Source organism: Mesorhizobium subarcticum (assembly GCF_055456085.1).
The window spans coordinates 338,371-395,654 of sequence record NZ_CM144237.1 but is presented as its reverse complement, the minus strand read 5'-3'; the positions used below and the strand labels follow the sequence as shown (position 1 = coordinate 395,654).

At 63.2% G+C, this 57,284-nt stretch carries 46 protein-coding genes, 1 tRNA gene and 2 pseudogenes; 24 read left to right on the top strand and 25 right to left on the bottom strand.

Translation table 11 applies throughout. The features are described from left to right. The first annotated feature begins 114 nt into the window (after window positions 1-114). Entirely contained in the window at window positions 115-774 is a 660-nt protein-coding gene (locus ACZYHG_RS01830) for a response regulator transcription factor (RefSeq protein ID WP_464612288.1), read from the top strand. A gap of 17 nt (window positions 775-791) precedes the next feature. Here ACZYHG_RS01830 and ACZYHG_RS01825 read toward each other — a convergent pair whose 3' ends face one another. Together ACZYHG_RS01825 and ACZYHG_RS01820 are read right to left on the bottom strand one after the other, a co-directional pair. Continuing rightward, window positions 792-2,105 (bottom strand): MDR family MFS transporter, encoded by a 1,314-nt coding sequence (locus ACZYHG_RS01825; protein ID WP_464612287.1) that lies wholly within the window; start codon window positions 2,103-2,105, stop codon window positions 792-794. A gap of 252 nt (window positions 2,106-2,357) precedes the next feature. Continuing rightward, window positions 2,358-3,014: an O-methyltransferase gene (locus ACZYHG_RS01820; protein ID WP_464612286.1), complete on the bottom strand. Its 657-nt coding sequence runs from the start codon at window positions 3,012-3,014 to the stop codon at window positions 2,358-2,360. Window positions 3,015-3,108: 94 nt separating this feature from the next. Here ACZYHG_RS01820 and ACZYHG_RS01815 point away from each other — a divergent pair, with 94 nt between their 5' ends. Then, a complete protein-coding gene (locus tag ACZYHG_RS01815) occupies window positions 3,109-3,741 on the top strand; it encodes a TetR/AcrR family transcriptional regulator (RefSeq protein WP_464614857.1) in 633 nt (210 codons plus the stop codon). A gap of 28 nt (window positions 3,742-3,769) precedes the next feature. Here the strand turns inward: ACZYHG_RS01815 and ACZYHG_RS01810 are convergent. Continuing rightward, window positions 3,770-7,281: pseudogene (locus ACZYHG_RS01810) on the bottom strand (PAS domain-containing hybrid sensor histidine kinase/response regulator). Window positions 7,282-7,543: 262 nt separating this feature from the next. Between ACZYHG_RS01810 and mscL the strand changes: the two are divergent. Together mscL and ACZYHG_RS01800 are read left to right on the top strand one after the other, a co-directional pair. Beyond that, the gene (gene mscL, locus ACZYHG_RS01805; RefSeq protein ID WP_027033086.1) at window positions 7,544-7,966 is read left to right on the top strand and encodes a large conductance mechanosensitive channel protein MscL; all 423 of its coding nucleotides are present in this window, start codon (window positions 7,544-7,546) and stop codon (window positions 7,964-7,966) included. 105 nt (window positions 7,967-8,071) lie between these two features. Then, window positions 8,072-9,238 carry a pyridoxal phosphate-dependent aminotransferase gene (locus ACZYHG_RS01800; RefSeq protein WP_464612285.1) on the top strand — a complete coding sequence of 389 codons (1,167 nt, stop codon included), beginning with the start codon at window positions 8,072-8,074 and terminating at the stop codon, window positions 9,236-9,238. 66 nt (window positions 9,239-9,304) lie between these two features. Here ACZYHG_RS01800 and hemA read toward each other — a convergent pair whose 3' ends face one another. After that, window positions 9,305-10,582, bottom strand: a complete 1,278-nt coding sequence (hemA, locus tag ACZYHG_RS01795) for a 5-aminolevulinate synthase (RefSeq protein ID WP_464612284.1) — start codon at window positions 10,580-10,582, stop codon at window positions 9,305-9,307. Between the two features lie 266 nt (window positions 10,583-10,848). On the opposite strand from hemA, the gene galE reads away from it, so the two are divergent. The 3 genes from galE (at window position 10,849) to ACZYHG_RS01780 (ending at window position 15,024) form a co-directional block, all read left to right on the top strand. Next, complete coding sequence (galE, locus tag ACZYHG_RS01790) at window positions 10,849-11,844, top strand: UDP-glucose 4-epimerase GalE (protein WP_464612283.1); 996 nt, start codon at window positions 10,849-10,851, stop codon at window positions 11,842-11,844. A 100-nt stretch (window positions 11,845-11,944) separates the two neighbouring features. Further along, window positions 11,945-13,195, top strand: a complete 1,251-nt coding sequence (locus ACZYHG_RS01785; protein ID WP_464612282.1) for a D-amino acid dehydrogenase — start codon at window positions 11,945-11,947, stop codon at window positions 13,193-13,195. Between the two features lie 2 nt (window positions 13,196-13,197). Then, a complete protein-coding gene (locus tag ACZYHG_RS01780; RefSeq protein WP_464612281.1) occupies window positions 13,198-15,024 on the top strand; it encodes an alanine racemase in 1,827 nt (608 codons plus the stop codon). On the opposite strand, the gene ACZYHG_RS01775 is transcribed toward ACZYHG_RS01780, so the two are convergent. The 7 genes from ACZYHG_RS01775 to ACZYHG_RS01745 form a co-directional block, all read right to left on the bottom strand. Then, the gene (locus tag ACZYHG_RS01775) at window positions 15,025-16,401 is read right to left on the bottom strand and encodes an FGGY-family carbohydrate kinase (RefSeq protein WP_464612280.1); all 1,377 of its coding nucleotides are present in this window, start codon (window positions 16,399-16,401) and stop codon (window positions 15,025-15,027) included. It abuts the gene before it with no gap. Then, window positions 16,398-16,715, bottom strand: coding sequence for an L-rhamnose mutarotase (gene rhaM, locus ACZYHG_RS01770; RefSeq protein WP_464612279.1), 318 nt, complete (start codon window positions 16,713-16,715; stop codon window positions 16,398-16,400). Before rhaM ends, ACZYHG_RS01775 begins: the two co-directional genes overlap by 4 nt. Beyond that, window positions 16,715-17,710, bottom strand: a complete 996-nt coding sequence (locus tag ACZYHG_RS01765) for an ABC transporter permease (protein ID WP_464612278.1) — start codon at window positions 17,708-17,710, stop codon at window positions 16,715-16,717. The genes rhaM and ACZYHG_RS01765 overlap by 1 nt, the downstream gene beginning before the upstream one ends. Then, window positions 17,707-18,687: an ABC transporter permease gene (locus tag ACZYHG_RS01760; RefSeq protein WP_464612277.1), complete on the bottom strand. Its 981-nt coding sequence runs from the start codon at window positions 18,685-18,687 to the stop codon at window positions 17,707-17,709. Before ACZYHG_RS01760 ends, ACZYHG_RS01765 begins: the two co-directional genes overlap by 4 nt. Beyond that, a complete protein-coding gene (locus tag ACZYHG_RS01755) occupies window positions 18,684-20,225 on the bottom strand; it encodes a sugar ABC transporter ATP-binding protein (protein ID WP_464612276.1) in 1,542 nt (513 codons plus the stop codon). The genes ACZYHG_RS01760 and ACZYHG_RS01755 overlap by 4 nt, the downstream gene beginning before the upstream one ends. 84 nt (window positions 20,226-20,309) lie before the next feature. Next, on the bottom strand, window positions 20,310-21,305 hold the full coding sequence (gene rhaS, locus ACZYHG_RS01750; protein WP_027033096.1) for a rhamnose ABC transporter substrate-binding protein: 996 nt from the start codon (window positions 21,303-21,305) through the stop codon (window positions 20,310-20,312). Between the two features lie 54 nt (window positions 21,306-21,359). Further along, complete coding sequence (locus ACZYHG_RS01745; protein ID WP_013897232.1) at window positions 21,360-22,163, bottom strand: DeoR/GlpR family DNA-binding transcription regulator; 804 nt, start codon at window positions 22,161-22,163, stop codon at window positions 21,360-21,362. Window positions 22,164-22,347: 184 nt separating this feature from the next. Here ACZYHG_RS01745 and ACZYHG_RS01740 point away from each other — a divergent pair, with 184 nt between their 5' ends. The 3 genes from ACZYHG_RS01740 (at window position 22,348) to ggt (ending at window position 27,675) form a co-directional block, all read left to right on the top strand. Further along, complete coding sequence (locus ACZYHG_RS01740; protein ID WP_464612275.1) at window positions 22,348-24,450, top strand: bifunctional rhamnulose-1-phosphate aldolase/short-chain dehydrogenase; 2,103 nt, start codon at window positions 22,348-22,350, stop codon at window positions 24,448-24,450. A 94-nt stretch (window positions 24,451-24,544) separates the two neighbouring features. After that, window positions 24,545-25,837, top strand: coding sequence for an L-rhamnose catabolism isomerase (rhaI, locus tag ACZYHG_RS01735; protein ID WP_464612274.1), 1,293 nt, complete (start codon window positions 24,545-24,547; stop codon window positions 25,835-25,837). Window positions 25,838-25,935: 98 nt separating this feature from the next. Then, window positions 25,936-27,675 (top strand): gamma-glutamyltransferase, encoded by a 1,740-nt coding sequence (gene ggt, locus ACZYHG_RS01730; RefSeq protein ID WP_464612273.1) that lies wholly within the window; start codon window positions 25,936-25,938, stop codon window positions 27,673-27,675. A 51-nt stretch (window positions 27,676-27,726) separates the two neighbouring features. On the opposite strand, the gene ACZYHG_RS01725 is transcribed toward ggt, so the two are convergent. Beyond that, window positions 27,727-28,071, bottom strand: coding sequence for a hypothetical protein (locus ACZYHG_RS01725; protein ID WP_464614856.1), 345 nt, complete (start codon window positions 28,069-28,071; stop codon window positions 27,727-27,729). Between the two features lie 456 nt (window positions 28,072-28,527). On the opposite strand from ACZYHG_RS01725, the gene ACZYHG_RS01720 reads away from it, so the two are divergent. The 3 genes and pseudogenes from ACZYHG_RS01720 to ACZYHG_RS01710 all read left to right on the top strand — a co-directional run bounded on the left by ACZYHG_RS01720 (window position 28,528) and on the right by ACZYHG_RS01710 (window position 32,355). Further along, complete coding sequence (locus ACZYHG_RS01720; protein ID WP_464614855.1) at window positions 28,528-29,403, top strand: ABC transporter substrate-binding protein; 876 nt, start codon at window positions 28,528-28,530, stop codon at window positions 29,401-29,403. Window positions 29,404-29,437: 34 nt separating this feature from the next. Then, a pseudogene (fhuB, locus tag ACZYHG_RS01715) lies at window positions 29,438-31,442 on the top strand (Fe(3+)-hydroxamate ABC transporter permease FhuB). Between the two features lie 28 nt (window positions 31,443-31,470). After that, a complete protein-coding gene (locus ACZYHG_RS01710) occupies window positions 31,471-32,355 on the top strand; it encodes an alpha/beta hydrolase (RefSeq protein WP_464612272.1) in 885 nt (294 codons plus the stop codon). On the opposite strand, the gene ACZYHG_RS01705 is transcribed toward ACZYHG_RS01710, so the two are convergent. The 4 genes from ACZYHG_RS01705 to ACZYHG_RS01690 form a co-directional block, all read right to left on the bottom strand. After that, window positions 32,352-33,461, bottom strand: a complete 1,110-nt coding sequence (locus ACZYHG_RS01705) for a DUF4432 family protein (RefSeq protein WP_464612271.1) — start codon at window positions 33,459-33,461, stop codon at window positions 32,352-32,354. The two genes, ACZYHG_RS01710 and ACZYHG_RS01705, sit on opposite strands and share 4 nt — an antisense overlap. Window positions 33,462-33,656: 195 nt before the next feature. Further along, a complete protein-coding gene (locus ACZYHG_RS01700) occupies window positions 33,657-34,097 on the bottom strand; it encodes a hypothetical protein (protein ID WP_464612270.1) in 441 nt (146 codons plus the stop codon). Between the two features lie 168 nt (window positions 34,098-34,265). Next, window positions 34,266-34,341: transfer RNA gene (locus ACZYHG_RS01695), tRNA-Phe, on the bottom strand. A 325-nt stretch (window positions 34,342-34,666) separates the two neighbouring features. Beyond that, the gene (locus tag ACZYHG_RS01690) at window positions 34,667-35,539 is read right to left on the bottom strand and encodes a helix-turn-helix domain-containing protein (RefSeq protein WP_464612269.1); all 873 of its coding nucleotides are present in this window, start codon (window positions 35,537-35,539) and stop codon (window positions 34,667-34,669) included. Window positions 35,540-35,643: 104 nt separating this feature from the next. Between ACZYHG_RS01690 and ACZYHG_RS01685 the strand changes: the two genes are divergently transcribed. The 5 genes from ACZYHG_RS01685 to ACZYHG_RS01665 all read left to right on the top strand — a co-directional run bounded on the left by ACZYHG_RS01685 (window position 35,644) and on the right by ACZYHG_RS01665 (window position 41,850). After that, window positions 35,644-36,915 carry an extracellular solute-binding protein gene (locus ACZYHG_RS01685; protein ID WP_464612268.1) on the top strand — a complete coding sequence of 424 codons (1,272 nt, stop codon included), beginning with the start codon at window positions 35,644-35,646 and terminating at the stop codon, window positions 36,913-36,915. Window positions 36,916-37,005: 90 nt separating this feature from the next. Then, window positions 37,006-37,866, top strand: coding sequence for a carbohydrate ABC transporter permease (locus ACZYHG_RS01680; protein ID WP_464612267.1), 861 nt, complete (start codon window positions 37,006-37,008; stop codon window positions 37,864-37,866). Beyond that, complete coding sequence (locus ACZYHG_RS01675) at window positions 37,863-38,699, top strand: carbohydrate ABC transporter permease (RefSeq protein WP_464612266.1); 837 nt, start codon at window positions 37,863-37,865, stop codon at window positions 38,697-38,699. Before ACZYHG_RS01680 ends, ACZYHG_RS01675 begins: the two co-directional genes overlap by 4 nt. An 8-nt stretch (window positions 38,700-38,707) precedes the next feature. Next, window positions 38,708-39,787 (top strand): ABC transporter ATP-binding protein, encoded by a 1,080-nt coding sequence (locus ACZYHG_RS01670; RefSeq protein WP_464612265.1) that lies wholly within the window; start codon window positions 38,708-38,710, stop codon window positions 39,785-39,787. 35 nt (window positions 39,788-39,822) lie between these two features. Next, window positions 39,823-41,850 (top strand): aldo/keto reductase, encoded by a 2,028-nt coding sequence (locus ACZYHG_RS01665; RefSeq protein WP_464612264.1) that lies wholly within the window; start codon window positions 39,823-39,825, stop codon window positions 41,848-41,850. A 24-nt stretch (window positions 41,851-41,874) separates the two neighbouring features. Here ACZYHG_RS01665 and ACZYHG_RS01660 read toward each other — a convergent pair whose 3' ends face one another. Continuing rightward, window positions 41,875-42,930 carry a helix-turn-helix domain-containing protein gene (locus ACZYHG_RS01660; RefSeq protein ID WP_464612263.1) on the bottom strand — a complete coding sequence of 352 codons (1,056 nt, stop codon included), beginning with the start codon at window positions 42,928-42,930 and terminating at the stop codon, window positions 41,875-41,877. Between the two features lie 66 nt (window positions 42,931-42,996). Between ACZYHG_RS01660 and melA (ACZYHG_RS01655) the strand changes: the two genes are divergently transcribed. From melA (ACZYHG_RS01655) to melA (ACZYHG_RS01630), 6 genes are all read left to right on the top strand, one after another. Then, window positions 42,997-44,463, top strand: coding sequence for an alpha-galactosidase (gene melA, locus ACZYHG_RS01655; protein WP_464612262.1), 1,467 nt, complete (start codon window positions 42,997-42,999; stop codon window positions 44,461-44,463). 100 nt (window positions 44,464-44,563) lie between these two features. Beyond that, complete coding sequence (locus tag ACZYHG_RS01650) at window positions 44,564-46,645, top strand: ABC transporter substrate-binding protein (RefSeq protein ID WP_464612261.1); 2,082 nt, start codon at window positions 44,564-44,566, stop codon at window positions 46,643-46,645. A 116-nt stretch (window positions 46,646-46,761) separates the two neighbouring features. Beyond that, window positions 46,762-47,769: an ABC transporter permease gene (locus ACZYHG_RS01645; RefSeq protein WP_027033482.1), complete on the top strand. Its 1,008-nt coding sequence runs from the start codon at window positions 46,762-46,764 to the stop codon at window positions 47,767-47,769. After that, on the top strand, window positions 47,770-48,909 hold the full coding sequence (locus ACZYHG_RS01640; RefSeq protein WP_464612260.1) for an ABC transporter permease: 1,140 nt from the start codon (window positions 47,770-47,772) through the stop codon (window positions 48,907-48,909). A 10-nt stretch (window positions 48,910-48,919) separates the two neighbouring features. Further along, the gene (locus ACZYHG_RS01635; RefSeq protein ID WP_464612259.1) at window positions 48,920-50,587 is read left to right on the top strand and encodes an ABC transporter ATP-binding protein; all 1,668 of its coding nucleotides are present in this window, start codon (window positions 48,920-48,922) and stop codon (window positions 50,585-50,587) included. Between the two features lie 19 nt (window positions 50,588-50,606). Next, entirely contained in the window at window positions 50,607-51,977 is a 1,371-nt protein-coding gene (gene melA, locus ACZYHG_RS01630) for an alpha-galactosidase (protein ID WP_464612258.1), read from the top strand. Between the two features lie 15 nt (window positions 51,978-51,992). Here the strand turns inward: melA (ACZYHG_RS01630) and yacG are convergent, their stop codons facing one another. The 8 genes from yacG to murA all read right to left on the bottom strand — a co-directional run bounded on the left by yacG (window position 51,993) and on the right by murA (window position 57,275). Then, window positions 51,993-52,190 carry a DNA gyrase inhibitor YacG gene (yacG, locus tag ACZYHG_RS01625; protein WP_464612257.1) on the bottom strand — a complete coding sequence of 66 codons (198 nt, stop codon included), beginning with the start codon at window positions 52,188-52,190 and terminating at the stop codon, window positions 51,993-51,995. Further along, window positions 52,187-52,813 carry a Maf-like protein gene (locus tag ACZYHG_RS01620; RefSeq protein WP_464612256.1) on the bottom strand — a complete coding sequence of 209 codons (627 nt, stop codon included), beginning with the start codon at window positions 52,811-52,813 and terminating at the stop codon, window positions 52,187-52,189. The genes yacG and ACZYHG_RS01620 overlap by 4 nt, the downstream gene beginning before the upstream one ends. A gap of 24 nt (window positions 52,814-52,837) precedes the next feature. Further along, a complete protein-coding gene (gene infA, locus ACZYHG_RS01615; RefSeq protein ID WP_006200926.1) occupies window positions 52,838-53,056 on the bottom strand; it encodes a translation initiation factor IF-1 in 219 nt (72 codons plus the stop codon). A gap of 86 nt (window positions 53,057-53,142) precedes the next feature. Beyond that, window positions 53,143-53,613 (bottom strand): arsenate-mycothiol transferase ArsC, encoded by a 471-nt coding sequence (locus ACZYHG_RS01610; RefSeq protein WP_464614854.1) that lies wholly within the window; start codon window positions 53,611-53,613, stop codon window positions 53,143-53,145. Beyond that, window positions 53,601-54,080, bottom strand: a complete 480-nt coding sequence (locus tag ACZYHG_RS01605) for a UPF0262 family protein (RefSeq protein WP_027033489.1) — start codon at window positions 54,078-54,080, stop codon at window positions 53,601-53,603. The genes ACZYHG_RS01610 and ACZYHG_RS01605 overlap by 13 nt, the downstream gene beginning before the upstream one ends. 6 nt (window positions 54,081-54,086) lie before the next feature. After that, window positions 54,087-55,379, bottom strand: coding sequence for a histidinol dehydrogenase (gene hisD, locus ACZYHG_RS01600; protein ID WP_464612255.1), 1,293 nt, complete (start codon window positions 55,377-55,379; stop codon window positions 54,087-54,089). Between the two features lie 3 nt (window positions 55,380-55,382). Further along, window positions 55,383-55,814, bottom strand: coding sequence for a DUF2948 family protein (locus ACZYHG_RS01595; RefSeq protein WP_027062862.1), 432 nt, complete (start codon window positions 55,812-55,814; stop codon window positions 55,383-55,385). Window positions 55,815-55,982: 168 nt separating this feature from the next. After that, complete coding sequence (gene murA, locus ACZYHG_RS01590; protein ID WP_464612254.1) at window positions 55,983-57,275, bottom strand: UDP-N-acetylglucosamine 1-carboxyvinyltransferase; 1,293 nt, start codon at window positions 57,273-57,275, stop codon at window positions 55,983-55,985. Between the last annotated feature and the right edge of the window lie 9 nt (window positions 57,276-57,284).

Here is a 57,284-nt window from a genome sequence, read left to right as displayed (position 1 = left end):
AGGGAAAACACGGCGCGCTGGTTTTGCCGCTTGAAAACAGCGCGCGGCCCCTCATAATCGTCCAACTGGTCCCGAAAAGCTCAAAAATCATCGACGGGATTCGGGGAGGGACATTTGCCGTCAGGCTATACTTTCGTCATCGCCGACGATCACCCGCTGTTTCGCGGCGCGCTGCGCGAGGCACTTGCCGGCATCGGCAATGTCGCTGCGATCCACGAGGCCGGCGATTTCGATACCGCCAAGGCGCTGGTCGTGGCCAACGAAGATGTCGATCTGGTGCTGCTCGACCTGTCCATGCCGGGCGCCAGCGGCCTCTCCGGCCTGATCTCGTTGCGCGGCATCCATCCGGCGGTGCCGCTGGTCGTGGTTTCCGCGCATGACGATCCGGCCACCATCAGGCGCGCGCTCGACCTTGGCGCGTCCGGCTTCATCTCCAAATCGGCCAGCATGGAGGAGATCCGCAACGCCGTGCAGTCGGTGCTTGCCGGCGACATCGCAGCACCCGCCGGTGTCGATCTCGGCGTTGAGCGCGATCCCGAAATATCCGACCTGATCAAGCGGCTGCGCGCTCTGACGCCGCAGCAGACCCGCGTGCTCGGCATGCTGGCGGAAGGTCTGCTCAACAAGCAGATCGCCTATGAACTCGGCGTTTCCGAGGCCACCATCAAGGCGCATGTCTCCGCCATCCTGCAAAAACTCGGTGTCGACAGCCGCACCCAGGCGGTGATCCTTTTGTCCAAGATCGGCAGCGACCCGCTACAGCCAGCGAATTGAACGCCGGAATCCGGCGCTCATCCTTGTTCAACTGCCCCATCTGGTGACCAAGCTACAGGCGGCTCTTCGTAGTCGATTGCCTCCGCGTTGCTATCCTGTCTGGATTCGCTTGCAGATCTCCGCGCCCGGCCGATGGCGGCGCCAAGGCCGAGCGATGCGATCGCCACCAGCGGAATGCCGGCGATCCAGGGCAGGCGCGGCGCCAGCGCGTAGAGCGCGGTGCCGATTGAGGGCCCAAGCGAGTCCTTGAGGTCGACCGTCACCGACGAGGCCGCCATGTAGGAGGCACGTCGTGTCGGAGGCGCCAGCGCGTTGACGGCGGTCGGCACCAGCGGCCCGACCAGCATCTGGGCGATCGAGAACAGGCTGACGGCGCCGATGAGCGTCAGCATGGCAGGCGAGGCGGCCAGCAGCGCGAAGGCGAGTATCGTTGCCAGGCCGGCACCGACCGTCAGCCACAGGGCGGACCGTGCCTCGACCATGCGGCTGACCAGCATCTGCAGGCCGACCGTCAAGGCAGCAGCGTAGGCGAACAGCGCGCCAACGCCTGAAGCTGTCAGCGTCCCGGCGTCAAGCGCGTAGAGCGGGATCACCGCCTCGATCCAGTTGCCGGCGACCTCGAACAGCACTACCCAGAGCAGGAGCTTGGCCAACCGGCCGTCGCGGAATGCCGGCAGCAGCGCGGACAAGCCCTCTTCCTCTTCATCGGCCTCACCGTCGTGGCGATCGTCGCCGGTGGTGCGGCCGATGCCGATCGTCTCGTTCAAGGCGAAGAGCATCACGATCCCGCCCAGCACAAGCATCGCTCCGCCAGCGAGAAACACGCTGCTCAGCGACACGAGCGCCAGCAGGGCGCAGCAGGCCGGTCCGAGGATTTGCCCGGCACTCGAACTCACATGCGCCAGGCTGAACCAGCGGGGATGGGCGGATGGCGCGGTCACATCGGCGATCACGGTCAGGATCGTCGGATGAAGCACCGACTCGCACATGCCGGTCAACAGCAGCACGATCGCGGTAACGACAACGCCATGCACGAAGAACAGGGCCAGGAAGCCGGCCCCGACGCCGATGGACGAGGCGATCAGCACCGGCCGGCGGCCGACCCGGTCGGCGATGCCGCCGATCAGCGGCGCCGCCAGCAGCTCGCCGCCGGCATAGCAGCCGAACAGCAGGCCGATCGCGCCGACAGGGATGTTCGCCTCGCTGCTTGCCCAGAGCGGAAAGAAAGGCACGAGTGCGCCGTCGGCGAAACCCGCACAGAAGAAGAGCAGAAGCCCCAACAAGGCCGGGCGCGGGGCAGCGCGCAAGGAGGAAAAAAGCGTATTGATCATGACGTCACCTGCGCATGAAGGCCCGATTGTCGTCGAAGGCCGGGAAGTTGCGCGTTGGTTGACGTAAACGCCTACGGCCGCCCCAGAGTCGGATGATTGCAGGTCGAATCGACCTGCAATCTGAATCCGCCTCTAGATCAAAGGGATAGTGCCTGATGTCGTCCGAAAACCGCTTCACACTTTTCGGCATCATGCTCTGGCGACATGGTGGTTTGAGCCGCGAGGTTGAATCCCTTGCGGCTACGAGACCGTTCAGCCGAGCCGCACGGACAGTTCGACGTCCTCGCCGAACGACGTGGAGATGTAACCCGATGTCGACGAGCGCACTCGTTGCAGATACTCGGGAGAGAAATCGGCGTTGTCGGCGATGACCAGCGCGCCTGGCCTCAAGCGGCTCTCGACCAGGCTGAGGACCTCCGGATAGATCGCCTTGGCGCCGTCGAGCAGCAAAAAATCGATCGTCTCCGGCAGGTCGGCGCTCAGCGTCTGCAGCGCGTCGCCCTCGCGAACCTCGACCAGATCGATGAGGCCGCCCTCGGTCAAATTGGCCTTGGCCCGCATCACCTTGGACGGCTCGAACTCGGTGGTGATCAGGCGGCCGCCGCCATTGTCCCTGAGTGCCGCGGCAAGATAGAGCGTGGAGATGCCGAACGAGGTGCCGAACTCGATGATGATGCGCGCGCCGCTGCCGCGCGCCAGCATGTAGAGCAGCGTGCCGGTCTCCGGCGAGATCGCCAGCCAGAGGTCCTTCAGCCGTCCGTAGAAATCGACATATTCGGTCTTGCTGTTGAGCAGGCGCGCCCGCTCCTCGTGCGAGAGGGCGGCCACGGCCGGACTGGTCGCGGCATTGGCTTCCTTGAAAAGGCGATCCAGCAGAGGGGCCAGCGGGGCGTTGGTGAGCGTTGGCATGAAAGTCTCCGATCGAAAAGGACTGCGTTCTTGTGTTGCGCTGAAAAATACGAATAATCCTTCAGGTTTCCAATTCGCATTGCCGAGCCGAGACATGGCCGAACGCTCAAGCCCTTCGATTTCCACGAGAAAACAGCCAAAACAGGCTCGCGCCACGGACCTTGTCGCGGCGATTTTGGAGGCTGCTGTTCAGGTTTTGGCGAGCGAAGGCGCGCAGCGTTTCACCACCACGCGCGTGGCGGAAAAGGCAGGGGTCAGCGTCGGCTCGCTCTACCAGTATTTCCCCAACAAGGCCGCGCTCCTGTTCAGGCTGCAGAGCGATGAATGGCGGCAGACGGGTGGTCTGCTACGCACCATACTCGAGGACGACCGGACACCACCGCTCGAACGGCTGCGTGCCCTTGTCCACGCCTTCGTCCGCTCGGAGTGCGAAGAAGCCGCGGTGCGGGTGGCGCTCAATGATGCTGCGCCCCTTTACCGCGACGCGCCCGAGGCGCACGAGGCGAAAGCCTCGGGAGAGCGCACAGTCCAGATATTCCTGTGGGAGGCGCTGCCCGAAGCCCCGGAAATCGTCCGTACCCTGGCTGGCGATCTGATCACAACGACGCTCAGTGCGGTCGGAAAGGATTTTTCGGGGAGTCCGCGAACATCAGCCGAGATCGAAACCTACGCCGACGCGATGGCCGATATGTTCTGCGCTTACCTTGAAAGTCTTGCAAATCGCTGAGCCAGGAATGGCTTGGGTCTTGGCGGCCTTATTCCGCGGCCGATGCCAGCGGCCTGACCCTGGCCATCATCGAGCGCAGCACCGCAGGTTTTAGCGGCTTGTTGATCATCGGAATCTCAAGCCCGCCTGCGGCTGCCCGCACTTCGTTGGAACGGTCGGCGGTGACCAGCACGGCCGGCAGGTCATCACCATGGATCGCACGCAGCCTGGCGATGATGTCGAGACCGGTTTCGCCGTCGAGGTGGTAATCGGCAAGCACGATGTCTGGGCGGCGTATCGCGGCCCTCTCCAGATCCCGTGAGCCGGACACCGTGTCGACCTTGCATCCCCAGCCTTCGAGCAGCAGCCGCATGCCTTCCAGGATGCGGGCGTCATTGTCGATACAGAGCACATTGAGCCCGGCCAGCGAAGCTGCGGCACGGGCAGGAGCCTTGGTTTCGACCTCGCGCCGCGGCTCCTGCACCGCCGCGACGGGCAGGATGACGGAAAAGCGCGTGCCCTTGCCCGGATTGGAGAAAATACGAATCTCCAGGCGCAGCACCCGGGCGATGCGGTCGACGATGGAGAGGCCGAGACCGAGGCCCTCGGCTTCGCGCGCACCTTCATCCAGCCGGGTGAACTCATGGAAGACTGTGTTCAGCTTGTCGCCGGCAATGCCGATACCGGTGTCGATCACCTGGATCTCCGCCAGTTCGCCGCGCCGCCGCACACCGACCAGGATGCGGCCGTGCCTTGTGTATTTGATGGCGTTGGAAACGAGATTCTGGATCAGGCGGCGCAACAGATTGCGGTCGGTCACAACCGTCAGCGACGACGGCATGATCGTCAGGCCAAGCTTTTTCTCCGCCGCCATTGGTCGGAAATCATTGCCGATCTGGCGCAGCAATCCGTCAAGGTTGAAGGCGGTATCGTCCGGCTTCATCGCGCCGGCATCGAGGCGCGAGATGTCGAGCACGGCGCCAAGGATGGTCTCGACCGATTCCAGCGAGGATTCGATGTTGACCGCCGCCTTGCCGGCCGGGCCCTTGCCGGCCTTCTCGATCAGCGAGGAGCAATAGAGCCGGGCAGCGTTCAGCGGCTGCAGGATGTCGTGGCCGGCGGCGGCGAGGAGAAGCGCGTCTTGCCGAGATTGGCCTCTTCGGCCAGCATCTGCGCCTGCGCCAGCTCTTCGTTAACCCGGGTCAACTCCTCGTTGACCCGGGTTAGCTCGATGGTGCGGGTCTTGACGCGCTGTTCCAGGGATTCATTGGCGCGCTTCAGCGCCAGATCCTGCTCGACGCGCCCGGAAATGTCGGCATAGGTGGCAACGATGCCGCCATCTGGCATCGGGTTGGAGCGCAATTCCAGGATGCGGCCGCTGGTCTTCAGCTCCATCTGCCAGGGGCTGACGAAGCTGGTCAGCCGGTTGAGCATCGTCACGCGCTGGTCGGCCGCGATGTCGCCGCGCTCGGCGAGATGGCGCAGGATCTGGTCAAGCGAGACACCGACCTGGCCCATCTCATCGGGCAGGTCGAACAGCGCCCGGTACTGGCGGTTCCAGCAGATCAGGCGGAAATCCCGGTCGAAGACGGTGATGCCTTGCTCCATCTGGTCGAGCGCGATCTGCAGGAGGTCGCGATTGTGCTGCAGCGCCTCGGTGGCGTCGTCGAGCAAGCGGAACGCGTCCCGGGATTCGCGGTCGTGGCGCCGAAACAGCAGCGACAGGATCAGCCTTGCCGAGGAGGAGCCGACGGCGCTGGCCAAAAGCTGCTCGGAAAAGCGGATGACGTCCATGCTCGCCTGCTCCTTGCCGTGCAGCGAGGTGCCGTTGGTCTTCTCGAACGACTGGAAGGAGCGCTCGGTGCGCTCGACGCCGAGGTAGCGCCCGATCGTGTCCTTGAGGTCGTTGACGGTGATGGCGGTGCGGAAGCGGCGCAGGCTCGGCATCGGGCCGGCATCCCTGGGCACAAAGATCGACGCCTGGATGCGCTCCAGCGGCACCGACGCGCGTGACAGCGAGCCAAGCACGAAAAACAGCGTGTTGATTGACAGGCTCCACAACACGCCATGGTTCAGCGGTTCGGCCACCGTGCCGAACAGCGCCTGCGGCCGCAGCGCCTCGAATCCGAACAACCCGTGCACGACAATGTCGATGTCGGGCGCGACAAGTGAGGGCAGGAGCAGCGTATAGCCCCAGACGAGAATGCCGGCGACCATGCCGAGTGCGGCACCCCGGCCATTGGCGCCGCGCCAGATCAGCCCGCCGACCAGCGCCGGCGCAAACTGGGCGATGGCGGCGAACGACATCAGGCCGATCGATGAGAGGCGCGCGCTGTTGGTGCTCTCGCGGTAGTAGAGGAAGGCGATGAACAACAGGATGAAGATCGCCCCGCGCCGCACATTGAGGATCAGCGTCGACCAGTCCTCGGTCTCGGAGGCCGAGGTTTTGAGCAGGCGGCGCACGAACAGCGGGATGACGAGGTCGTTGGAGATCATGATCGACAACGCCACACTTTCAACGATCACCATGGCGGTTGCCGCCGACAGCCCGCCGATGAAGGCGGTCATCGCCAAAAAATCATGGCCGCTGAACAGGGGCAGCGACAGCACATAGAGATCGCTGCTGGTCCCGGTGCCGACCAGCGACAGGCCGGCGAAGGCGATCGGCAGCACGAACAGGTTGATTGCCACGAGGTAGAGCGGAAACACCCAGGTCGCGGTGCGCAATTCGGCCTCGCCGCGGTTCTCGACGATGGTGACGTAGAACTGCCGCGGCAGCATGATGATGGCACAGCCGCTGAGGCCCGTCAGCACCAGCCAGGTGGCGAGCGAAGTGCTGTAGCCCATCGCCTGCCGCACCTGCCCATTCTGCGCCAGCTTGGCGAACATGTCGCCCGGGCCGCCGAAGATCAGGAAGGTGACCATGAGGCCGATCGCCAGGAAGGCTGCGAGCTTGACCACGGTTTCGACCGCCACCGCCAACACCAGCCCGTCCTGGTGCTCGGTGGCATCGGCATGGCGGGTGCCGAACAGCACGGCAAACAGCGCCAGCAGCATGGCGACGACCAGCGAGATGTCGCTGACGAATGGATCGAAGGAGGGCGGCGATCCCGTATAGTGCTCGACCATCAGGCTGACCGAACCCGAGATCGCCTTCAGTTGCAGCGCGATATAGGGCACCGCGCCGATGGTGGCGATCAGCGTGGCGATGGCGGCGACGGTGAAGCTTTTGCCGTAGCGCGCGCCGAGGAAGTCGGCGATCGAGGTGATCTTCTCTGTCTTGGCCAGCCGCACGATGCGGTTGAGCAGCGGAAAACCGAACACGAACACCAGCACCGGGCCGGTATAGATGCCGAGGAATTCGAGGCCGCGTTCGGACGAGAGACCGACCGAGCCGAAGAAGGTCCACGAGGTGCAGTAGATGGCCAGACTAAGCGCATAGATGAAAGGCCGTGCCCGGCTCGGCCCTGAAATGGCCGAACGGCGGTCGCCCAGGCTGGCGATGGCGAACAGCAGCGTCACATAGGCGATCGCGATGATGACGATGAACAAGCCCTGCACGCCTGGCATTTCCTCCTTTGCCGTCTTTCCATCCGGCTTGTCCGGACGCAATCACAGCTTGGCGCTGGAGTCCATTGCGGCTTTGGCAGCATGACCGCGGGTGTAACATTCAGGAGGTAGGTCAAATTGCCGTAACGGAAGGAGAAAGCGGTTGCTTTCTCCTTTTTGCGATGTTGCAACCGCAGGTTTTTGTTATGTTGCCTTCAGGTCGATGCCGCAACGACGGAGCGGCAACACGGCCGGCCATGACAAGGAGGGTCGAATGCTGAAAGAATTCCAGGAATTCATTTCCAAAGGCAATGTGATGGACCTTGCGGTCGGCGTCATCATCGGCGCTTCCTTTGGCACTATCGTCAAGTCGCTGGTCGACGACGTCATCATGCCGATCGTCGGTGCGATTTTCGGCGGACTGGATTTCAACAATTATTTCCTGCCTCTGTCCTTGGACAACAAGGCCGCGACGCTGGCTGATGCCAAGGCGCACGGCGCCGTCCTCGCCTACGGCAGCTTCATCACCGCGGTCCTGAACTTCATCATCCTCGCCTTCATCATCTTCCTGATGGTCAAGGCCGTGAACAATTTGCGCAAGAGGCTCGAGCGCGAGAAGCCTGCGGCCCCCGCAGCGCCGCCGCCTGCCGATGTAGCGCTGCTCACCGAAATTCGCGATCTGCTCGCCAAGCGGTAATTCAGCCAGGTATTGCTGGACCAAAACCCCGGCCGTTCGCGGCCGGGGTTTTCTGTTCTAGCATCTGGTAAAGAGCGGCAGCCCTAATCAAAAACGGATTTGTCCATGAGCCTGATCGACAGCTTTCGCGCTGAAGCCCGCGCCGCACCGGAAAGCGGCATTGTCGCCGTCGTCAATTACGGCCGCCTGCGTGAGGGTCTGATCCCGCTTTGGGCCGGCGAGGGTGATCTGCCGACACCCGCCTTCATCACCGATGCCGCGTCGAAGGCGCTTGCCGGCGGCGAGACGTTCTACACCTGGCAGCGGGGTATTCCCGATCTGAGGCAGGCGCTGTCACGCTACTACGCCAGGCATTTCGGCAAGACGTTCCCCGAGGAACAATTCATTGTCACCGGATCCGGCATGCATGCCATACAGATGTCGCTGACCGCTCTCGCCGGCGCGGGCGACGAGGTGATCTATCTGTCGCCAGCCTGGCCGAATTTCGATGCCGCCGCGGCCCTGTCGGGCGCCGTTCCGGTGGCGGTCACGCTCGATCATTCCGGCAATGGCTGGTCCTGTGATGTCGAAAAGATCGCAGCGGCGATCACGCCGCGCACCAAGGCGCTGTTCATCAACACGCCGTCGAACCCGACCGGCTGGACCGCCGATCATGAGACGTTGCAGGCGATCCTCGATCTCGCGCGCGCCAAGAATGTCTGGATCATTGCCGACGAGATCTATTCGCTGTTCCACTATGGCCATGGCCGGGCGCCGTCCTTCCTCGACATCGCGACGGCGGAAGACCGCATCCTGTTCGTCAACTCCTTTTCCAAGAACTGGTCGATGACCGGATGGCGTGTCGGCTGGATCAAGACGCATCCGAGCCTGCAGCAGGTGTTCGAGAACCTGATCCAATATTCGAACTCCGGCGTCGCCCAGTTCATGCAGCGCGGCGCGGTCGCCGCTCTTGACGAGGGCGATGCTTTCGTCACTGAGCAGGTGGAGCGGGCGAGGAAGGCACGCGATCTGGTCTGCGGCATTCTCGGCGCCACCGGTCGCGCCCGGTTTACCGTGCCGCAAGGCGCCTTCTATCTGTTCTTCACCGTTGACGGCCTCACCGATTCCCGCACGGCTGCCTTCGACATCGTCGACAAAGCCAATGTCGGCCTGGCGCCCGGAACCGCCTTTGGTCCCGGCGGCGAAGCCTTCCTCAGGCTGTGCTTCCACCGCCGCCTCGACCAGATCGAGGAAGCCGCGCATCGCCTGGCGAAATGGATGAAGACTGTTTGATCTGACGGAATCGGGATTGAAAGTCTCTCCGGCGAGCCATGTTGCCGCCGGAGTTTCAAAACGGGCTCAGCCGCCCGACTTGGGCACCAGCAGCGGCACGATCCGATCGCTCTTGGCCACTGCGGGCCGGCCTGCGGAGCCGTAGGGAATGCCCAGTGCATCCCAGGTCTCGACCAGCGCGTCCTGCAGTCCTGCGATCAGCGTGTCGGTATGGAACGGCGTCGGCGTGATACGCAGACGTTCCGTGCCGCGCGGCACGGTCGGGTAGTTGATCGGCTGGATGTAGATGCCATGCACGCCAAGCAGGCGGTCGCTGGCCATCTTGCAGAGTTCCGGATCGCCGACCAGAAGCGGCACGATATGGGTTGGCGATTCCATCACCGGCAAGCCGGCCGCCGACAGGATCTGCTTGGTCCGGCTCGCTTGCTGCTGCTGGGCGTCGCGCTCGGCCTGGGAGCACTTCAAATGGCGGATCGAGGTCGTGGCCGCCGCGGCGATCGCCGGCGGCAGCGCCGTGGTGAAGATGAAGCCCGGCGCGTAGGAGCGCACCGCGTCGATCACCGCACTTGTGCCGGTGATGTAGCCGCCCAGCGTGCCGAACGCCTTGGCCAGCGTCCCTTCGATGATGTCGATGCGGTCGGCCAGGCCCTCGCGCTCGGTGATGCCGCCGCCGCGCGGTCCGTACATGCCGACGGCATGGACCTCGTCGATATAGGTCATGGCATTGTAGCGCTCGGCGAGCTCGACGATCTGCCTGATCGGCGCGATGTCGCCGTCCATCGAATAGACGCTTTCGAAGACGATCAGCTTGGCGCGTTCGCGACCCGCCGCCTGCAGCAGGCTTTCCAGATGCGCGACGTCATTGTGGCGGAAGATTTTCTTCTCGGCGCCCGAGCGCCGCACGCCCTCGATCATCGAGGCATGGTTCAGCTCGTCCGAGATGATCAAGCAATTGGGCAAAAGTCGCGCAATGGTCGAGATCGACGCTTCGTTGGAAACGAAGCCGGAGGTGAAGACCAGCGCGGCGTCCTTGCCGTGCAGGTCGGCAAGCTCATGCTCCAACTCGACAAGCGGGTTGGAAGTTCCGGAAATGTTGCGGGTGCCGCCGGCGCCCGAACCCATCTTGCCGGCCGCATTCTGGAATGCGGCGATGACATCGGGATGCTGGCCCATGCCGAGATAATCGTTGGAACACCAGACGGTGATTTCCTCGGCACGGCCATTGGAACGCCATATGGCGCGCGGAAACTTGCCCGCGATGCGTTCGAGGTCGGCGAAGACACGATAGCGACGCTCGGCATGGAGCTGGTCGATCGCTTCTTCGAAGAACCGCTGGTAGTTCATGTTGGCTTCCCAATTTTGCGCGGGATCATAATCATTGCCCTATTGGCCGTCCACCGGGCCGTTTTGGTCAAAATGCCACGCCCCGGAACTGTTCCTAACGACCACGGATCGTGGCCTATTCCCTTGATGTGGATCAACTTTGTTTCAGGACGATGCCACATGCCGGTCATGCCGGTTACCACGAGTTCTAATGGCCATGCGGCGGGCTTTCCAGTAGAGCGGGGTTTGAGACAGTTTCCGATAAATCTTGAGATGCGAGGTCGCGGATGACAGTTTTGGTGACAGGCGGGGCCGGCTATATCGGCAGCCACATGGTCTGGGAATTGCTGGATGCTGGCGAAAGCGTGGTCGTTCTCGACCGGCTCTCCACCGGCTTCGAATGGGCGGTGGCGCCGGAGGCAAAGCTCGTCGTCGGCGATGTCGCCGACAAGGAATTGGTCGGCTCGATCATCAGGGACAACCATGTCGACGCCATCATCCATTTCGCCGGCTCGATCGTGGTTCCGGAATCGGTCGCCGACCCGCTCGCCTACTACGAGAACAACACCTCGAAGACCCGCACGCTGATCGAAACCGCGGTGCGCGAGGGCGTGCCCAATTTCATCTTTTCCTCGACCGCCGCCGTCTATGGCGGCGCCGGGCTGGAGCCGGTGCGCGAGGATGCCCGCCTGGCGCCGGAATCACCTTATGGCCTGTCCAAGCTGATGAGCGAATGGATGCTGCGCGACGCGGCGATGGCACATCCCTTGCGGTACACGGCGCTGCGCTACTTCAACGTTGCCGGCGCCGATCCCAAGGGTCGCACCGGCCAGTCGACGCCGGGCGCCACGCATTTGATCAAGGTTGCCTGCGAGACCGCGCTCGGCAAGCGGCCGTTCATGCAGGTGTTCGGCACCGATTATGAAACGCCTGATGGCACCTGCATGCGCGATTATATCCATGTCAGCGATCTGGCCGCGGCGCATCGCCTGGCCCTGCAGCGGCTGCGCGCCGGGGGCGAAAGCCTTGTTGCCAATTGCGGCTACAGCCATGGCTATTCGGTGCTTGAGGTCATTGACAGCGTGCGCCGCGCCTTCGGCCATGATTTCGAGGTCAAGATGGGCGATCGGCGCCCTGGCGACGCCGCTGCGGTGGTCGCCAACTCGGACCTTGCCCGGGCGGAACTCGGCTGGACCCCGCAACGCGACGACCTCGACCAGATCGTTGCCGATGCGCTCGCCTGGGAGCGTATCCTGACCAGCAAGAATTCCGCGCGCGGCTGAGCCAACCCTCAGGGCTCGCAAGCCGCGCGGCGAAGCGCTATGGAAAGCATTCGCGACACGGCGTGGAGGCGCCGCGCCGCGAAGAGCTTTGGGGGATGGCATGAAAATAACGGTGCTTGGGGCCGGTGTTGTCGGTACGGCAGCCGCCTATTACCTGGCCGCTGATGGCCATGAGGTCACCGTGATCGAGCGCCACCCGGCGCCGGCGCGTGGCACAAGCCAGTCCAATGCCGGCCTGGTTTCGCCGGGTGACGCCACCGCCTGGGCCTCGCCGGCGGCGCTGAAGACTTTTTTGCGCGCACTCTACAACCATGATCTCGGCATCAAGGTGCGGCTGCGCTTCGATCCCTATTTTCTCGCCTGGAGCCTGCGCTTCCTGCGCCAGTGCACGGTGGCGCGGCTGCGCGCCAACAGCCAGGTCAAATTGCGCCTGGCGCTCTATTCGCGCGACTGCATCAACGCCATCTCCGATGACACTGGCATCCACTATGACGAGCGCAAGAAAGGCATTCTCTACTTCTTCCGCTCGCAGCACAGTCTCGACACCGGCACCGACAACTATCGCTATCTGGCCGAGCACGGCCTGCCTATCGAGATCGTCGGCCGCGACCGGCTGGTCGAGCTTGAACCGGGCCTCGCCGGGGTGAAGGAAAAGATCGCCGGCGGCGTCTATTCGCCGATCGACCAGACCGGTGATTCCCGGATCTTCGTCGACGGGCTCGCCGCCTATGCGGCCGAAAAGCTCGGCGTGAAATTTCTCTATGACACGACGGTTCAAGGCCTCGACATCGAGGGCGACCGGGTTCGTGCGGTCGTGACCTCAGCCGGACCGGTGACGGGTGACGCCGTCGTCATCTCGATGGGTCCGGAAAGCGGCCTGCTCGGCCGCCGCTATGGCATCGACCTGCCGGTCTATCCGGTGAAAGGCTACACGGCGACCATTCCGCTGGAAGACGAGAGCAAGGGGCCAACCATGGGCGGCGCCGACGAGGACCAGCTGATGGCCTATTCGCGCCTTGGCAACCGATTACGGCTGGCCTCGACCGCCGAATTCACCGGCTTCGACCGCACCCACAAGCCAAGCGACTTTGCCACCATGTTCAGAACCGGCAAGGATCTGTTCCCCGGCGCCTTTGATGAGAAGAAGGCCGTGCTCTGGGCGGGTCTCAGGCCAATGATGCCGAACTCGGTGCCGGTCATCGGTCAGGCAAAATACCGCAACCTTTATCTCGACACCGGCCACGGCCATGTCGGCTGGACCATGGCCTGCGGCTCGGGGAAATTCCTGGCCGACCTCGTCGCCGGCCGAAAGCCGGAGATCGATCCGCAAGGATTGGTCTACAGGGGATAAAGATGTCGGGACCGCAAGTTGCCATCGACCTTGGCCGCATCGAGCGCAACGCCCGCACTATCGTCGAACGCTGCGCGCTGTCGGATATCAAGGTGTTCGGCGTCACCAAGGGTACATGCGGCATGCCGCAAGTGGCGCGCGCCATGCTACGCGGCGGTGTCGCCGGCATCGCCGAATCGCGGTTCGAGAATATCCGCCGGCTGCGCGACAGCGGCATCAACGCGCCGATCATGCTGCTGCGCAGCCCGCCCATGGCGCGTGTCGAGGAGGTGGTGCGCACCGTCGACATCAGCTTGCAGTCGGAACTCGCCACCATTCGCGAGATTTCGCGTATCGCTGAGCGCATGGGCCGCGTCCACGACATCATGCTGATGATCGATCTCGGCGATCTCCGCGAAGGCATCTGGCCGAGCGACCTGATCCCCACCGTCGAGCGGATACTCGAGTTCAAGGGCGTGCGCATTGCCGGCATCGGCACCAATCTCGGCTGCTTCGGCGCCATCATGCCGACGCCGGAGAATCTCGGGCAACTCGTTGCCCATGCCTACAAGACCGAGCGCCTTTCCGGCAAAAGCCTCGACTTCATCTCCGGCGGCGCCTCGTCCTCGCTGACGCTGCTGCTCGAAGGCAAGCTACCGGCCGGCATCAACAATCTCAGGGTCGGCGAGGCGATCCTGCAAGGCGGCGTCGAAACCTTCCGCGATGTGCCGTGGGCCGAACTCGAACCCGATGCCTGCCGCCTGACCAGCGACATCATCGAGGTCAAGCTCAAGCCGTCGCGGCCGATCGGCGAGTCCGGTTACGATGCTTTCGGCAACCAGCCGGTCTTCCCAGACGAAGGCGACCGGCTGCGCGCCATCGCCAATATCGGCCGCGAGGACGTGCTGGTCGAGGGGCTGACGCCGATCGCCAGGGGGATCAGGGTGCTCGGCGCCTCCAGCGACCATCTGTTGCTCGATGTGCAGGACGCCGATCCGCGGCCGACCGTCGGCGATCGCGTCGCCTTTCGCATGAGTTATGGCGCGATGCTTTTGGCGATGACGTCGGAATATGTCGAAAAAGCCCCGATGCACGACGTTGCCGACTTTTCCGGCCGCAAGATGGTGTCGATCTCGGCTGACCAGGAAGCCGCTGGCATCCTTGCCCGGGAGGGAACCGGCGCGCGGCTGGAGGCCATGAATTTCGATGTCGTCGAACTGGCCGATATCGAGCGGCCGCCTTCGGGCTTGATCCGGCTCGCCGCCGGTGCCGATCGCCGTATCGCCCACAAGGCGCTGACCGCGACAGCGCGCGCGACGCATTCTTTCGGCCTGATCTGGATCGATTCCATCGCCGCCCTGATGCCCGAGGACGAGGAAGGTATCGACCTGCCGGAAGCTTCCGTGCTGGCGCGTACCCTTGGACTCGACCACAAGGCCGGCGCGCTGCAACCGCAACTGTCGCCGGAAAATGTCGTCATCGTTGGCCTGCGCCATGCCGATCCAGCCGAGGCGCGGGTACTGAAGGATTCTCGCGTGTTGGCCTTCACCATGACCGATATCGACGCCATGGGCATGCGCGACCTGATGCATGAGGCGATCCGCATCGCCACCTCGGGCACACAAGGTTTCCATGTCAGCTACTCGCCGACAGCGACCGAATTCGCCGGCTGGGCGGCTGGCTCCGGTGGGCTGACGGTGCGCGAAACGCATCAGGCGATGGAGGCGATCGCGCTCTCCGGCGGTCTGCTGTCGATGGATGTTTCAGGTATGACCGCGAATCTGGAATCCAGGATCGCCACCGACACGGTCAACTTCGTCATGTCGGCCTTCGGCAAGCGGATCCTGTGATCACCCCTGCGCTTTGACCGCCGTGCGCCATGCGCTGACATAGTCGGCCCAGACCGGGTCGGTAGGCGGCTCTATTCTTTCGCCCTTGCCGTGCGTCGTTACCTGATCCGATGCCAGCAATGCTGCGCCAATGCTGGTGCCGGTTGCGGCCTCAGATGCGACGACGCTACGCGCGGTCGCCGCCGCCAGCATGCCGACAAACAGCCGGTTGCGGGCAAACGGCCCTTCGACAGTGGTCGGGCCATCGGCGCCGATCAGATCGAGACAGGTCGCCGTCATCAGCGCCAGATAGAATGAAATGGCGGTGAAGCGTTGGCCCTTGTTCATATCTCCAGCATTGAGCCACGTCGCCGCATGATGCGGGAACGGTCCAGACCCCTGTTGGGTTGACGGCAGCAGCAACGTCTTGCTTGCCAGCACTGCAAGCACATCGCTTCCGCTGGCATCCTGTGGCTTGCCAGCGGTCAGCACGGAAAATTCGCGGCCGCCCATGAAGCGGGCCGAGGGAACGGGAGCGCCGAGCGCACTGACATTGACCAGCGTATCGCGCGCCGCATCGAGCGCAACCTCTCGGCCGCCGACGGCCATCGACACCACCCAGGTGCCGGTCGAGACGACCGAGAAGGGTTGCGCGTCGGAGAGAAGATGCGGCAGCAGGGAAGCGTTGGAATCATGCAAGCCGCAGAACACAGGTGTTTGCGGATCGAGCCCGGTTCGCGCGGCGTGCGCGGGCAGGATCGGGCCGAGCCGATCCCTCGCCGGCCGCACCGGCGCCATCAGCTCGCGCCAATCCAGACGGTCGACCATCGTCGAAAAGTCAGCACTCCACGGGTTCCACAGATCGGTGTGGCAGCCGAGCGACGTTACTTCGTTGGCGGCCACTCCTGTGAGCCGCAGTGCCCAGTATTGCGGGTACATCAGCATCGCGGCAGCCCTGGCGAACTCAAACGGAAAGCGCTTCTGCTGCCAGAAGAACTGCGCGCCGAGATTGAGGCCGAGCGGCAGGCGCGGCGTACCGGTCTCGGCAAAGGGCGGGCGGATTGCATCATACTCTGCCGAAAGCCTGTCGGGTCCGTCGAACTCGTAGTCGAGGACAGGCAACACCAGTTCGCCCGCGGCATCGACCAGCGCGCCGGTTGCGCCGTGCGTTGTGATTGAAATCGCGTCGATGCGCTGTTCGCGGTTGAGACTGGCCAGACTGTTGAGGATGAAGGTCCACAGCGCCTCGACATCGTGATGCGGGTAGGGCGTCCGCCCGACTGGCGCATTGGCAGTCCGGCGCAGTGCGACTTCGCTCATCGTAACGAGGTCGACCAGCGCCACCTTGGCGTTGGTCTTGCCGATGTCGATGACGGCGATATGGCGGATCGCACTCATGCCGTATGGAACATTGTTTCCAGCGGCATGGCCAGCGGCTCGTTGTCCGGCTTGGTCTCCATGATATCGGCCATGTGGGCCCACCAGCGCTGCATCACCGGGTGCTTCGGCAGGTCATCCATGCCGTGATCGTGACGCCGCCACAGCACGCCGAACAGGATGTTGGTCTCCTCATCGAGATGGATCGAATAATCGGAGACGCCGGCTTGCTTCAGTAACGCCACCAGCGACGGCCAGATCTCGTCATGGCGCTTCCTGTACTCGGCTTTCATGCCGGGCTTGAGCTTCATCTTGAACGCGTATTTCTCAGCCATCAGCTGTTACCACGCAACCGCCGCCAGACGATCGGCAATGCAATGACGATGATCAGCAGCAGGCCGATGAAGATCGACATGACGATGCCGGGCACGTTGAGCAGGCCAAGTCCGAAGGTCACCAGCCCCATGATGAAGGCGGCGAGCACGACGCCGACAATGCTGCCGGCGCCGCCGAGAATGCTGACGCCGCCGAGCACCACCATGGTGATGACTTCCAGCTCATAGCCTTGCGCGATCGACGGCCTCGTCGAGCCGAGCCGCGAGGTGATCAGCACCGAGGCGATGCCCGACATCAGACCGGTCAGGCAAAACAGGATGAATTTGATGCGGCCGACGCGGACACCGGAAAACTGCGCGGCGACCGGATTGTTGCCGATGGCAAAGACGCGACGGCCGAAACTCGTGCGGTGCAGCAGGAACCAATAGACGACGGCCGCGATGAGGAAGAGCACCAGCTCGAACGACACCACCCACAAGACATAGCCCTGGCCGAAAAAGGCGAAGCTTTCGGGATAGCCCTTGTAGGCCTGGTCGCCGAGGATGATGAAGGCGATGCCGCGAAACAGGCTCATCGTGCCGATGGTGACGACGATGGAGGGTAGGCCGAGCCTTGTCACCAAGAGCCCATTGAAGGCACCGCAAACGAGCCCGACGACGACGCCGATCAGCACCAGGGTCGGCGTGTCCGCGCCGGCCTGCACCGCCATGCCCATCATGGTCGAGGCGAGCGCAATGATGGCGGCGACCGACAGGTCGATTTCGCCCGAAATGATCAGCAATGCCATGGCAAAGGCGATCAGGCCCTTCTCGGTGAAATTGAAGGTCAGGTCCGACAGCGAATAGGGGTCTAGGAAATAGGGCGAGGCGAAGCTGTTGATAACGAAGATGGCAACCGCCACCACGACCAGCAGCGCTTCCCAGGAAAAGATCGCCGAGCGGAATGGCTTGTCGAGCCGGTCGGGAATATGGCGCGGGGCAGGGATGTCGGTCATGTCGCCGCCTCCGCCTTTCTCAGGATGATTCGGCCCTGCTGGCGTTCGCCACGCGCATTGAGCACGACGGCGAGAATGATGGCACTGCCTGAAATCGCCATCTGCCAGAAGGGCGAGATGTTGATGACCGGCAGCGCGTTGGAGATGATGCCGAGGAACAGTGCGCCCAGCACCGCGCCGCCGACCGAGCCGATACCACCGGCGATCGAGATGCCGCCGATGACGCAGGCGGCGATGATGTTGAGCTCATAGCCGTTCGCGACCTCGACCGAAGCGATCACGTAACGCGAGATCCAGAGATAACCGGCAAGGCCGCCGACCATGCCGGAGATGCAGAAGACGATGAATTTGGTCCGCCCGACATCGATGCCGGTATAGACCGACGCCGTCGGATTGACGCCAATCGCATAGATCGAACGGCCGAGTGCGGTGCGTGTCATCAGGATGAAGAACAGCACGATGACCAGGATGGCGATCCACGACAACACCGGAATGCCGAGGAAGGCGGCGCGCTGGAAGCCGATGAAATCTGGGCTCATCTTGTCGGCGTTGACCCAGGCGCCGCCGGACAGGACGAAGGTGGCGCCGCGATAGATGGTGAGCGTGCCCAATGTCACCACGATCGAGGGGATGTTCAGCCGCCACACCAACAGTCCGTTGATGGCGCCAAGCACCAGCCCGACCACCAGTGCGATGACGATCAGCAGCGGGATCGGGATCCCGGGGTGTGCTGCATTCAGCATGGCCACCACCATGCCAGTGAAGCAGAGATTGGACGCCATCGACAGGTCGATCGACCGCGTCAGGATGACGACCATCTGGCCGAGCGCCAGGATCATCAGGATCGATGTGTCGTTGAACACCTGGCGCAGATTGCCTGGATCGGCAAAGGCCGGAAAGCGTGTCGAGATCAGCCCGATCAGCACGATGATGGCGGCAGCCAGCCAGATCTCGCGGTATTTCAGGAAAGCCTTCATGCCGCGATCCCCGCTGCGGTCCTGACCAGCGTCTCGGCGTCCAGTCCCTTGTTATCGTAGACCGCCGCGACAAGGCCTTCGCGCATGACGACGACGCGGTCGGACATGCCGAGAATCTCCGGCAGTTCCGACGACACCATGATCACCGACAGGCCCTGTGCCACCAGTTCGGCCATGAAGCCATGCACGGCGGCCTTGGAGCCGATGTCGATGCCCTTGGTCGGTTCGTCCAGGATGATCACCTTGGGCGCGGTCGCCAGCCATTTGGCAATGACGATCTTCTGCTGGTTGCCGCCGGAAAGCGTGCCGACATCCTGGCTGAGCGAGGACGCCCTGAGGTCAAGCCGCTCGGTGTAGGAGCGGGCGAGCGCAAACTCCTCCGACAGCCGCAGCAGGCCGGATTTGGAGGTGCGCTTGAGCGAGGGCAGCGAGACGTTCTGGAAGATCGGCAGGCCGATCACCACGCCTTGCTTGCCGCGTTCTTCCGGCACGTAGACGATGCCGGCCTCGATCGAATCCGCCGCCGATTTCGGCGCGATCGTCTTGCCTTCGAGCGTGATCGTGCCGCCTGAGGTGCGGGTGATGCCCGATATCGCCTGCATCACCTCGCTGCGCCCGGCGCCGACCAGGCCGTAGAAGCCGAGGATTTCACCCTTGTGCAGTTCGAAACCGATATCGTTGAATTCTGTCGGGTGCGACAGGCCGGAGACGGTGAGCACCGGCGCGCCGATCTCTGCCTTGCGTTGTGGGAAGATGTGGTCGACCGAGCGGCCGACCATCATGCGCACGATCTGACTCTGGCCGGCATCCCTAATCAGGCCTTCGCCGACCATTTCGCCGTCGCGGAACACCGTGTAGCGGTCGGCGATCCGGTAAATCTCGTCGAACTTGTGGCTGATGAACAGGATCGCCTTGCCTTCGCTCTTGAGGAACTCGATCAGCAGGAAAAGCTCCTCGATTTCCTTCATGGAGAGCGCCGCGGTCGGCTCATCCATGATGACGATCTGCGCGTCGATCGACATCGCCCGCGCCACAGCGACGAGATGCTTGTTGGCGATGCCGAGGTCCTTCAACCGCGCGTCGGCATCGATATGGCCGGCATGCATGGTGTCCAGCACTTCGCGCGCATTTTTGCGCATGGTCCGCCAGTCGATGGTACCGAAACGAGAGCGTGGTGCGTGGCCGAGAAAGATGTTTTCGGCGACGCTCAGATCGTCGAACAGCACGGTTTCCTGATGGATGGCGGTGACGCCGTGGCCGAAGGCGGCGTGCGCGCTGGGCAGGGTGACCGCCTGACCGTCGATGCTGATCGTGCCCGCATCGGGCTGGTAGATGCCGGTCATGATCTTGACCAGCGTCGACTTGCCGGCGCCGTTTTCACCGATGAGTGCGGTTACCTCGCCGGGATAGAGCGACAGGCTGACATTGTGCAGCGCCCGCACGCCGGGAAAGCTCTTGGAGACGCCGGACAGCGTCAGGCGAGGGGCAGGAGCCGGGGGCTCCTCCTTCACCGTGCCGTGCTGGGCTGTCGTGTCCATATCCGTATCAAGCCCTGAAACAAGGTCTGTTTGAAGTCGCGGCGGAGCCTGAGCCCCGCCGCGTCAACTCGAAGGATGCCAGGATCAATAGATCTTGGAGAACTTCTCGATGTTGGACTTGTCGAACTGGAAGGGCGGAGCCATCGCAGCCGAGTTGGTGTCGTCGAGTGTGACCTTGCCGACGCGGCCGATCGACAGCGTGGCACCGGGCTTGGCTTCGTCCTTCTTCACCGCCAGGTCATGGGCGAGGTAGACGGCGGAGTAGCCGAGGTCGATCGGGTTCCACAGGGCGACCGCCTGGCTCGAACCGTTGTCGATGAACTTCTTGAACTCCGACGGCAGCGCCAGGCCGGTGACATTGACCTTGCCGATCAGGCCTTCATCGGTGACGACCTGGGCAGCGGCAACGACGCCGACGGTGGTCGGCGCGATGATCGCCTTGAGGTTCGGATAGGACTTCAGAAGGCCCTTGGCCTCGTCGGTGCTCTTGGCCGAGTCGTCATCGCCATAGACGGTGGCGACGAGTTTGATCTTGGGGAACTTCTCCGGCAGGATTTTCTTGGCCGCGTCGATCCAGGCGTTCTGGTTGGTCGCGGTCGAGGAGGCCGACAGGATGGCGACGTCGCCGCCTTCCGGCAGATAGTCGGCGGCGAGCTTGATGATGGTCTCGCCGATCAGGCCGGTGTCAGACGGGTTGAGGTGAAGCTGGCGGCCTTCCTTGGCGACGCCCGAATCCCAGGAGATGACGGTGATGCCGCGCTCCATGGCCTTCTTCAGCACCGGCACCAGCGCGTCAGCATCATTGGCCGAAATGGCGATGGCGTTGACCTTCTGCGCGATCAGCGAATTGACCACTTCGATCTGCGCTTCGGCGGTCGCCTTGGTTGGGCCGGTGTAGATGATGTCGACATCGCCGAGTTCCTTGGCCGCCTCTTCGGCGCCCTTGTTGGCGGCATCGAAGAAGCCGTTGCCGAGCGACTTCACCACCAGCGCGATCTTGACGTTTTCAGCGTAGGCGGCATTCACGAACATGGCGGCCGAGAATGCGGCCGTCACCATCAATTTCTTCAAAAAGCTCATCGTATATCCTCCCTTGAGCGTTGCATTCCATCGTCGCTGCGGCGTGAGGGTCTCTCAGGCCTGCAGTGAAGATTCTTCCTTCGCCGACTTTCGGGCGACGATCAGCGTCACACCAGCGGTCTCCAACATCTTGGCTTCCCGGTCCTCGATGCCATCATCGGTGATAACAGTGGCGATGCGCGACAGGCCGCACAGGATCAGGCTCGAGCGTTTGCGGAATTTCGAAGAGTCGACCAGCACCACCAGCTCATCGGCCTGGTCGATCAATTTCTGCTCGGCCTGGATCAACAGCGGATCGCCTTCCATCAGCCCGAGCGGCCCGAGCCCTTGCGCGCCCATGAACATGCGGCGCGCATAGAAATTGCGCGTCACGTCATTGTCGAAGGGCGACAGGATGATGTTTTGCTCGCGGTAGATGGTGCCGCCCGACAGCATCACCGTGTTCTTGGAGTGCTTGAGCAGATGCTCGGCGATCGGGAACGAATTGGTGAAGATCGGCATGCGGCGGCCGGTCAGGAAATGCACCATCTGGAAGGTGGTGGTGCCGCCATTGATGATGATCGGCTCGCCGTCCCCGCACAACTCGACCGCCTCTCGTGCGATCGCTCGCTTCTGCGAAGCGTTGATCGTTTCGTTGACGGAAAAGGGTCGGCCGGCCAGGCCGATGAACTGTGGCGGCGAGATTGCCTCGGCGCCGCCGCGCACACGGCGCAGGCGCTTTTGCACGTGAAGAGCCGCGATATCGCGCCGGATCGTCGCCTCGGAGGACTCCGTCAGGTCGACCATCTCCTGCACCGTCACCACAGGTTTTTCCTGGACGGCGGACAGAATGATCCTGTGGCGCTCTTTTTCGTGCATGGTTCCTCCCTGCCTAGCCATCTAGGCACCCAAAACGAGCAGTGTCAATCATTTCCGATCATATAATTTCATTGTGCAGTGCAATATGCTCGATCTTGATCGTTTGTGATTGACATCAGGCCTGCTTGCGTAGACATTCCCGACAAAACGGACTGCGGCTTTTTGCGTCCCAGGGAGGATACCTATGCTCGACAAGCGCTCCGGCTCGCGCCTTGCCAATCTGTGGGACGATGCGAAAGCCCAAGGGATGAGCGGCCCCGAGCTTCTGGTCTATCGCTCGAACACGCTCGGCTCCGACAAGCGCGTCACCAACTATGGCGGCGGCAACACCTCTTCGAAAATCCAGCAGAAGGACCCGCTCACCGGCGCTGATGTCGAAGTACTCTGGGTCAAGGGCTCAGGCGGCGACAGCGCGTCGATAAAGCTCGACGGCTTTGCCACGCTCTACATGGACAAGTTGCGCGCGCTCAAAGGCCTTTATCGCGGCGTCGAGCACGAGGACGAGATGGTGGGATATCTGCCCCACTGCACCTTCAACCTCAATCCGCGCGCGGCCTCGATCGACACGCCGCTGCACGCTTATGTGCCGAAGCCCTTTGTCGACCACATGCATCCCGACGCCATCATCGCCATTGCCGCAGCGAAAGATTCCAAAGCGCTGACCAAGGAAATCTTTGGCGACGCCATCGGCTGGCTGCCGTGGAAGCGCCCCGGCTTCGAACTCGGCCTGTGGCTGGAGAAATTCTGCGTTGAACACCCCGCTGCCAGGGGTGTCATCCTGGAAAGCCATGGCCTGTTCACCTGGGGTGACACGCCCAAGGAATGCTACGAAACGACGATTTCGGTGATCAATCAGGCGATCGAGTGGTTCGAGCGCCGTTCCGAAGGACTGGCGATTTTTGGGGGCGAAGTCGTCAAATCACTCGACGCCACTGAGCGCCGCGCCATTGCGGCGAAACTGATGCCGAGGATCCGTGGCCTGATTTCGGAGAAGAGCCACAAGCTTGGCCATTTCGACGATTCCGCCGCCGTGCTCGAATTCGTCAACTCCAAGGATTTGCGCCCACTGGCGGCGCTTGGCACCTCATGCCCGGACCATTTCCTGCGCACCAAGATCCGCCCGCTGGTCATCGAATTCAATCCGGCCAAGCCTGATGTCGATGCCGTCATCGCTCGCCTTGCCGACGATGTTGCCGCCTATCGTGTCGGCTACCAGGCCTATTACGACAGCTGCAAACATCCGGATTCGCCTGCTATTCGCGATCCCAACGCCGTGGTCTATCTGATGCCCGGCGTCGGCATGTTCACCTTCGCCGGCGACAAGGCCACCGCGCGCATCTCGGGCGAGTTCTACGTCAACGCCATCAACGTCATGCGCGGCGCCTCGACCGTCTCGTCCTATGTCGGCCTGCCCGCCCAGGAAGCCTTCGATATCGAATACTGGCTGCTTGAAGACCTGAAGCTGCAGCGCATGCCGAAGCCGAAATCGCTCGCCGGCCAGATCGCGTTGGTCACCGGCGGTGCCGGTGGCATCGGCCGTGCCACGGCCAACCGGCTGCTGCGCGAAGGCGCTTGCGTCGTGCTCGCCGACATCGACGAAACAGCGCTCGCCGGCGCCAATGACGAGCTCGCAAAAGCCTACGGCAAGGACTTCGTCCGCCCGGTGCTGATCAACGTCACTTCGGAGGAACAGGTCATCGCTGGTTTCGCCGAGACGGCGGTCGAGTTCGGCGGCATCGACATTCTGGTGTCCAACGCTGGCCTCGCCTCCTCGGCGCCGATCGAGGAGACGACGCTGGCGCTGTGGAACAAGAACATGGACATATTGTCGACCGGCTATTTCCTGGTCTCGCGGGAAGCATTCCGGTTGTTCAGGGTGCAGAAGATCGGCGGCAACGTCGTCTTCGTCGCCTCCAAGAACGGCCTTGCCGCCTCGCCGAACGCCGCCGCCTACTGCACCGCCAAGGCCGCCGAGATCCACCTCGCACGTTGTCTTGCGCTGGAGGGTGCCGAGGCCCAGATCCGGGTCAATGTCGTCAATCCGGACGCGGTGCTGCGCGGCTCGAAGATCTGGACGGGCGAGTGGAAGGAACAGCGCGCCGCAGCCTACAAGATGTCGACCGACGACCTCGAAGAGCACTACCGCTCGCGCTCGATGCTAAAGCGCTCGGTTTTCCCCGAAGACATCGCCGAAGCGATCTATTTCCTGGCCTCCGACATGTCGGCCAAGTCGACCGGCAACATCATCAACGTCGACGCCGGCAACGCGCAGAGCTTTACGCGCTAGGCCTTCTCCCTTCTCCCCGTTCACGGGGAGAAGGTGGCCCGAAGGGCCGGATGAGGGGCAGCGCTGACGGAACGCATTTGGGAGGAACCAGCACTTGTCCGAAACCATTATCTCCACCGACCTCGTCGCCAGCCACAACGCCACCCGCAAGGCTGACCTCGACCGCGACTACGCCTCACTCGGCGAGCGCCTGGTCCGTCGCGGCATCGCCATTGACGCCATCCGCGACAAGGTCGAAAAATTCGCCGTGGCCATCCCCTCCTGGGGCGTCGGCACCGGCGGAACCCGCTTTGCCCGCTTCCCCGGCGCCGGCGAGCCGCGCGACATCTTCGACAAGATCGAGGATTGCGCCGTCATCCAGCAGCTGACGCAGGCGACACCGACCGTCTCCCTGCACATTCCGTGGGACAAGGCTGATCCGAACCGGCTGAAGCAGGCGGCCTCGCGCTTCGGCCTCGGCTTCGACGCCATGAATTCGAACACCTTCTCGGATGCCAGGGACCAGACGCTTTCCTACAAGTTCGGCTCGCTGTCGCATGCCGACGCCGGCACGCGCCGCCAGGCGGTCGAGCACAATCTTGAATGCATCGAGATCGGCAAGACGCTTGGCTCCAAGGCTTTGACCGTATGGATCGGCGACGGCTCGAACTTCCCCGGCCAGGTCAATTTCGCCAAGGCGTTCGAGCGCTACCTCGACGCCATGAAGGACATCTACGCCGGCCTGCCCGCCGACTGGAAACTGTTCAGCGAACACAAGATGTACGAACCGGCCTTCTATTCCACCGTGGTGCAGGACTGGGGCACCAATTATTTGATCGCCAAGGAATTGGGCGACAAGGCTTTCTGCCTCGTCGACCTCGGCCACCACGCGCCCAACGTCAACATCGAGATGATCGTGTCGCGGCTGATCCAGTTCAAGAAACTCGGCGGCTTCCACTTCAACGATTCGAAATATGGCGACGACGATCTCGACGCCGGTTCGATCGATCCCTACCGCCTGTTCCTGGTCTTCAACGAACTGGTCGATGCCGAGCTGTCCAGCGCCGAAGGGTTTGAGCCCGCCCACATGCTCGACCAGAGCCACAACGTCACCGACCCGATCGAAAGCCTGATGCTGTCTGCGGTCGAGGTGCAGCGCGCCTATGCGCAGGCGCTGCTGGTCGACCGCAAGACGCTCGAAGGTTTTCAGGACGGCAATGACGCGCTGATGGCGACGCAGACGCTGAAAATAGCCTACCGCACCGATGTCGAGCCGATCCTGGCCATGGCGCGGCTCAAAACCGGCGGCGCCATCGATCCGGTCGCGGCCTACCGGGCAGCGGGCTACCGAGCGAAGGTCGCGGCGGAACGACCGGCGGTTGCGGGCGGTTCGGGCGGGATTGTCTGACACGTCTGACATCTGAATTGATCCGGCTGGCCCACCATTGATGGTGGACTCGGCCGCGGCAACGGGCTCTTCTGGGCATCTCGTCCAGGAGCACCGCCATGCATCCCATCCGTCGGACACTGATCGCCGTTAGTCTCTCCCTGGCTTTTGTCATAGCGCCACTGCAGGTGACGCTCGCCGCATCACCCGCGCCGGCCAAGGGCGAGCACGGCATGGTCGTGACGGCCCAGCATCTGGCGTCGGAAGTCGGCGTTGAGGTGCTGAAGAAGGGCGGCAATGCCGTCGATGCGGCGGTCGCGGTCGGCTATGCCTTGGCCGTCGTCTACCCCAATGCCGGCAATATTGGCGGCGGCGGCTTCATGACCATTCGTTTCGCCGATGGTAAATCCACCTTCCTCGATTTTCGCGAGCGCGCGCCGCTGGCGGCCACGAAAACCATGTATCTCGACAAGGACGGCAATCCGGTGAAGGGCGCCAGCCTGGACGGCTATCTCGCGGTCGGCGTGCCGGGTTCTGTCGCGGGTTTCGAGATGGCGCGCGAAAAATATGGAAAACTGTCCAGACAGGATTTGATGGCCCCGGCGATCGCCTATGCCAAGGACGGCTTCATCCTCAATCAGGGCGATGCCGCTTTTTTCGCGTCCAACGCGGACCGGCTGGCGAAGGACCCGGCGGCCGCTGCTGCCTTCCTGAAACCAGATGGCAAGCCGTATGGCATCGGCGAGCGGCTCACTCAGCCTGACCTTGCCGCATCACTCTCGGCCATTTCCGATAAGGGCCCCGATGCCTTCTACAAAGGCGCCATCGCCGACGCCATCGTCAAGGCAAGCGGCGCCAAGGGCGGCATCCTGGCCAAGGCCGACTTCGAGCAATATGCGGTGCGTGAGCTGAAACCCGTGACCTGCACCTATCGCGGCTACGAAATCACATCCTCGCCGCCACCGAGTTCCGGCGGCGTCATCATCTGCGAAATCCTCAACGTGCTTGAAGGCTATCCCTTGTCCTATCTCGGCGCCGGGTCGGCCGAGACGGTGCATGTCATGGTCGAGGCGATGCGCCATGCCTATGTCGACCGCAATTCCGCGCTCGGCGATCCCGATTTCGTCGACAACCCGGTCTCGAAGCTGCTCGACAAAACCTACGCCAAGGATATCCGCGACAAGATCGACCCGTTCCGGGCCGGCGTGTCGCAGGACCTCATGCCGAAGGGTTTTGGCGAGTCGAAGGAGACGACGCACTATTCGATCATCGACAAGGACGGCAATGCGGTCGCGGTCACCTATACGCTGAACGGCTCGTTCGGCGCCGGCGTTGTCGCCGATGGCACCGGCATCCTGCTCAACAACGAAATGGACGATTTCACCCAGAAACCGGGCGTGCCCAACCTCTATGGGCTGGTCCAGGGCGAGGCCAACGCCATCCAGCCGAAGAAGACGCCTCTGTCATCGATGAGCCCGACCATCGTCGCCAGGGACGGCAAACCGTTCATGGTCATCGGCAGCCCGGGCGGCTCGCGCATCATCACCATCACGCTGGAAGCGATCATCAATGTCATCGACCATGGCATGAATATCCAGGAGGCCATCGACGCGCCGCGCATCCACCATCAATGGCTGCCCGATACGGTCTATGTCGAGCCGTTCGGCCTGTCGCCGGACACCGAAAGATTGCTGGCCGGCATGGGTTACCACCTCGACCTGAGTGACCAGACCTGGGGCCAGGCGGCGGGTATTCTCGTTGGCGGCAAGAGCCTGGCGGAAATCGAGAAAGGCGGCGGGGCGCGCTACAACGGCGCCATCGACAGCCGCGCCGCGTCAGGTGAGGCGCTTGGATACTGATATCGAGGTAGACTCCGGGACAGGCGTCGGCTCACAGCCGGGCAAGGGCCGTCACGTAATCAATGTGATGGTCGATGCGATCAGCATCAGGGCGGCGATGCCGACGAACAGCGCGTAGATGCGCGGCCGGTCGAGCAACAGTGCATTTCCGGAGATCCAGGCCGAGGTGGCGCCGCCAAGCGCGAACAGGAAGCCGTTGCGATGGCCGAAGGTCATCGATGCGGCCATCAGCCCGCCAATGATCAGGGCGCCGAACACGATGATCACGGCGACCGCGTATTTCTCGAAATCGTTGCCGCCGCCAATGGCTGGCCCGATCGCGTTCAAATTAGACAGGTCATCCGGATCGAAAGGGTTCGCCGACCCATATTCGTCTTGACCGATGGATTCTCGCATCACTCGTTCTCCGCTGCCCGGCAACAAACCATCAACACTTGCCGAGTGCAACCCGATCGCACGCCCCTCCACGTGTTGACTGTCATCTTCAACACGTTCCGGCCGCGCTTGTCACCGCTTTTTCGGGCATATGGCTCGAATGCAACACGCGTCAGCGCGCGGATGGCACGCCGTCATCCCGTTCCAGATGCACCGTGTTAGCGGGGAAAACATGATGCCGCCGATCAATTCGGTGCCGGCAGGGCGGTGCGCGACTGCGGCGGGGAGTCGCAGCGCCGGCATGTGCCGGCTGGATTGTTGACCCTCAAGCTGCATCTTCAATGTTGACTATGAAAGTCATGTTTCATAGTCAACCAGCAGAGCCGCTTGACGCCAGAATCCACAGACAGGCACGCCAAATTGGAAACAGACCAGGAGATTCAGCCGGCAGGCCCGGCCAATCGCTCGCGCGGCCGGATGACCCGGCGCGGCGCACTCGCTCTGTTCGGGATGCCCTTGGCCGCACTCATGCCACAGGTGGCTGAAGCGAAGCCGCTGCGCATCGTCTGTCTCGACGATGGGCTGGCGGAGACCTTGCTCATGCTTGGCGTCACGCCGGTCGCCGTTGCCGACCGCGAGGTGTGGGAGAAGTGGGTGGTCGAGCCGAAGCTGCCGCCTGAGGTCGCCGATATCGGCACGATCCTGGAACCCAATCTCGAATTCCTGCAGCAGCTTCGCCCCGACATCATCCTCTCCATCCCCTATCTCGACGGCATCAAGCCGCTGCTCGAACTCGTGGCGCCGGTGACGACGATCGGCATCTACACGCCGGATGGTCAGCCCTATCAGCGCGCCATCGAGGCGACCCGGCAACTGGCAATGCTTGTCGATAGGGAAAGCGAAGGGGAGGCACTGATCGCGGCAACGGAGGCCTGTTTCTCCGATGTCAGGCAGCGGCTGACGCCGCTTTCGGCGCGGCCGGTCTACGTCGTCAACTTCCTCGATCCGCGCAATGTGCGCGTCTATGGCGAAAAAAGCCTGTTTCAGGCGGTGTTCGACCGCATCGGCATCCGCAATGCCTGGACCGGCGAGACCAATTACTGGGGATTTGCAACCGTCGGCTTCGATGGGCTGGCGACATCAAGCGATGCCCGCCTTGCCTATCTCGAACCCCTGCCCGAAGGGGCAGGCGGCACGCTGACCGAAAGCCCGGTCTGGAACGCCATGCCGTTCGTGCGCAACCGCTCGATCATGCGTCTGCCCCCCGTTCTGATGTTCGGCACGCTGCCTTCGGCGCGCCGTTTTGCCCGGTTGCTGGCCGCGGCGCTGACAGCGGAGCGCGCCGGTGGCTGAGCAGCAAGCAATCTTGTCCGACAGCGCCAGCCTCATCTCCGGTCCTGCGTCGTCGCCTCGCATTTCAGACAGGTATCCCATAGGCGCGATCCTGCCTTGCGCCGGGCTTGTTGGCGCTGCCGCTGCCGCGACCCTCTCCAACATAACAGTGCAATTGTCGCCGGCGCTGTGGCTCGATGCGCTCGCAAGCCCCGATGTCGAGGACATGCGGCAGGTGCTCGTCCACTATGCCTTCCTGCCCAGGCTTGCCGTCAGCCTTCTGTGCGGCGCGGCTCTCGGTCTGGCCGGAACGGTGCTGCAGCAGGTCCTGCGCAACCCGCTGGCTGCGCCTGAAACCGTCGGCGTCTCGGCCGGCGCCTATCTGGCGCTGGCGCTGGCGACGCTGCTTGCGCCGTCGCTGCTCGCCTTCGGTCGCGAATGGGTGGCGCTTGCCGGCGCCTTCATCGCGCTTGCCGCGGTCTTCGCGCTGTCCTGGCACAAAGGCTTCGCCACTTGCGGTGGTGCTCGCCGGGCTTGTCGTCAGCCTCTATGCCGGCGCCATCGGTGCGGCCCTGGTGGTGCTGCGGCACGAATGGCTGGCCAGCCTGTTCATCTGGGGCGCTGGTTCGCTCGGCCAGCAGGATTGGTCGACGACGCTGTGGCTGTTGCCGCGCCTGGCCGCCGCCGCGCTGCTGATCGGCCTGATGGTGCGGCCGCTGACCTTGCTTGGCCTTGACGATGAGGGTGCGCGCAGCCTCGGCGTCCCGCTCGGCGCCTATCGTTTCGCCGGACTGGCGGCGGCGGTCGCGCTGATCGCCTTCGTCGTCGCCGCTGTCGGCGTCATTGGCTTCGTCGGCCTTGCCGCCGCCACCCTTGCGCGCATCGGCGGCGCCCGCCGGCTTGGCCAGCAGCTGGTGATGGCGCCGCTCATCGGCGGCGCCTTGCTGTGGGCCGTCGACCAGGGTGTGCAGGTCGCCACCGGACCGCAAGGCGACCTGCTGCCGACCGGCGCCATGACGGCACTTCTCGGCGCGCCGCTGTTGTTGTGGCTGCTGCCGCGCCTCGCCCTTGGCACTGAGACGCCGATGCTCGGTTCGGAGCGTCTGCCGCGCGCCCGCCATTCCGGCCTCGTGCTGGCGGCGTTCGGCGGCCTCCTGCTTGTGCTGCTCGGGCTGGCCTTGCTTTACGCACCGGGGCCGCATGGCTGGACATTCGCTGCCGGCGATCAGCTGCAGCCCTTGTTGTCCTGGCGGCTGCCCCGCGTATCCGCAGCCCTTGCCGCCGGCGCCATGCTGGCGCTGGCCGGGCTGATGATGCAGCGGCTGACCGGCAATCCGATGGCCAGTCCCGAAGTGCTTGGCATCAGCGCCGGTGCCGCGCTCGGCATGATGGTGGCGCTTTTTTCGCTGTCCGATGCCGGTCGCCCCGTCCAGACCGCCGCCGCCACCATCGGCGCCTTCGCCGCGCTTCTGGTGACGCTGGCCATTGGCCGCCGTGCCGCCTATGCGCCGGAGCGGCTGCTGCTGGCCGGGGTCGCGCTGACGGCGTTGTTCGACGCGCTGATCCTGGTGCTCACCGCCACGGGTGACCCGCGCGCCATGCTCTTGCTGAACTGGCTCACCGGTTCGACCTATGGCGTCGATGCGGGTTCGGCCTTTTTCACCTCGACGATTGCCTCTTGCCTGTTCCTGATCGCACCGCTCTTCATGCGCTGGCTGGACATGCTGCCGCTTGGGTCGGCCGCAGTGCAAAGCCTCGGCATCAACCTGCACGCGACGCGGCTGCTGGTGCTTTTGATGGTTGCCGCGCTCACCGCCGCCTCGACGCTTGTGGTCGGACCGCTGACCTTCATCGGCCTGATGGCGCCGCACCTTGCGCGTCGGCTCGGCCTGTCGCGCGCGCTGCCGCAAGCCGTCGGCGCGGTGCTCGCCGGCGCGCTGATCATGGTCTGCGCCGACTGGGTCGGCCGCACCGCCATCTTCCCGCGCCAGATCCCGGCCGGCATCGTCGCCACGCTGATCGGCGGCCCGGTGCTGATGTGGCTCTTGCGCCGCCGCTGACGCTTCATATTCGCTGCAGGAGACGCCGATGACAAAACCACTGCTTGAGACGGCCGCCACGATCGCCGACACCACGGTGCATGACTTCGTGCCGGCCGATGGCGGCGCGCCCTGGCGGGCGTTTCTGCATGTGCCGTCCGAGCCGGCGCCCGAAGCCGGCTGGCCGGTGCTTTACATGACCGACGGCAACGCCGTCATCGGCACGGCGGTCGACGCCATGCGGGCGCAGGCCTTCTATCCCCTAGGTACCAATGTCGACTGGGGTGTCATTGTCGCCATCGGCTATCCCGTCGAGGGTGCCTATGATCCGCTGCGCCGCTCATGGGACCTCGGCCCGCCGCCGGGCAAGACCTATCCGCCCTTCTGCGGGGGCACGCCCGAAGTCAGGACCGGCGGGGCAGGACAGTTCCTGGCCTTCATCGAGGATGAGCTGAAGCCATGGGTCGCCAGCCGGACGAGGATCGACGAGAGGCGCCAGGCGCTCTACGGCCATTCCTTCGGCGGCCTCTTTGCGCTCTACGCTTTGTTCACACGCCCGCATTCGTTCCGCACCTTCATTGCGGCCAGCCCTGCCATCTATTGGGAAGACCGCGCCATCGACCGCCATCTCGAAGGCTTCGAGGCGGCTATCCCCGCAGGTCTGACCGCGGATGTGATCCTGTCGGCCGGCGAATACGAGACCGAAAAGCTGGCGCCGTTCCAGATCGGGGCCGACGACGAGGAAAAGCGCCTGCAGCAGAAAAAGCTGACATGCACCGACGAATTCGCTCGAGAAATGGCACAGCGTCTCGACGCCTTGCCAGGCGTCCGCGCCAGCTTCGAGCTGCACGCCGGCGAAAACCACATGTCGATCCTGCCGGTGACGGTCAACCGTGCCGTGCAGGCGGCGTTCGCGGTCAGGGATGAATGCTAGGTGACTCCGGTCCGAATCTCTGAAATCAACTGTTCCTGCCTTGCGGCATCCTCCGCGTCCATCGCGCCAAAGCGCAAGCCGCAGTGGAATGTTTCCCCAGCGGCGACGCGAACAAGGCGGCCTCTTTCCTTGGCCGCAAGATAGCCGTCGGGCTCGGCGGTTGCCGGCAGCACGAGGCCAAGCGCATCCTGGTCGGCGCCGCGCGTGATCCAGCGAACGGCATAGTTGAGCTCGGATGGACGAAAGCTGACGAAATCCGCTGTCCGGTCAGGGTGGACCTGCAGTGCGTGCGCCCAGCCCTCGGCATCCGCCTTTGCCTTCATTGTCAATACGAGTTCGGGGTCGATCGGCTCGCCCTTGGTCAGCAGACGATGCCGAGACGGATCGGCGACTACGGCATCACGGTAGGCAAGGTAGCTTTCGCTCGGCGTGAAAAAGGGCGGAAGCACTTGGCGCACGACAATGTCCGTGGAATCATCTGCTACGGTGTCGACCAGACGCCCATTGTCCGCAGGCCTGAAATTGATGTGCGCAAGATACATCAGATCCATGGGCGAATTTTTCAGGTTCATGATGCTGACATCGACATTGACGCTGCTGGCGTCGAGTTGCAGCAACACCGTAGGTTTCATCATGTAGTCGTGGCTGAAGGCGACGGTCTGTCGGCAGCGTCCCGTCAGCGCCATGAAAGGCCCCTCGGAATTACTGCCGACGATCAATTGCACGTCCCGGTAGGGCGCATTGGGCAGATCACCGTGGAGCGGATGGTGGTCGACCGGACCCGGATTGCCCATAGCGGTGGCGCCGCAATGAATGAAGAACGCGCCGTAGTTGGAGAGATAATCCCGGGTCGCAACCGGCTCGTCGAACATCGAGCGCATGGTCAGCGAGCGGTTGAGGAACGTTGCGTCCCAAATCTGCTGCCCCTGGAACGGCAGCATGACGATTTCGCCTTGCGCATTGCTGATGCGAAGACCGGCAACGCCGGATCGATAGCGAAAGGCGGTGGCGACAAGCCCGCGATATCGCGCCACGATGCTTTCCGATTCGCCAAATTGCTCGGGTACGAGGTCGACGAAGACATGATCGGAATCTTCGGGATACATTTGTTTCGACCTCTATCTGCAGCAATCATATAGGCCGATAGTCGCAGGAAGCGCCTGGAAATCAACGAGGCTCGTATGTCATGCCAAGCTGGGTGATGTGAACGAGCGTCTCCGCGAGATCGCGTCGGACAGTTTCATTGAATGCTGAGGTATCCGCCCGAATGGCCGATTTCACCTCATAGTGGTTTTGACGGTCTATGCGGGACGGGCCGGCGGCAGCTCAAACAGGTTGGCGCCATTCTCCTGGCCGCTCTCGACATAGCCGATGACGCCGAACCATCTGGCGACGTCAGGCCCCTGCAGCCAGCTGCGCGAGTGGATGGGAAGGTTGCCGGCGAGCGCCTGGATGTGCCTGATATGCCGCTTGCAGAAACGCACGGTCGAGGCGCGGAAGAAATCCTCCTGCGCGGCAAACAGCGTATCGGCGGCATCGCTGTTCTCATGCCAGGCGATGATCGCCACGGCCTTCTCGCCCTCGACCAACGCGTGCGCGCGGCCTTCCTTCAAATTCATCATCAGATTGTCGTAGGCGACCTTGCTGTCCTTGCCGGCCGCAGCGTATTCGTCCGACATCCGCTTGGACAGGCCATGGAAGACATCCTCGAGATCCCCCAGCGTCGCTGCACGTGCTCTCATTTCACCTCCTGCAGCCCCATGGGAAGTTTGCCCTAGGGATGGGGGTGCGCCAAGCAAATTGAATCCCTATCGGCGCCGATAGGAGCAAAGTTGTTTCGCTGGGCGCGTCGCGTTGGGCCAGCCGGCCAAAACGACGGGGTGGTCGGTGGATGAATTTATTCGGAAAAATGGTGCCCAGAGGCGGATTCGAACCACCGACACGCGGATTTTCAGTCCGCTGCTCTACCAACTGAGCTACCTGGGCCTGTCCGGCAGACGAAATTGCGTTGACCGGATTTCATCAAGGCGCCGTGGGGCGCCCCTTGAAAGCGCGTGGGTTATAGCACGGGAATTCCGCCTGTCCAGCGCCTAGGTGGCGATTTCCGGCAGGAAAAGCGAGGCCGTGGAAAGGGCGGCTTCCTCAGGCGCTTTCATCACCGCAATGGCGCGCTGGCTGGCCCCTTTCGGCCCTTTGACCTCTGTCACGGCGCCGCCATGACGCACTGCAACTGCCGGATCCTCTCTTAGCCGACGATCGAGATGCCGCAAAGCGCTTACCTCAACAGGCAAGCGGCAGCCGGCCATCACTTCTACCTGGCGCTTGGCAGACCCTTACGAAAATCCGAAGGCGACATCCCGGCCAGCTTGCGGAAGGATTTGTTGAAGGCGCTGAGCGAGCCGAAGCCTGAATCCATGGCGACGCGCAGCACATTGGCGTCCTGGTGCATCAAAAGCGCTTGCGCGTAGCTCAGCCGCAACAGGTTGACATACTCGTTGAGCGTCATGCCGGTCGATTTCTTGAACAGGCTCATGGCGTATTTGGGATGGATGTCGGCCGCCCCGGCAATGTTCATGCAGTCGATGTCGTAGAGAAAATTTTCGGCGATGAAATCGCACATGCGCCCGACATTGCGCGACGATTGCTGGTCGAAGGGGCTGCCGGCGTCCTGTCCGGCCGCGGTTTCGGGCACCAGCCGGTAAGGCTCGAACCGCACCCGCTCCAGCCGCAGCAGAAGTTCGTTGACGGCGTGCTCAGCCTTGGCCGGGTCGCCCGAGCGGGCATAGCGGTTCCAGCGGGCGAAATTGTCGTTGTCGGACTGATCGGTGGCGCTGGTCACCAGCGTCGCGCCGGTCATCAGCCGGTGGCGCACGTCGGCCGGCAGATGCAGCCGGAAGAAATGCACCAGCGGCAGATGCGCGCCGGCGTAGACGGCGTCGTCGGAGAGATCGTCCATCTGGTGCGGCAGGCCGCCCCAGAAGAAGCACATCTCGCCGGCCGAAAGGGAGATTTCGTGGTCGTTCATGCGGTAATGCACGCTGCCGCGCACGATGAAATTCACCTCCACCTGGGCATGCCAATGCGGCTTCAGCATCACCAGCGGAGCGGTGTGAAACATCTGCAGGAGCAGCGGCAGGCCTTCCACGCTGCTGGCGCCTGGCTGGTAAAACGGCCGTTCGGGCATCTTACTTTCCGCCAATTCCGTATTCCCTTTGTCGGGGACAAGCCTTCCACGCTGCATAGTCTAGCCGGGCTCGCAGAGAGAGCAAATGAAATGGGAGGATTTCAATGCGCATCACACTGACTTGCGCCGCGCTAGCGCTTGCCCTGGGCTCAGCCCCGGCCTTCGCGCAGTCCGGCGAAATCACCATCTGGAGCTGGAACATCGCCGCCTCCTCGCTGAAGGCGACAATTGCCGGCTTCAACAAGTTGCATCCCGACATCAAGGTCACCGTCCAGGATCTCGGCAACCAGCCGACCTACGACAAGTCGATCGCCGGCTGTGCCGCCGGCGGCGTCGGCCTGCCCGACATCGTCACCATCGAGAATGGCGAGGCCGAGAATTACTGGAGCCAGTTCCCCGACTGTTTCGTCGACCTGCACACGCTGGGCTACACGGCGGAAGACCAGAAGAAATACCCCGATTTCAAACGCACCGAGCTCGAGGTCGGCGAAAAGGCCTATGCCATGCCGTGGGATTCCGGCCCGGTCGCCGCCTTCTACCGCCGCGACTTCTACGAGAAGGCCGGCGTCGACCCGGCATCGATCAAGACCTGGGACGATTTCATCGCCGCCGGCAAGAAGGTCCAGGCCGCCAATCCGGGCGTGTCGATGACCAATGCCGATTTCAACGGCGACAGCGAATTCTTCCGCATGATCTCCAACGAACAGGGCTGCGCCTATTTCGCCGAGGACGGCCAGTCGATCACGGTCAACCAGCCCAAATGCGTCGACGCCATGACCAAGGTCAAGGAGATGAAGGACGCCGGCATCGTCTCGTCCGCCGACTGGGGCACCAAGATCACCAACAACACGGCAGGCACCGTCGCCACCCAGGTCTATGGCGGCTGGTATGAGGGCACCATCCGCACCGAATCGGCCGGCGAAAACGGCAAATGGGGCGTCTACCTGATGCCAAGCCTGACCGCCGATGGCCCGCGCGCCGCCAATCTCGGCGGCTCGTCGCTGGCCATCACCTCGGCCTCGAAGAACAAGGAAGCGGCCTACGAGTATCTGAAATACACACTCGGAACCAATGAAGGCCAGATCACCATGCTGAAGGAGTTCGGCCTCGTCCCCTCGCTGGTCTCGGCGCTGAACGACCCATACGTCAGCCAAGGCCTGCCCTACTGGGGTGGCCAGGCGGTGTGGAAGGATATTCTGGGCACCTTGCCCAAGGTCGTTCCCAGCCGCGGCACGCAGTTCCAGAGCGATGCCGAAATCATCGTGCGCGCGGTGCAGACCAAATATCTGGGCGGCGGCTATCCCGACGCCAAGGCAGCACTCGACGACGCTGCAAAACAGATCGCCGCGGCGACCGGATTGCCGGTCAAATCATAACCTCCCAAGGATGGGGTCCGGGACGGCTTGTGCCGCCCGGACCCTACGCCTGCGAGCTTGTCTGAAACATCGGGGAGAAGGAGGAGCAAGATGCGCAACCGCAATGCCACGGCCTATCGTTTCCTAGCGCCCTATCTGCTTATCTTCTCCGTTTTCTGGGTGTGGCCGATCATCTCCTCGTTCATGATCTCGTTCCAGGCGACGCGCACCGTGCCCTGGCGTTTCGCGCCCGGCTTCAACTGGGGCCGGCTGATCGGCGACTCAGCCTTCTTCAACGCGCTGAAGAACACGCTGCTCATCCTCGTCATCCAGGTTCCGGTGATGATCGCGCTGGCCATGGTGATGGCGGTGCTTTTGAATTCGCCGCTGTTGAAGGCGAGGGGTCTTTACCGCTTCGCCTTCTTTGCTCCTGTGGTGGTCGGCGAGGTCGCCTATTCGGCGGTGTTCCGGCTGATGTTCAGCCTCGACTTCGGCATCGTCAACAAGCTCCTCAACAGCATCGGACTGCCCAAGATCGACTGGTTCTCCAATGTCACGCCGGCCATGGCGCTGATCATGATCGCGGTCACCTGGCGCTGGGCCGGCTACAACGCCATCATCCTGCTCGCCGGCATGCAATCCATCCCCGAGGACGTCTATGAGGCGGCGACGCTCGACCGCGTCAGCAAGCTCAAGCAGTTCTTCTACATCACCCTGCCACTGCTGAAGCCCGTCATCGTCTTCTGCCTGGTGCTGTCGATCATCGGCACCATGCAGCTGTTCACCGAGCCGTTCCTGATCACCGAGCGCGGCGGACCAGGCGGCGGCACCGAGACGCTCGGCCTGCTGCTTTACCGCCAAGGGTTCCGGTCGCTCAATTTCGGCTACGCCTCGGCCGTCGCCTACACCATGGCGGCGCTGGCGATCGCGATAACCCTGGTGCAACTGTGGCTGACGAGGGAAAAGCAATGAGCTCGCTCTCCTCCGCTCGCCTGAGGCGAAGCATTGCGCTGCATCTTTTCCTCACCCCGCTGGCCCTGATCTGGCTGTTTCCGCTGTGGATGATGGTGGTGTTCTCGACCATGCCCGACAACGGCATCTTCAGCCCCGGCATCGAACTTCTGCCGCATGGCAATTTCATCGACAATTTCAACAATCTGCAGCGCGATACCGACTTCGTCGGCGCCATCGGCATCTCGGTCTCGGTGGCGGTGACCTACACCATCCTGTCGGTGCTGCTGACGTCGATGGCCGGCTGGGCGCTGGAGCGCTACCAGTTCTTCGGCAAGGGCGTGGTCGTCGGCATCATCTTCGGCACCATCACGCTGCCCTATGCGGTGGTGCTCATCCCGCAATTCATCATGGTGGCGCGCGACTTCCAGCTCGCCAACACCTGGGTGGCGCTGATCGTGCCACCGCTGTTCAATTCGCTCGGCGTGTTGTTCATGCGCCAGAGTTTTTCGATGATGCCGGACGATTTGTTCGACGCCGCCCGCGTTGAAGGCGTGAAGGAGTGGCGCATCTTCCTGTTCGTCGCGTTGCCGCTGGCGCGGCCGATGCTGGCCGCGCTCGCCATCATCCTGTTCCTCGCCTCCTGGAACAATTATCTGTGGCCGCTTTTGATCAACAGCCAGCCGGGTTCGATGACGGCGCCGGTGGCGCTCGGCACGCTGATCGGCCTCACCAAAGTGTCGTGGGGCGGCATCATGGCGGGCGCCGTGATGCTGACGGTGCCGATGCTCATCGTCTTCGTGCTCCTGCAGCGCCATTTCATCGCCGGCATCGCCGCCGGCGCCGTCAAGTAAGGGGCAGCATGGCAACCGTCACCCTCAACAATGTCATCAAGCGCTTCGGCGCGTTCGAGGTCGTCCATGGCGCCAACATGGACATCAAGGACGGCGAGTTCGTCGTCTTCGTAGGCCCGTCCGGCTGCGGCAAGTCCACGCTGCTCAGGATGATCGCCGGGCTCGAGGACATCAGCGGCGGCGAGATCGCCATCGGCGGCAAGCTGGTCAACGATGTCGAGCCGGCCGACCGCGGCATCGCCATGGTTTTCCAGTCCTACGCGCTCTATCCGCATATGAGCGTCGAGCAGAATCTCTCTTTCGGGCTGCGCATGACCGGCAACCCCAAGGCCGACACCGAGCGGCGGGTGAAGCGCGCGGCCGAAATCCTGCGCATCAGCGAACTGATGGACAGGCGCCCGAAAAAACTCTCCGGCGGCCAGCGCCAGCGCGTCGCCATCGGCCGCGCCATCGTGCGCGAACCGCAAGTGTTCCTGTTCGACGAGCCGCTCTCCAATCTCGACGCCGAATTGCGCGTCCAGATGCGGGTCGAGATCTCGCGCCTGCACAAGGAACTCGGCACCACCATGATCTATGTCACCCACGACCAGACCGAGGCGATGACGCTCGCCGACCGGATCGTCGTGCTGCGCGCTGGCCATATCGAGCAGATCGGCCGGCCGCTCGATCTCTACGACAATCCCGATAACCAGTTCGTGGCTGGTTTTGTCGGCTCGCCGAAAATGAATTTTATCAACGGCCGTGTTGTCGGGCGCAACACGCGCAGTGTCACGGTCGAGCTTGCCGGCCAGGAGCGGACCCGCATCACGCAGCCGTTGGTGGATGCCGCGCCTGAAACAGGCAGCAAGGTCATCGTTGGCGTGCGGCCCGAACATTTCGGCAGTTCAGGGGAAGGCGACACCGACCTCGTCGTTGCCATCGACGTGGTCGAGCATCTCGGCGGCACCAGCTTTCTCTACGCCCGAACGGCCAATGGCGAAGACGTGGTGATCCAGCGCGACGCGGCGAAGGTGCCCACCACCTCCGAAGTCACCGTTTCCATCCGCAAATCCTACCTGTTCGACGAAAAAGGGCTGCGGCTGCGCTGACCGGCCACCCTTTCCAGCCTTCAAGGAGAATGACAATGACCGCAACCACGCCCATTCGCTGGGGCATTCTCGGTCCGGGCAGTATCGCCCAGGCCTTCGCCGGCGGCGTGGCCGCTTCGCGCACTGGGAAACTGGTCGCCATCGGCGCGCGCGACCCCGGCAAGCCGGGCCTCGCCGAGAAATTTCCCGGCGCCCGTATAATCGACGGTTATGAAGCGCTGCTTGCCGATCCCGACATCGATGCCGTCTACATTTCGATACCGCATCCCGGCCACGCGCAATGGGCGATTAGGGCGGCGGAAGCAGGAAAACATGTGCTGTGCGAAAAGCCGCTCGCGCTGACCGCTTTCGAGGCCGACGCCATGATGCACGCCGCGCGCAAGGCCGGCACCTTTCTCGGCGAAGCCTTCATGTACCGGCTGCATCCGCAGACGCTGAAGCTGGTCGAGCTGATCAAGTCCGGTGTCATCGGCGATATCAGGATGATCAAGTCGAGCTTCGGCTTCGCCATGCCGGGCTTCATGCCGGAGCACCGGCTCTACGCCAACGATTCCGCCGGCGGCGGCATCCTCGATGTCGGCGGCTATACCGTCTCGATGGCGCGGCTGATTGCCGGGGCGGCGGCAGGCCTCCCCTTCGCCGAGCCCGACAAGGTGGTGGGCACCGCCCATCTTGGCCAGTCCGGTGTCGACGAATGGGCCTCGGCGCTGCTGCATTTTCCCGGCGGTATCGTCGCCGAGTTGTCCTGCAGCATCTCGCTCAACCAGGACAATGTGCTGCGCATCCTCGGTACCAAGGGCCGCATCGAAGTGCCGGACTTCTGGTTCGCCGGGGGAAATCGCGATGTCGGCCTCGGCCGGATCGACGTGATCGGCGCTGACGGCGCGCGCGAGACCATCAGCGTCAACGAAAAGCGCCATGTCTATTCCTTCGAGGTCGATGGCGCTGGCGAGGCGATCCTTGGCCGTCGGCAGGAGTTCGCCTGGCCGGGCATGGACTGGGCCGACAGCCTCGGCACTTTGCGCGTCCTCGACAGATGGCGCGCTGCCGTCGGGCTGGAGTATGAGATCGAGAAGGCCGCGCTGCGCACCAACACCATCTCTGGTCCGCCCTTGCGGTCCGGCGGCACCGCGATCGGCAAGCGCGCCATTCCGGGCCTGGCGAAACCGGCATCGGTCGTGGCGCTCGGATTCGAGGATTTCCGCACGTTTTCCTCGGGTTCGATCCTGCTCGATGCTTTCTTCGAGGCAGGTGGCAATCTGTTCGACACCGGCTTTGTCTATGGCGCCGGATACACCGAAAAGCTGCTTGGCGAATGGCTGAAGAACCGCAACGTGCGGGAGCAGTCGGTGATCATCGCCAAGGGCGCGCATTCGCCGCTCTGCTATCCCGACGTGATCGGCAAGCAGCTTGCCCAGTCGCTCGACCGCCTGCAGACCGACCATGTTGATATCTATTTCATGCACCGCGACAATCCGGACGTGCCGGTCGGCGAGTTCGTCGATGCCATGGACCGTGAGGTGAAGGCGGGTCGCATTCGTGGCCCGTTCGGCGGCTCGAACTGGACGATGCAGCGCATGGACGAGGCGATTGCCTATGCGCAGCGCACCGGCAAGCAGAAGCCCGGCGCACTCTCCAACAATTTCTCGCTGGCCGAAATGCTGGAGCCGATCTGGGCGGGCTGTGTCACCTCGTCCACCGATGACTGGAAGGCGTGGCTGACATCCAGGCAGATGCCGAATTTCGCCTGGTCGAGCCAGGGACGCGGCTTCTTCACCGAGCGTGCCGGGCGTGACCGGCGCGACAGTGAGGAACTGGTGCGGGTCTGGTATTCGGAGCGTAATTTCGGCCGCCGCGACCGCGCGATCGAGCTTGCAGCGCGGCTGCGCAAGAGCCCGATCCATATCGCGCTGGCCTATGTGCTCAATCAGCCTTTCCCGTCGGTTCCGCTGATCGGGCCACGCACGCTGGGCGAACTCGACGACAGCCTGCGTGCCCTCGGCATCAAGCTTTCACCGGCCGATCTCGAATGGCTGGACGGTGGCAGCCTGCACGCCGTCTGATGCATGAACAAGGATCCAGAGGTGTCAACTCTCGTCGTCCGAGACCCTGACGCCGCGTCTGGCCGGGGTCCGCAGATTGGCATACATGCCGGTGGTGCGGAATTGGCTGGGCGTGGTGCCGTAGAGGCGGCGGAATACCTTTGAAAAATAGTTCGCGTCCTCGAAGCCGCACAGGATGGCGACTTCCTTCACCGGCAGGAAGTCCGCCTTGGTTAAGAGCTTCGCTGCGCGCTGCAGGCGCTGCTGCAGCACGAACTCGGCCGGCGGCAGACCTTCGCTCTCGGCGAAGCAGCGTGAGAAATGGGCGCGGCTGAGACCACTGATCTGGACCAGGTCCGCCACCTGTAGCGGCTTGTCGAGATTGGCGTTGATATGATCGATGACCGGCTGCATGGCGCTCTGCTTCTCGGCAAAGGCATGGGAGCCGAAGACATCGTCATAGAGCGCCATCGCCGCCTCGTAGGCGATAGCGGACGCGGCACCCGGCGACGCCGCCCCGTTGACGAGACGCAGGCTGCAATCGGCAAGGTGGTCGATCGTCGCCGGCTGCAGCCGGAACACCGGACCGGAGACGCTGAGGATCGACTTGTGGATGCGCAGCGCCTCCTCGCCATTCATCGAAATCCAGAAATATTCCCAGCGCTCGTCGCTGGCCAGCCAGTAGCGGTGGTTGTGCGGCACCAGCACCAGCAGCGTATCGTTCTCTTGCAGGCGATAGTTGCGGTTCTCGTAGCGCAGCCGGCCGGTTCCGCTGATCGTGTGCTGAAGCACGGTGAATGGGGTCTGGCCGCGTTTGCGCCCGTCCCAATCGTAGGTCTCGTCCTCGCGCACCTCATAGCCCGTGCTTGTCGGCATGGCGTGCAGGCGCTGGCGGCCGCGCGGCAGCGAGATCGTGCGCATCGACTGTCCGTTGGCGATTAAATCCTGCAGCACAAAATTACCCTTGAAAGCATAATCCTTCTCTGGTCGCGCTCGTGAATAAGGGCATAATCCCCCTCGAAAAGCGAGAGAGATCCGCAGGCGAGGAGCGGACAGGGAGGTTGGTAGGCCGGAATCCGGCTTGTCGTGCGCACATGTCATGGCATGTGGCCGCAACCCACCCCTGTCATTCCCGGCCTGTCATTAGAACAAGATGAGGTGCGGCTGATGAGTTTCAAAATCGCTATCATCGGTGCGGGCAGCGTCGGCTTCACCAAGAAATTGTTCACCGACATTCTCTGTGTGCCCGAATTCAGGGATATTGAATTCGCGCTGACCGATCTCAGTGAGCACAATCTCGGGATGATCAAGGCGATCCTCGACAGGATCGTCGAGGCGAACGGATTGCCGACCAGGGTGACGGCGACGACGGATCGCCGCGAGGCGCTCGAAGGCGCGCGCTACATCATCAGCTGCGTGCGGGTCGGCGGCCTGGAGGCCTATGCCGACGACATCAGGATTCCGCTGAAATATGGCATCGACCAATGCGTCGGCGACACGATCTGCGCCGGCGGCATCCTCTATGGCCAGCGCAACATCCCGGTGATCCTCGACTTCTGCAGGGATATCCGCGAGGTCGCCGACACGAACGCCAAATTCCTCAACTATGCCAACCCGATGGCGATGAACACCTGGGCGGCGATCGAGTATGGCAAGGTCGACACGGTCGGCCTCTGCCACGGCGTCCAGCACGGCGCCGAACAGATCGCCGAAGTGCTGGGCGCGAAGTCCAGGCACGAGCTCGACTATGTCTGTTCCGGCATCAATCACCAGACCTGGTTCATCGACCTGCGGCTCAACGGCCGCAAGATCGGCAAGGACGAACTGATTGCCGCCTTCGAGGCGCATCCTGTCTATTCCAGGCAGGAGAAGCTGCGCATCGATGTCTTGAAGCGCTTCGGTGTCTATTCGACCGAAAGCAACGGGCATCTCTCGGAATATCTGCCCTGGTACCGCAAGCGGCCCGACGAGATCACGCGCTGGATCGATATGTCGGACTGGATCCATGGCGAGACCGGCGGCTATCTCCGCTACTCCACCGAAACCCGCAACTGGTTCGAGACGGAGTATCCGCAATTTCTCGAAGCGGCGTCGAAGCCGATCGACCCCACAAAACGCTCCAACGAGCATGCCAGCCACATCCTCGAAGCGCTGGAGACCAACCGCGTCTATCGCGGCCACTTCAACGTCAGGAATGAAGGCATCATCACCAACTTGCCGCAGGACGCCATCATCGAATCGCCCGGCTTCGTCGACCGCTTCGGCATCAACATGGGGGCCGGCATCACGCTGCCGGAAGCCTGTGCGGCCACCTGCATGTCCTCGATCAACGTCCAGCGCATGTCGGTCCATGCCGCGGTATCGGGCGACATCGATCTCCTGAAGCTCGCTGTCCTGCATGATCCGCTGGTCGGTGCGGTGTCGACGCCGGAGGAAGTCTGGCAGATGGTCGACGAAATGGTCGTCGCCCAGGCTCAATGGCTGCCGCAATATGCGCATGCGGTTCCGGCGGCCAAGGAGCGGCTGTCGAAATCTACGGTCAAGACCCGCGAATGGGCCGGAGCCGCGCGGCGAAATGTCCGCTCGATCGAGGAGTTGCGCGCCGAAAAGGCCGCGCTGAAGCAGACCGGCTGAAACCTCGGGCGCAGCGGCGGACCTTGGGAGGCAGGTCCACCGCAGTCGGCGTCCAAGCAGAAGACAAGCAGCAGCAAATCTGAACACGAGGGAGGAGATAATGAGGAACCTACGCAGCATTGGCATTGCCGCCGGACTGGCGCTGAGCGTCTCCGTTCCGGCACTCAACGCTTTCGCTTCCGAACCGACGGTCCCGCCGACACCGGCGACATTTCCGGCCGAGGGCAAGATCAAGTATGTGGCGCGTGACTCCATCCTGGAGTTCAAGGCGCTGCCGGAATATCATGAGCCGGACTGGGTGACCGACAAATACGTCAAAACCGGCAAGCTGCCGCCGGTGAAGGACAGGCTGCCGAAGGAGCCGCTGGTCTTCAAGACGGCCAACATGCCTGACGGCATCGGCGTCTATGGCGATACGATGCGCCATGTCATCGGCGGACGCCCGGAAGGCTGGAATTATGGCGCCGGCCAGACGCAAGGCTGGGGCGGCATCGATATCGGCCTCTCCGAATGCCTGACGCGCACCGCGCCGCTATTCCAGGTCGAGGCCAAGGACACCGAACCGCTGCCGAACCTCGCCAAAAGCTGGGACTGGTCGAAGGACGGCCACAAGCTGACCATGCATCTGGTCGAGGGCGCCAAATGGTCCGATGGCGTCGCCTTCAACGCCGACGATGTCATGTTCTACTGGGACGACGAGGTGGTCGATCCGAACGTCTCGCCGCTCAACGGCGCCACGCAGGAAACCTTCGGCGTCGGCACGACGCTGAAGAAGATCGATGACTACACCGTCGAGTGGACCTTCAAGGATGCCTTCCCGAAACAGTACCTCTACGCCATGGCTTACGGCACGTTCTGCCCCGGCCCCGCGCACATCTTGAAGCCGCAGCATCCGAAATATTCGAAGAACACCTACGATCAATTCAAGAACGCCTTCCCGCCGGAATACATGAACATGCCGGTGATGGGCGCCTGGGTGCCGGTCGAGTATCGCGCGGACGACATCATCGTCATGCGCCGCAATCCCTACTATTGGAAGGTTGACGAGAAGGGCAACCAGCTGCCTTACCTCGACGAGCTGCAGTACAAGCTGTCGACCTGGGCCGACCGCGACGTCCAGGCGGTCGCCGGCTCGGCCGACTTCTCCAATCTGGAGCAGCCGGAAAACTTCGTCGCCTCGCTGAAGCGCGCGGCGGAGGCGAATGCGCCGGCACGGCTCGCCTTCGGGCCGCGGCTCATAGGCTACAATCTGCGCCTGAACTATTCCGCCAATGGCTGGGGCAACCCGGACGAGCGCAGCCAGGCGGTCCGCGAACTGAACCGCAACGAGGACTTCCGCAAGGCCGTCACCATGGCGCTCGACCGCAAGGCGCTCGGCGACTCGCTGGTCAAGGGCCCGTTCACCGCCATCTACCCCGGCGGCTTCTCCTCGGGCACCAGCTTCTATGACCGCAAGTCGACCGTCTACTATCCCTTCGACCTCGCGGGCGCCAAGGCTGAACTCGCCAAGGCCGGCCTCAAGGATACGGATGGCGACGGTTTCGTGAACTTCCCGGCCGGCACGGCCGGCGGCAAGAACGTCGAGATCGTGATGCTGGTCAACAACGACTATGGCACCGACAAGAGCCTCGCCGAAGGCGTCGTGGCGCAAATGGAAAAGCTCGGGCTTCGGGTCGTGCTCAACGGTCTCAACGGCACGCAGCGCGATGCTTCGCAATACTCCGGCCGTTTCGACTGGCTGATCCGGCGCAACGACCAGGAACTGACTTCCGTCGTGCAGAACACCGAACAGCTCGCACCCGTTGACCCGAAGACCAGCTGGAACCACCGCGCGCCGGAAAGCGGCGAGGTCGACCTGATGCCTTTCGAAAAAGACCTCGTCGACATCGTCAACAAGTTCGTCGCGTCGGAGGACAACGACAAACGCGCCAGCCTGATGAAGGAGTTCCAGAAGATCTCGACCGAACACATCTACAATGTCGGCCTGACGGAATATCCCGGTGCGCTGATCGTCAACAAGCGCTTCTCGAACATTCCGCAGGGCACGCCGATCTTCATGTTCAACTGGGCCGAGGATTCGATCATCCGCGAACGCGTCTTCGTCGCGGCCGACAAGCAGTCGAAATTCGAATTGTTCCCGCAGGAGCTTCCAGGCAAGCCTGGAGACAAGGGCCCGATGTAAGTTTACCTCCCCTGACCCAGAGAGACCCGGCCGCGCTGCTGGCGCGGCCGGGACAGACCAACCCTCCGAACGTCCTTTAACGGGAGCGTCCGGCGAGATGAGGAAGCGGACCGTCCATGCTGCGATTTCTGCTTATGCGCATAGCGTCGGCAATTCCGGTCCTTGGCATTCTGAGCCTCGTCACCTTCGCCATCATCCAGGCGCCGCCCGGCGACTATGCCGACTACATCCGCTCGCAGCTGATCAACCAGGGCGGCGCTTCCTTCGCCGAGGCCGACGCGCAGGCGCAGGCCTACCGCGTCGAACACGGCCTCGATAAGCCGTTGCCTGTCCAGTACCTCAACTGGATCGGCGGCATCGTCACGCGCGGCGATTTCGGCTACAGCCTCTACTACAACAAGCCGGTGGCCGACGTCGTTGGCGAGCGCCTGCCGCGCACGCTGCTTCTGGCGCTCGTCTGCCATCTGCTCGCCTCGGTGCTGGGCATCACCTTCGGCATATGGGCGGCGACAAGGCAATACACCTGGATCGACACGACGCTGTCGGCGATCTCCTTCCTCGGCATGACGGTGCCGCGCTTCCTGATGGCGCTGATCATCGTCTATCTCCTGGTCTTCCAGTTCAACGTGTCGGAGATCGGCTCATTCTTCTCGCCGCAATATGGCGGCGCGCCATGGTCGTGGGCCAAATTCGTCGATCTCGTCAAACATGTCTGGCCGGTGGTGGCGATCGCCACCTTTGGCGGGCTCGCCTACAATATGCGCGTCATGCGCGGCAATCTTCTGGATACGCTGAACGCCCAATATGTCGAGACGGCGAGAGCCAAGGGCCTGACCGGCAGCGCCGTCGTCATGCGCCACGCCGTACCCAACGCGCTGCACCCGCTCGTCATGTATCAGGGCGTTGTGCTGCCCTATATGCTCACCGGCGAGATCGAGACGGCGATCATCTTCGCGCTGCCGACCGTCGGTCCGGCGATCGTCGGCTCGATGGCGGTCGGCGACGTCTACGTCACCGCCACCTTCATGATGGTGCTGTCGGCGACGCTGATCGTCGGCAACATCATCGCCGACATGCTGCTCGTCCTGCTGGATCCGCGCATCCGCCAATACGGAGAGAGCTAGATGCTGGCGCGCGATCCATCACCGCCACCACCTCCGGCCGAAGGTGTTTCCGTAGCCAAACCGGCGCGCGGCAATGAGAGCTACATCGCGCTGGTCTGGCGTCGGCTGAAGCGCTCCTGGACCGGCATGGCCGGGCTTTGGCTGGTCGTGCTGTTGCTGGTGATGGCCGTGTTCGCCGAATTCCTGGCGCCGATGGATCCGAAGGCGACCGATGTCGGCTTCGCGCCGCCGCAGCTGCCTTCCTTCCACGACAAGGACGGCAATTTCGTCGCGCGGCCGAGGGTCTATGCGCTGGCCGATTCGACCGATCTCGATCCGGTTACATTCCAGCCCATCGTCGGCCCTGACTATGACCATCCGAGGCTGCTTGGCTTCTTTGTCGAGGGCGCGCCCTACAAGCTCTTCGGGCTGATCCCGGCGGACCGGCATTTCTTCGCCTCGACGGACGGCCAGCCGGTGCATTTCCTCGGCACCGACAAGTTCGGCCGCGATGTGCTGTCGCGTGCCATCCATGGTTCGCGCGTCTCGCTGATGATCGCGCTGACGGTGGTCTTCATCATCACCGTCATCGGCACTGCGGTCGGCATGGTCTCCGGCTATTTCGGCGGCCGGTTCGACGTCTGGATGCAGCGCTTCGTCGAACTGGTGCTCGCTTTCCCGCAACTGCCGCTCTACCTGGCGCTGACGACGCTGATCCCGGTCACCGCGCCGACGAATGTCTTCCTCGCCTTCGTCATCATCGTCATGTCGGCGCTGGGTTGGGCGCAGATGTCGCGTGAGGTGCGCGGCAAGACACTGGCGCTGGCGCGCATCGAATATGTGCGTGCCGCCATGGCGGTCGGCGCCACGGACCGGCGCATCATCCTGCAGCACATCTTGCCCAATGTGATGAGCCACGTGATCGTCGCCGTGACGCTGGCGATCCCGACCGTGGTGCTGCTTGAATCCTTCCTCGGTTTCCTCGGCTTCGCGGTCAAGCCGCCGCTGATCTCGTGGGGGTTGATGCTGCAGGATACCGCGACCTACTCGGTCATAGGCACCTATCCCTGGATCCTGTCGCCGGTCGGTTTCGTGCTCGCCACCGTCTTCGCCTTCAACGCGCTGGGCGATGGCCTGCGCGATGCCGTCGACCCCTATTGAGGTGGCTGGGATGAAGATAGCGCTCGCAGACACGTTCGCACCCACCGTTCGTCATGACCATGACGGACGGCAGGACCAGCCTATCATCGACGCGCGCAACATCGAGGTTGCCTTCAAGGTCGAGCATGGCGTCGTCGAAGCAGTCAAGGATATCTCGTTCCAGCTCTATCGCGGCGAGACGATCGCGATCGTCGGCGAATCCGGTTCGGGCAAGTCGGTGACGGCGCGCACCGTTATGGGGCTGCTGTCCAGGCGCGCCACCGTGTCGCCGAGATCGAGCGTCTCTTACGACGGACAGAACATCCTGAAATTCCCGGAGAGCGAGCGGCGCAAGCTGCGCGGCAACCGTATCTCGATGATCTTCCAGGAGCCCATGAGCTCACTCAACCCGATCTATACGGTCGGCAGCCAGATCGTCGAGGCGATCCGGGTGCACCGCAAGGTGAGCCGCAAGGCGGCCTGGGCACGGGCGCTCGAGCTGCTGCGGCATGTGCAGATTCCCGAGCCTGAGGCGCGGCTCAAGCAATATCCGCATCAGCTCTCGGGCGGCCAGCGCCAGCGCGTAATGATCGCCATGGCGCTGGCCAATGACCCCGACGTGCTGATCGCCGACGAGCCGACGACCGCGCTCGACGTCACCGTCCAGGCGCAGATCCTCAACCTGATCCGCAATCTGCAGAAGGAGTTGCGGATGGCGGTGATCCTGATCACCCACGACCTCACCGTGGTGCGCAAATTCTCCGACTACGTCTACGTCATGCAGCACGGCGAAATGTGCGAACACAACGTCACCGAGCGGCTGTTTGCCGATCCGCAGCATCCCTACACGCAGCGGCTGCTCGCCTCCGAACCGCGCGGGCGGCCGCAACCACTTCCTGAGGGCTGCGGCACCATCCTCGAGGCAAGCGGCGTGCGCGTCTCATTCATGCTGCGCCACGGCAGTTTCCTGAAGCCGGATTGGCGCGAGCTGGTCGCCGTCGACGATCTCGGCCTCACGCTTTGCCGCCACGAGACGCTGGGGCTGGTCGGCGAATCCGGTTCCGGCAAGACCACCTTCGGCCAGGCGCTGCTGAGATTGACCGACGCCAAGCGCGGCGAGATCCGTTTCGACGGCAAGCCGATCCACGGCCTCTCCCGGGCCGAGATGCGGCCGTTGCGTTCGCGCATGCAGATCGTCTTCCAGGATCCGTTCTCCTCGCTCAACCCGCGCATGACGATCGGCCAGATCATCGAGGAGGGGCTGATCGTCAACAGCATCGGCGCGACACGGCGCGAGCGGGTCGACCGGGTGCGCGAGGCGCTGGTCAGCGCCGGCATGCCGGGGGATATCCTGTCGCGCTTTCCGCACGAATTCTCCGGTGGCCAGCGCCAGCGTGTCGCCATTGCCCGCGCCATCGCGCTCGAACCCGAATTCATCTTGCTTGACGAGCCGACATCGGCGCTCGACCTCTCGGTGCAAGCGCAGATCATCGACCTGTTGCGCAAACTGCAGGACGAGCGCGGTCTGAGCTATCTCTTCATCTCGCACGACCTCAAGGTGGTGCGCGCGCTGTGCCACCGCGTCATCGTCATGCAGAACGGCAAGATCGTCGAGCAAGGGCCCGTCGACGAGGTCCTCACCAATCCCAAGACCGCCTACACCGAACGGCTCGTCAGGGCCGCTTTCGACGTGGCCTGAACATATGCCGGAGGTTAGCATGGCAAGACATCCCAGGATCACTTTCATCGGCGCCGGCTCGACCGTGTTCATGAAGAACATTGTCGGCGACGTGCTGCAGCGGCCGTCGCTTTCGGGCGCGACGATCGCGCTGATGGACATCAATCCGCAGCGGCTGGAAGAAAGCGCGATCGTCGTCAACAAGCTGATCTCGACGCTCGGCGTCAAGGCCAGGGCCGAGACCTATTCCGACCAGCGCAAGGCCTTGGCCGACGCCGATTTCGTTGTCGTCGCTTTCCAGATCGGCGGCTATGAGCCCTGCACCGTCACCGACTTCGAAGTGCCGAAGAAATACGGCCTGCGCCAGACCATCGCCGATACGCTCGGCGTCGGCGGTATCATGCGTGGCTTGAGAACCGTGCCGCATCTGTGGACAATCTGCGAGGACATGCTCGCCGTCTGCCCCCAGGCGATCATGCTGCAATACGTCAACCCGATGGCAATCAACACCTGGGCGATATCGGAGAAATATCCCGAGATCAGACAGGTCGGCCTCTGCCATTCGGTGCAGGGCACGGCGATGGAACTGGCCCACGATCTCGACCTTCCTTATGAGGACATCCGCTACCGCTCGGCCGGCATCAACCACATGGCCTTCTATCTGAAATTCGAGCATCGCCAGCCCGACGGCACCTACCGCGACCTCTATCCCGACCTCGTGCGCGCCTATCGTGAAGGCCGTGCGCCCAAGCCTGGTTGGAACCCGCGCTGCCCCAACAAGGTGCGCTACGAGATGCTGACCAGGCTGGGCTATTTCGTCACCGAAAGCTCGGAGCATTTCGCCGAATACACGCCCTACTTCATCAAGGAGGGCCGCCCCGATTTGATCGAGAAATACGGCATTCCGCTCGACGAATATCCCAAGCGCTGCATCGAGCAGATCGAGCGCTGGAAGGGCCAGGCTGAAGCCTATCGCTCAGCCGACCGCATCGAGGTCGAGCGGTCCCGGGAATATGCCTCCTCGATCATGAATTCTGTCTGGACCGGCGAACCGTCGGTAATCTACGGCAATGTTCGCAACAATGGCTGCATCACCTCGCTGCCCCGCGATTGCGCCGCCGAAGTGCCGTGCCTGGTTGATGCCTCCGGCATCCAGCCGACCTATATAGGCGAATTGCCGCCGCAACTGACGGCACTGATCCGCACCAACATCAACGTCCAGGAACTGACGGTGCGGGCACTGATGAGCGAAAACCGCGAGCACATCTACCACGCGGCGATGATGGACCCGCACACGGCAGCCGAACTTGATCTCGACCAGATCTGGTCACTGGTCGATGATCTCCTGGCCGCTCACGGTGACTGGCTGCCGGCATGGGCGCGCGTGAAGCGCAAGACCGAGGCTGCCTGATCAGGCGCGCTCACCTTATTTCGGCTCGTCGGCGTCCGTCTCTTCCTCGTCGTCGCGGGCCTTGATGACATAGACGCCCTTCAGCCAGCGGTTGAGGTCGATGTCCTTGCAGCGCGTCGAGCAGAACGGAAAGGTGTCGCGCGCCGAGGCCTTGCCGCATTCGGGGCAGGGCCGCTTTGGGCGCAGCGGCGTGACTTTGGAGTCGGAATTCATGGCCGCGCGGACAGCCAGTTCTGATGGATCTTGAAACCTTCGCCCGACAGCAGCGCCACCGTCTCATAGAGCGGCAGGCCGACGATGTTGGTGTAGGAACCGACCAGCTTGACGACGAAAGAGCCGGCGATGCCCTGCACGGCATAGCCGCCGGCCTTGCCGCGCCATTCGCCCGAGGCGACATAAGCGTCGATCTCCTCGCGCGGCAGCCGCTTGAAACGCACCCGTGTCTCCACCAGCCGCTGGCGCAGCTTGCCGCCGGGCGTGATCAGGCAGATGCCGGAATAGACCCGGTGCGAACGGCCGGACAACAGCCCGAGGCAGTTGGCGGCGTCGTCAAGCGTTTCGGCCTTGGGCAGGATGCGCCGCCCGACCGCGACCACAGTGTCTGCGGCCAGCACGAAGCTTGGCGCATAGTCCGTCTCGCTCTTCAGCGACGCGAACGCCTTCTCGGCCTTTTCCTTCGACAGCCGTTTGGCCAGCGAGCGCGGATGCTCCGCACGCAGCGGCGTTTCGTCGATATCGGCTGGCAGGATACGGTCCGGCTCGATGCCGGCCTGCTGCAAGAGTTCGATGCGGCGCGGCGAACCCGAGGCAAGCACCAGCTTCTGCAAAAGGCTCATCGCTGTACCGGCCGGGCCTTGATCTTACTTGAAACGATAGGTGATGCGGCCCTTGGTCAGGTCGTATGGCGTCATCTCGACCAGAACCTTGTCGCCGGTCAGCACGCGGATGCGGTTCTTGCGCATGCGGCCGGCCGTATGGGCGATGATCTCGTGTTCGTTTTCGAGCTTCACCCTGAACATCGCGTTGGGCAACAATTCCGTCACGACACCCGGAAACTCGAGGACTTCTTCCTTCGGCATTCGATACCTTTGCTTGGATGGTAGTTCCAGCGCCTGGCTGGAATTTCGGCGGAACCTATATGATAATCATCCGCTTGTGAACACGCTTAATCCGTCGCGTTTTTTGTCTCAGGAGGCAAAAAACGTCGGCCTATGCGCGACTTCAGCCGCTCGCGCACGTCGCGGTAGGCCGCCATGATCTGCTCGCGCGTGCCGCCGGCATCGGTCGGGTCCTGTGTTGGCCAGTATTCGACCTCGACGGCGAGCGAGCGGGTAAGCTCCAGCGCGGCGTGGTGCGCTTCCGGCGCCAGCGTGATGATCAGGTCGAAATAATCGTCCTCAAGATCGTCCAATGTCCTGGGGTGGCGCTCGCCCAGCGTGAGACACTCCTCGGCAAGCACGGCATCGACGAACGGGTCGCGCTCACCGGCGCGAACGCCGGCCGAGGCGACGAAAATGGTGGCGGGCAGCATCCGGCGTGCCAGCTGCTCGGCCATTGGAGAACGCACGGCATTCATGCCGCACAGGAACAGGATCGAGCGGGGCAGGGCGCCGGGTGCCAGGGCTAGCCCCGCCAGTGCAGCACGCAGACCAGCGTGAACAGCCGGCGCGCCGTGTCGAAGTCGATGTCGATCTTGCCGGAGAGCCGGTCCATCAGCGTCTGCGAGCCTTCATTGTGCAAACCGCGGCGGCCCATGTCGATGGCCTCGATATGGCTCGGCGTGGAGGAGCGGATGGCGTCGTAATAGCTCTCGCAGATCATATAGTAGTCCTTGACGATGCGCCGCAGCGGCGTCAGCGACAGGATATGGGTGACGACCGCGGTGCCATCCTCGCGTGCCACGGCAAAGACCAGACGCTGCTCGGCCAGCGACAGTTTCAGCCGGTAAGGGCCTGTTCCACTGTCGTTGACGGGCTGAAAATTGTTCTCCTCGATCAGGTCGAAGATCGCCACCGCCCGCTCGTGCTCGACATCGGGCGTCGACCGGCCAATGGACTCATCGAGTTCGACATCGATCAGTTTTGAGCGATCGGAGCCCGTCATCTCAGCCTACATATTCAGCCGGATGGCGACGGAGCGGCCATGCGCGTCGAGACCCTCGGCCGTGGCCAGCGCAATCGCCGCCGGGGCCAGCGCCCGCAACTGTTCAGGCCCAAGCTTGAGGATCGAGGTGCGTTTGACGAAATCAAGCACCGAAAGCCCCGACGAGAAGCGCGCCGAACGTGCGGTCGGCAGCACGTGGTTGGAGCCGCCGACATAGTCGCCGATGGCTTCCGGCGTGTGGCGGCCGAGAAAGACGGCACCGGCATTGCGCATCCGCGACAGGAAGCCTTCGGCATCGTCGATGGCCAGTTCGACATGTTCGGCCGCGATGCGATCGACCAGCGGCAGTGCGGCTTCGATGGTCGGTACCAGAATCACCGCGCCGAAATCGCGCCAGCTCGCCGACGCGGTCTCGGCACGCGGCAGGCTCTGCAACTGACGCTCGACGGCCTGTTCGACGGCCTCGCCGAAGGCCGGATCGTCGGTGACCAGGATCGACTGTGCCGACGCGTCATGCTCGGCCTGGGCCAGCAGATCGGCGGCGATCCAGTCCGGATCGTTGCTGCCATCGGCCACGACGAGCACTTCCGACGGGCCGGCGATCATGTCGATGCCGACTGTGCCGAACACCTGCCGCTTGGCTGCAGCGACATAGGCATTGCCGGGTCCGACGATCTTGGCGACCGGCCTTATGGTTGTGGTGCCATAGGCAAGGGCTGCAATGGCCTGCGCCCCGCCGACACGGTAAATCTCGGACACGCCTGATATGTCGGCCGCCACCAGCACCAGCGGATTGATGATGCCGCCCGGCGCCGGCACGACCATGACGATGCGCTCGACGCCGGCCACCTTGGCCGGCACGGCGTTCATCAGCACCGAACTTGGATAGCTTGCCGTGCCGCCAGGCACATAGAGACCGACCGCCTCGATCGCCGTCCAGCGCCAGCCGAGCTCGACGCCCGCGGCATCCGTATAGCGATCGTCCCTGGGACGCTGCCGCTCGTGGTGGGAGCGGATCCGGTCGCGGGCGAATTTAAGCGCCTCGATCGTCCGCGGATCGGCGGTTTCGTAAGCAGCTGCAATGTCTTGCTTCGACACGGCAATGCCGAGACTGGCCAAATCGGCCCGATCGAATTTTTGCGTGTAATCGATCAGCGCCGCGTCGCCCTCGGCACGCACGCGCGCGATGATCTGGCGCACCGCGGCGTCGACGTCCTCGGACACTTCCCGCTTGGTCAGCAGGAAAGCGGCGAAACGCTGCTCGAAATCGGCGTCGGACTGGGCAAGCGTGATGGCCATCGCTCAGCCCTTGTGGATGGGCCGTGACGTGGCTTCCCACGCACCGCCTATGTCAGCAAGACGGGCTTCGATGCACTCGACATCGAGCATGATGGTGCCGCCGCCTGAAAAGATAAGCTCGACGATGCCGGCCGGCTTGCTGATCTCGATGAAGCTGATCGCCAGCAGCGATAGCACTTCGGCCGGCTTGTCGCGCGGAATCCCGTTAGTCTTGGCGCCCAGCACCCGGTCGAAATGCAGCACGGCCTGGCGCCGCTCATTGTGCTGGCGAAACAGGCCCGATTTGGCCTCCCAGACGAAACGGTTCATGGTCAGCACGAAACGCTTGGCCGAAGGCAGGTACTCGAGGTCGCTGACTTTCAGCACGGCGTCCTGGACATGAGCCGAAACGATGCTCAGATCCTGGTCGTCGAGTGCGATGAGTTTGAGGGCCATGCGGATTTCGTGCCTAAGGTTGGTTTCAGCCTTCTGTTAGGCGGTCTTTCCGGCCGGTGCAACCGCGACACGACTTCCGCCCGAGGCAATCGCCTCGGGTTTACCGTCCTGGCAGGGGGATAAATGCCGTACGGGCAGTCTTCATCAGAAGCTGCTGCCGTCCGATCGTTACGCCGAAATACGCTCGATCACCGCGCCGCAGTTGGACAGCTTTTCTTCCAGCCGCTCGAAGCCGCGGTCGAGATGGTAGACGCGGTTGACCGTGGTCTCGCCTTCGGCCGCGAGGCCGGCGATGACCAGCGACACCGAAGCGCGAAGATCGGTCGCCATAACCGGTGCGCCTTTCAGCTTCGGCACGCCGTCAACGATTGCCGTCTGGCCCGAAAGCGTGATGTGGGCGCCGAGCCGGGCCAGTTCCTGCACATGCATGAAGCGGTTTTCGAAGATCGTCTCGGTGATCCGCGACTTGCCCTTGGCCATGGTCATCAGGCCCATGAACTGCGCCTGCAGATCGGTCGGGAAGGCCGGGAAGGGCGCCGTCGTCACGTCCACCGGCGAAATGCCGGCGCCGTTGCGCCTGACGCGGATGCCGGAATTGGTCGGCGTGATCTCCGCACCCGTCTGCGCAATCACGTCCAGTGCGGTCTGCAACAGTTCAGGCCGTGCGCCTTCGAGCACGACGTCGCCGCCGGTCATGGCGACGGCCATGGCATAAGTGCCGGTCTCGATGCGGTCTGGGATGACGCGCACGCGCGCGCCCGACAGCGATTCGACGCCATCGATGGTGATGGTCGGCGTGCCGGCGCCATAAATCTTCGCGCCCATGGCGTTGAGGCATTCGGCGAGGTTGACGATCTCGGGCTCGCAGGCGGCGTTTTCCAGCACCGTCTCGCCCTTGGCCAGCGAGGCCGCCATCATCAACACATGGGTGGCGCCGACCGAGACTTTCGGGAACACGTAGCGGTTGCCGACAAGCCGGCCGTTCCTGGTCTTAGCAATGACGTAGCCGGTGTCGACATCGATATCGGCGCCCAGCACCTGCAGGCCTTCGAGGAACAGGTCGACCGGGCGCGTGCCGATGGCGCAGCCGCCGGGCAGCGATACCTTGGCCTCGCCCATGCGGGCCAGCAGCGGCCCAATCACCCAGAACGAGGCGCGCATCTTCGACACCAATTCGTAAGGCGCGGTGGTGTCGACAATGTTGCGGGCGGAGAAATTGATAGTACGCGAATAGCCCTCATTCTGCTTCTCGCGGCGGCCATTGACCGAATAATCGACGCCGTGATTGCCCAGGATGCGGATCAGCTGCTCGACATCGGCCAGATGCGGCACGTTTTCCAGCGTCAGCGTGTCGTCGGTCAAAAGCGAGGCGATCATCAAGGGCAAAGCGGCGTTTTTGGCGCCCGAAATCGGAATGCTTCCGGAGAGCTTGTTGCCCCCGACAATTCTGATGCGATCCATTAGAGAACG

What these genes read in the sequence shown, in the direction of transcription:
- yacG (WP_464612257.1), bottom strand. Translation starts at nt 52,190, where the DNA reads ATGAATTCCGACTCCAAAGTCACGCCGCTGCGCCCAAAGCGGCCCTGC.
- ACZYHG_RS01755 (WP_464612276.1), bottom strand. Translation starts at nt 20,225, where the DNA reads ATGGACACGACAGCCCAGCACGGCACGGTGAAGGAGGAGCCCCCGGCT.
- ACZYHG_RS01780 (WP_464612281.1), top strand. Translation starts at nt 13,198, where the DNA reads ATGTCGGGACCGCAAGTTGCCATCGACCTTGGCCGCATCGAGCGCAAC.
- ACZYHG_RS01665 (WP_464612264.1), top strand. Translation starts at nt 39,823, where the DNA reads ATGACCGCAACCACGCCCATTCGCTGGGGCATTCTCGGTCCGGGCAGT.
- ACZYHG_RS01725 (WP_464614856.1), bottom strand. Translation starts at nt 28,071, where the DNA reads ATGCGAGAATCCATCGGTCAAGACGAATATGGGTCGGCGAACCCTTTC.
- rhaS (WP_027033096.1), bottom strand. Translation starts at nt 21,305, where the DNA reads ATGAGCTTTTTGAAGAAATTGATGGTGACGGCCGCATTCTCGGCCGCC.
- ACZYHG_RS01720 (WP_464614855.1), top strand. Translation starts at nt 28,528, where the DNA reads ATGACCCGGCGCGGCGCACTCGCTCTGTTCGGGATGCCCTTGGCCGCA.
- murA (WP_464612254.1), bottom strand. Translation starts at nt 57,275, where the DNA reads ATGGATCGCATCAGAATTGTCGGGGGCAACAAGCTCTCCGGAAGCATT.
- rhaM (WP_464612279.1), bottom strand. Translation starts at nt 16,715, where the DNA reads ATGGCTGAGAAATACGCGTTCAAGATGAAGCTCAAGCCCGGCATGAAA.
- ACZYHG_RS01660 (WP_464612263.1), bottom strand. Translation starts at nt 42,930, where the DNA reads ATGACATGTGCGCACGACAAGCCGGATTCCGGCCTACCAACCTCCCTG.
- ggt (WP_464612273.1), top strand. Translation starts at nt 25,936, where the DNA reads ATGCATCCCATCCGTCGGACACTGATCGCCGTTAGTCTCTCCCTGGCT.
- mscL (WP_027033086.1), top strand. Translation starts at nt 7,544, where the DNA reads ATGCTGAAAGAATTCCAGGAATTCATTTCCAAAGGCAATGTGATGGAC.
- ACZYHG_RS01680 (WP_464612267.1), top strand. Translation starts at nt 37,006, where the DNA reads ATGCGCAACCGCAATGCCACGGCCTATCGTTTCCTAGCGCCCTATCTG.
- ACZYHG_RS01645 (WP_027033482.1), top strand. Translation starts at nt 46,762, where the DNA reads ATGCTGCGATTTCTGCTTATGCGCATAGCGTCGGCAATTCCGGTCCTT.
- hisD (WP_464612255.1), bottom strand. Translation starts at nt 55,379, where the DNA reads ATGGCCATCACGCTTGCCCAGTCCGACGCCGATTTCGAGCAGCGTTTC.
- ACZYHG_RS01765 (WP_464612278.1), bottom strand. Translation starts at nt 17,710, where the DNA reads ATGACCGACATCCCTGCCCCGCGCCATATTCCCGACCGGCTCGACAAG.
- ACZYHG_RS01760 (WP_464612277.1), bottom strand. Translation starts at nt 18,687, where the DNA reads ATGAAGGCTTTCCTGAAATACCGCGAGATCTGGCTGGCTGCCGCCATC.
- melA (WP_464612262.1), top strand. Translation starts at nt 42,997, where the DNA reads ATGAGTTTCAAAATCGCTATCATCGGTGCGGGCAGCGTCGGCTTCACC.
- ACZYHG_RS01785 (WP_464612282.1), top strand. Translation starts at nt 11,945, where the DNA reads ATGAAAATAACGGTGCTTGGGGCCGGTGTTGTCGGTACGGCAGCCGCC.
- ACZYHG_RS01690 (WP_464612269.1), bottom strand. Translation starts at nt 35,539, where the DNA reads ATGCCCGAACGGCCGTTTTACCAGCCAGGCGCCAGCAGCGTGGAAGGC.
- ACZYHG_RS01635 (WP_464612259.1), top strand. Translation starts at nt 48,920, where the DNA reads ATGAAGATAGCGCTCGCAGACACGTTCGCACCCACCGTTCGTCATGAC.
- ACZYHG_RS01705 (WP_464612271.1), bottom strand. Translation starts at nt 33,461, where the DNA reads ATGTATCCCGAAGATTCCGATCATGTCTTCGTCGACCTCGTACCCGAG.
- ACZYHG_RS01800 (WP_464612285.1), top strand. Translation starts at nt 8,072, where the DNA reads ATGAGCCTGATCGACAGCTTTCGCGCTGAAGCCCGCGCCGCACCGGAA.
- ACZYHG_RS01745 (WP_013897232.1), bottom strand. Translation starts at nt 22,163, where the DNA reads ATGCACGAAAAAGAGCGCCACAGGATCATTCTGTCCGCCGTCCAGGAA.
- ACZYHG_RS01595 (WP_027062862.1), bottom strand. Translation starts at nt 55,814, where the DNA reads ATGGCCCTCAAACTCATCGCACTCGACGACCAGGATCTGAGCATCGTT.
- ACZYHG_RS01820 (WP_464612286.1), bottom strand. Translation starts at nt 3,014, where the DNA reads ATGCCAACGCTCACCAACGCCCCGCTGGCCCCTCTGCTGGATCGCCTT.
- ACZYHG_RS01775 (WP_464612280.1), bottom strand. Translation starts at nt 16,401, where the DNA reads ATGAGTGCGATCCGCCATATCGCCGTCATCGACATCGGCAAGACCAAC.
- ACZYHG_RS01685 (WP_464612268.1), top strand. Translation starts at nt 35,644, where the DNA reads ATGCGCATCACACTGACTTGCGCCGCGCTAGCGCTTGCCCTGGGCTCA.
- hemA (WP_464612284.1), bottom strand. Translation starts at nt 10,582, where the DNA reads ATGAACTACCAGCGGTTCTTCGAAGAAGCGATCGACCAGCTCCATGCC.
- ACZYHG_RS01815 (WP_464614857.1), top strand. Translation starts at nt 3,109, where the DNA reads ATGGCCGAACGCTCAAGCCCTTCGATTTCCACGAGAAAACAGCCAAAA.
- ACZYHG_RS01620 (WP_464612256.1), bottom strand. Translation starts at nt 52,813, where the DNA reads ATGAGCCTTTTGCAGAAGCTGGTGCTTGCCTCGGGTTCGCCGCGCCGC.
- ACZYHG_RS01640 (WP_464612260.1), top strand. Translation starts at nt 47,770, where the DNA reads ATGCTGGCGCGCGATCCATCACCGCCACCACCTCCGGCCGAAGGTGTT.
- ACZYHG_RS01675 (WP_464612266.1), top strand. Translation starts at nt 37,863, where the DNA reads ATGAGCTCGCTCTCCTCCGCTCGCCTGAGGCGAAGCATTGCGCTGCAT.
- ACZYHG_RS01650 (WP_464612261.1), top strand. Translation starts at nt 44,564, where the DNA reads ATGAGGAACCTACGCAGCATTGGCATTGCCGCCGGACTGGCGCTGAGC.
- melA (WP_464612258.1), top strand. Translation starts at nt 50,607, where the DNA reads ATGGCAAGACATCCCAGGATCACTTTCATCGGCGCCGGCTCGACCGTG.
- ACZYHG_RS01710 (WP_464612272.1), top strand. Translation starts at nt 31,471, where the DNA reads ATGACAAAACCACTGCTTGAGACGGCCGCCACGATCGCCGACACCACG.
- ACZYHG_RS01700 (WP_464612270.1), bottom strand. Translation starts at nt 34,097, where the DNA reads ATGAGAGCACGTGCAGCGACGCTGGGGGATCTCGAGGATGTCTTCCAT.
- infA (WP_006200926.1), bottom strand. Translation starts at nt 53,056, where the DNA reads ATGCCGAAGGAAGAAGTCCTCGAGTTTCCGGGTGTCGTGACGGAATTG.
- ACZYHG_RS01825 (WP_464612287.1), bottom strand. Translation starts at nt 2,105, where the DNA reads ATGATCAATACGCTTTTTTCCTCCTTGCGCGCTGCCCCGCGCCCGGCC.
- ACZYHG_RS01670 (WP_464612265.1), top strand. Translation starts at nt 38,708, where the DNA reads ATGGCAACCGTCACCCTCAACAATGTCATCAAGCGCTTCGGCGCGTTC.
- galE (WP_464612283.1), top strand. Translation starts at nt 10,849, where the DNA reads ATGACAGTTTTGGTGACAGGCGGGGCCGGCTATATCGGCAGCCACATG.
- ACZYHG_RS01605 (WP_027033489.1), bottom strand. Translation starts at nt 54,080, where the DNA reads ATGACGGGCTCCGATCGCTCAAAACTGATCGATGTCGAACTCGATGAG.
- ACZYHG_RS01740 (WP_464612275.1), top strand. Translation starts at nt 22,348, where the DNA reads ATGCTCGACAAGCGCTCCGGCTCGCGCCTTGCCAATCTGTGGGACGAT.